Here is a 56731-nt window from a genome sequence, read left to right on the forward strand (position 1 = left end):
CCACCCGTGGCGACCGAGGCCATAGCCGGCAGCACTTGCGCCTGGTTCGGTGGCCACCACCGCTTCGGCTTCCTCCTTGCTCAACTTGACGGTCAAGGAGGTGGCTTCGAGATTGCAGAACACGAAGTTCTTGCCCCGGACCCGGAAGGTCGGGTGTCCGTCCCACGCTTCGATGTCGACGCGCTCCGCCTCCGGCAGGGACAACGAGATCTCTTCGAGTCGACGCATGTTGTCGGGCATGGAGACGATTCTGCACGCTCGATACCGAGCTTGACACCCGCGACACAGCTAGGCTCGGCGACGACCGCGTCACCGAACTCCGAACACAGGGAGACTGGCATGCGCACGTTAGTTCATCTGGTTCTGCTCATTTGTGGAATCGCCGTTGCCGTCGGCTCGTTCACGTACGTACTGGCCGGGGTCAAACCCAACAATGTTCGCCTCGAGGACCTGAGGGACGGCTTTCCGGCCGGGTGGGCAATCGAGCAACTCGGCGATCAGTCCGTGACCTTCTACCGGTCGATGGCGATACTTCTGCTCGCTTCAGCCGTATTGATTCTGATCGCCGCATTGTTCGGTTCTCGTATTGCGGCGTGGATCGGAATCATCGTGGGATTGGGAACTCTGGGCACGTTCTACTACCGAGTGAACGACCAATTCGACAATGTCATCAGGGAAAACTACTCCACGATCCTGACAAATCAGACAGGATTCATCTTGACGGCCGGCGGACTGATTCTCGCACTCCTAGCGTGCCTGGTCCCCCGCGAGAAGACCCGAGCCTGACCGCTCGGCAACCGGAGGGTTACCGTCGACGCCGACATTCACTAGTGTCTGCAACAGCCGGGTACTGACGAGTAGTACCCCAGAAGAGGTAGGGCATCAATGGCATCGCTTGACGACCTTCTATCCCAGATCCCCATCGACCAGATCGCGCAGCAACTCGGCGTGGACCAGGCAACTGCCGAATCGGCGGTCAAGACTGCACTTCCGACCCTCGTCGGCGGCCTCGGCGCCAACGCGCAGGATCCCGCAGGCGCAGCCTCGCTGGAAAGCGCGTTGCAGTCGCACGCCGACACCAGCCTTCTCGACGACGGCGTCGACATCAGCAAAGTCGACACCGCGGACGGTCAGAAGATCGTCTCGAACATCTTCGGCGGCAACACCGATCAGGTCGCCAGCGCACTCGGCGGTGTCGGCGGCGGGGGTGGAAACGATCTGGTGAAGCAGTTGCTGCCGATCCTCGCTCCCATCGTCCTGGCTTACCTCGCCAAGCAGTTCACCGGTGGCGGAGCCGGCGCGCAGGCCCAGGCCTCCGGCGGCGGCGGACTCGGGGATCTCCTCGGCGGAATTCTCGGCGGTGGCAGCAATTCCGGCGGCGGCATCGGCGGCGCACTCGGCGGCATCCTGGGTGGATCCGGCGGCGGCGGCCTCGGCGACCTTCTCGGTGGCCTCCTCGGCGGCGGCAAGAAGTAGGACGCTGAACAGATTCGCACTGCGGCGATCCCGTTCGGGGTCGCCGCAGTGCCCTGTCAGTCAACCCTGTCAGTCAAACCTGTCAGTCAGCCCTGTCAGTCAACCTTCGTAGATCGAAACATCCTCAGCGACAATGCGAACGCAACCAACAGCAGCGCGCCGACAAAGGCACTGACCCCACCCCAACCGCCGCCCGCGTACGCGACGCCGGCGAGGGCACCCGCCACGGACGAACCCGCGTAGTAGGCAAACAGATACAACGCCGACGCCTCGGCCCGGTGATCGGTCGCGATCAGGCCCACCCAACCGCTGGCCACAGAATGTGCCGCGAAGAATCCTCCGGTGAAGAGCAGCATCCCTACGAGTGTCAGGGCCAGGTTGTCCGGAACGGTCAGTGCCAGCCCGATCACTACGACGACCACCGAGCCGAGCAGAACACTGCGCCTGCCCAGCCGGTCCGAGGCCCCGCCGGCTACCGCCGAGGTGAAAGTGCCGGCGAGGTAGAAGAGGAACACCAGACCCACAAGCGCTTCGGGAAGACCGAAAGGTACTGCTGTGAGCCTAAACCCGAGGAAGTTGTAGATCGAGACGAATCCGCCCATCAGGATGAACCCCAAGGCGAAAAGCGTGCGCAGCGACGGGTTCGCCAGGTGGTGACGTAGATTCGACGCGATCGCACGCACCGATACCGGTTGCGGGTGAAAGAACTTCGACGCGGGAATCTTCCGGATCATGTTGAGCGCGAACAACGCTGACAGCACGGCCGCAGTCGACAGTGCCCAGCGCCACGTACTGAAATCGACCACCCCCGAGGGAACGAGCCGTCCGATCAACCCACCGATCGTCGTGCCGGCAACGTACCTTCCCATCGCCGCACCGAGGTCCTTCCGATCGACCTCCTCGGCCAGATAGGCCATCGCCACCGCCGGGACCCCGGCCAGAGCCAAGCCTTGCGCCGCGCGTCCGATCAGCAGAACCTCGATCGTCGGACTGAGTGGCAGGAGCAAACCGATCACACAGGACGCCGACGCCGACGCGATCATCACCCGTGTGCGACCGAACCGCTCGGAGAGCGCGCTGGCCGGAATGATCGCCAGCGCCAACATGCCCGTCGTCGCCGAGACGGAAAGTGCAGACACCGCAGGCGAGACGTCGAAGCCTTCGGCAAATGCGGGCAGCAGTGCCTGAGCCGCGTACATCGAGATGAACGTCGACAGCCCGGCCGCGAACAACGCAACGGTCACCGTGCGGTATCCGGTAGATCCCCGCCGAAGCGGCGCCAGATCGGATTCGATCACCTTCTCGACAGTCACCACGTACCTCCAGACATCACTTACCTCCGGTAAGAATCCTCTCGCCGAGCTTCGACAAAAGAAAATGCATAGTTGTGGAGTTCTTTATGTCTTGAGCACATATAGATTGACGTCGTGATGTTGACCGAAGACCTCGAATGGTTTGTCGTGCTCGCCGAAACCCAACAGGTCACCGCCACTGCCGACCTGACCCACCTGTCGCAGCCGACCCTCTCGCGCAAACTCGCACGCCTCGAAGGACAGATCGGCGTGAGGCTCTTCGACCGTCAAGGACGCCGACTCGAACTGAACCGGTACGGCGAGATCCTCTACGAGCACGCTCGGACCGCGCTTGACGCACTCGACGCGGCGCAGACCGAAATCCGGTCGCTGGCGAGTCCCGAGAGCGGCACCGTCCGACTCGACTTCCTCCACTCGTTCGGTACCTGGCTGGTACCGCACATGCTGCGGGGATACCGCGTCGAGCATCCCGGAGTGCGATTCGAACTGCATCAGGACAGCGCGCAGTTCCTGGTCGACCGGATTGCCGCGGGTGCGTCCGACCTGGCCGTCGTCTCGCCGCAGCCGCGCGATCCGCAGGTCGCGTGGATGCAGATCGCTCAGCAGTCACTGGCGTTGGCTGTTCCAGCTGATCATCGCTTCGCACAGTTGCGTTCGGTCGAGCTCGCGGACGCGGCCGACGAACCGTTCATCGGTATGCATCCGAACTTCGGGATGCGAAGAATTCTCGATGAACTGTGCGCGGCCGCAGGTTTCACTCCGAATTTCGTCTTCGAGAGCAGCGAGCTGGCAACGGTCGGCGGACTGGTCTCCGCATCCTTCGGTGTATCGGTCATGCCGGTGCAAGATCCACCGATCTGGGCCGAAGGAGTCGTCTACGTACCGATCGAAGGTGCCCAACGGAAAATAGGACTGATCTGGTCGAAGAGCCGCGAACTGTCCGATCCTGCCCGGACGTTCCGCGACTACGTCGAAAGAACGACTTGGTCGTGAAAGTGCCCCCGGATAACTACGGATCGGTAACATCGCCCGAGGGGAGCAATATTCATGCCATTCTTTTCAAACCTACGGTGCCGTAGGCTGGGGCGAAGTCGCGCATTCACTCAACATGGAGGCAAGAAATGACGAGGATTCTGACGCAGCTGGAGCTGCTACAAGAGCTGCAGCCGGTTGCCGAGGAGAACGTCAACCGCCACATCTCCATGGCCAAGGAATGGCATCCACACGATTACGTCCCGTGGGACGAAGGCCGTAACTTCGCAGCCATGGGCGGCGAGGACTGGAGCCTCGAGCAGTCACAACTCGGCGAGGTCGCCCGCGCCGCGATGATCACCAACCTGCTCACCGAGGACAACCTGCCGTCGTACCACCGTGAGATCGCCGAGAACTTTTCGCAGGACGGCGCCTGGGGTACGTGGGTCGGCCGGTGGACCGCCGAGGAGAACCGTCACGGCATCGTGATGCGTGACTACCTCGTCGTCACTCGCGCAGTCGACCCCGTCGAGCTCGAGCGTTTCCGCATGGAACACATGACGAACGGTTACAGCGCACCCATCGACGAGGGCGACGCCGGCCTGCTGCACTCGGTCGCCTACGTGACCTTCCAGGAACTCGCGACGCGCGTCAGCCACCGCAATACCGGTAAGGCCTGTGACGAGCCGATCGCCGACAAGATGCTTCAGCGCATCGCGGCCGACGAGAACCTGCACATGATCTTCTACCGCAACATCTGCGCCGCCGCGCTCGATCTTGCGCCCGATCAGGCTCTCAAAGCTGTGGCGAACATCGTCCAGAACTTCCAGATGCCCGGCGCCGGCATGCCGAACTTCCGCCGCAACGGCGCCCTCATGGCCAAGCACGGTATCTACGACCTTCGCCAGCACCTCGACGAGGTCGTCTGGCCGGTCCTGCGCAAGTGGAACATCTTCGAGCGCAACGATTTCAGTGCCGAAGGCGAGAACACGCGCGAAGAGTTGGCAGCTTTCCTCGAGACCCTCGCCGCGAACGCGACGAAGTTCGAAGAACAGCGCGATCGCATGCTCGCACGCGAGGCCGCCAAGCGCGAACAGCAGGCTTCTTAGTTTCACCGGCTATTCTGTGCCCGGTACCGGATTCGGTACCGGGCACTTCCAATTGTCACAAGTATTTGTTCAGAGGTAGTCATGTCATCCCTTCGCATCGGTTCACTCGAGCTGCACAGCCCCGTGGTCCTCGCACCCATGGCGGGCGTCACCAACGTCGCCTTCCGCACGCTGTGCCGTGAACTCGAACTCGAACGTGCAGGCAGCACGTCCGGGCTCTACGTCTGCGAGATGGTCACCGCACGTGCGCTCGTCGAACGCCAACCGGCCACGATGCACATGACCACGTTCGGCCCGACCGAAACACCCAGGTCCCTGCAGCTGTACACCGTCGACCCGGATACGACCTACGCCGCGGCCAAGATGATCGTCGACGAGAACATGGCAGATCACATCGACATGAACTTCGGCTGCCCCGTCCCGAAGGTGACCCGCAAGGGCGGTGGCTCGGCGCTGCCGTACAAGCGTCGACTGTTCGGACAGATCGTCGCAGCAGCAGTGCGCGCAACCGAGGGCACCGACATTCCGGTCACCGTCAAGATGCGTGTCGGTATCGACCCCGAACATCACACGCACCTCGACGCCGGCCGGATCGCCGCAGCCGAAGGCGCTGCCGCCGTCGCACTCCACGCACGTACCGCGTCGCAGCGCTACTCCGGTACCGCTGACTGGAACGAGATCACGCGCCTCAAGGAACACGTCACCGACGTTCCGATCCTCGGCAACGGTGACATCTTCGACGCGTCGGATGCTGCACGGATGATGAACGAGACCGGCTGCGACGGCGTCGTCGTCGGACGTGGCTGCCTCGGACGACCATGGCTGTTCGCGGAACTCAGCGCAGCTCTCAACGGACAACAGATCGCCACGCCGCCGACGCTCGGCGAAGTCACCAAGATCATCGCTCGTCACGCCCAGCTGCTCGCCGCACACCACGGCGAGATGAAGGGCTTGCGCGAACTTCGCAAGCACGTCTCCTGGTACATGCGTGGGTTCCCGGTCGGATCGGATCTGCGGGTCTCGATGGCGTTGGTCAGCACGTTGTCCGAACTGGACGACCTGCTCGGACAGCTCGATCACAACGTCCCGTTCCCCAAGGACGCCGAAGGCCCGCGGGGTCGCCAAGGCTCGCCCGGTCAGGTAGCACTACCGGAGGGTTGGCTCGACGATCCCGAGGACGACCTTGTACCGGTGGGAGCTGACATGATGCACTCCGGCGGCTAGCGAGAACACGCCGTCGGATTACTCTCATCACTTTCTGAGTGAAGCACTCAGGATTCACCAGTAATATGGCTCCAGCTTCGTCGACAACCGGTTGACGCCGGCACTTGAATGACGAGTTACTGACAGTCGACGACGGGACAGGTTGCATCGGTGGGTGATGATCACGATTCGGGCCCACCTCCGCCCGAGAGCCGCGCCCCCTGGGAACGTCCGCTCGCGGACAAGCGCTTCCGTAACGCCCGCCCGGACCAACCGGCCGCTCCCCAGCGCCCGGCAACACCCCAGCGCCCTTCAACACCCCGCCCGTCAACACCCCAGCGACCAGCGCCGCAACCACCGAGTCCCCCCGAGCGCCGTAGCAGTGGACGTACCGGGCGACGGGATTCGCCTCCGACCGACGACTCCGTGTCGGTCGCCGAGTTGGTCCGTCGGGTAGGCGACAAAAAACCACCACCCGCCCCGGCTGCGCCGCCCAAGCCGGCGCCGACCAAATCCGTACCACCCGAGACCCAATCTTCAGCAGCGTCGGCGCCGCCCCCTGCCCGACCGATTCCCGCGCGTCCGACCGTCCCGCCTGCCGCGGCGGACTGGATCACCGAAGAACATCCCGTCACCTCCGCAGTGCCGCGTGTAGTCGGTGACACCGGCGCCACGCGCCTGGCGCAAAGCAAGATTCGCCGCCGCCATCGCGCAAAAGTGATCGGCCGATCGGCAGTAGCGTTCCTGGCCGTCATGTCTCTCGCATTGACCGGCGTCGTCTGGGGTTATCTGCGGTCGGTCGAAGGCGGATTCGATCAGATTGCGGCACTCGACACCGAGTCCGACGACATCATCGACGCCGGCGGCCAGCTCGGCGACGAGACCTACCTGATCATCGGCACCGATACCCGAGCCGGTGCGAGCGGTGAGATCGGCGCCGGAACCGTCGAAGACGCCGAAGGCGCCCGAGCCGACACGGTCATGCTGGTGAACATTCCTGCTGACAGAAGCCGCGTCGTCGCCGTCTCCTTCCCGCGTGACCTCGACGTCGAACGTCCGATCTGCCAGGGCTGGGACAACGACGCCGGCAAGTACACCAGCGAAACCTTCCCGGCCGCCAGCGGCGACAAGCTCAATGCGACGTACGCACTCGGTGGCCCCAAGTGCCTGGTCAAGGTCATCCAGAAGATGTCCGGCCTGAAAATCGGGCACTTCGTCGGAATGGACTTCGCCGGTTTCGAGCGCATGGTCGACACCGTCGGTGGCGTGAACGTCTGCTCCCCCGGACCGATCGAAGACGGCATCCTCGGAACCGTCCTCGCGTCCGGCGGGACGCAGATGCTCGACGGCCGCACTGCCCTCAACTATGTGCGTGCGCGCCACGTCGAAGCCGAGGGCAACGGCGACTACGGACGCATCACCCGTCAGCAGAAATTCCTGTCGGCACTGCTCCGCTCGGCCCTGTCCAACCAGGTCCTCCTGAATCCGGGCAAGCTCAACGGATTCATCAACGCCTTCACCAGCGACACGTTCGTCGAGAACATCGACACGAAGTCGCTGGTCACCCTCGGCCGTTCGCTGCAGAACGTCGACGCGGGTGCGGTCACGTTCTTGACGGTCCCCACGGACGGCACCAACGACTGGGGCAACGAGATTCCTCGCACCGACGAGATCAAGTCGCTCTTCCAGGCGATCATCGACGACGATCCGCTTCCGGGCGAAGAGCGCGAGGACACCACACCGTCGTCGACCAGTTCCACGACGACGGCTCCTACGTCCAGCACGCCGCCCCCCGCCACTTCCGTCGAAGCGATGAGCGCGTACAACATCTCGGTCGACGTCTCCAACGCGTCGGGAATTGCCGGGCAGGCCGCGACGATCGCCGACAGCCTCGCTGCTTACGGATTCCAGATCTCCACGGTCGGTAACTTCAGCGCGGCCACCGGCCTGGCGAATGCTCAAGCGTCCACCACCGTCGTGCGCTACGCCGCAGGTTACGAGGCTGAAGCCGTCACTGTCGCGTCGTCGATTCCCGGCGCGGTTCTCGTGCTCGCGCCGAGTATGGGAGACATGATCGAGGTCGTCGTCGGAAGCAATTTCTCCGGCACCGTCGTCGCCCCCGCGGACCCGGGGACCATCCTGGCGGCAAATCCGACGTCGGTCGACACCAGCACCTCGACGGCACTGCCCGCCGACATCGCGAGCGTCAATGCCGGCGACACCACCTGCGACTGACACACGTTCATTCACCTTGCGTTCACCTGGTGCTTGTGACTTGGTCTTTCACGGCACGTAGGCTCTGACCTCATGCGCGTGGCTTACAACGAACAGATGACCGAGCTTGCAGACACGCTCGGCGAGATGGCAGGACTGGCAGGTGCCGCTATGGAGCGCGCCACCCAGTCCCTGCTCCAGGCAGACCTGTCCCTGGCAGAACAAGTAATCGGCGAACACGACAAGATCACCGAACTCAGCACCATTTGCGAGGAGCGCGCGTTTGCGTTGCTCGCCTTGCAGGCTCCCGTTGCCGGAGATCTGCGCTCGGTGGTCAGCGGAATCCAGATCGTCGCCGACATCGACCGCATGGGTGCGCTCGCCCTGCACGTCGCCAAGATCGCGCGCCGCCGACATCCCAACCACGTGCTTCCCGAAGAGGTCAACGGCTACTTCGCGGAGATGGGACGCATCGCTGTCTCCATCGGTGCGGCCGCCAAGGTCGTACTCGAGACCCGCGACCCCGAGCGCGCTGCCCGCCTGCGCGAAGAAGACGAAGCGATGGACGACCTCCACCGCCACCTGTTCACCGTCCTCATGGACCGTGAGTGGAAGCACGGCGTTGCCGCTGCAGTCGACGTCACGCTGCTCGGCCGTTTCTACGAGCGATTCGCCGACCACGCCGTCGAGGTCGGCCGACGCGTCATCTTCCTGGTGACCGGCAAGCTGCCCGAAGAGCCGGAAACCACTGAGAAGGTCGACAACCTCACCTCGTACCCGGATCTCTGAACCCAACCGTCCACGTGAGTAAAAGGCGGCCGCGCACTTGCGCGGCCGCCTTACCTATTCAGTTCTCGTGCAACCAGGTCTTCAACGTGGGTCCTGCAGTTGTCGATCCAGGCCCGGGCAGTAGCGCCCCACCCTTCATCGCCTTACCCGCTCCCGGCATCGAGATCGGGATCAGCCACGTGCGTCGGCCACGGTATTTCAAAATCTCACGCGTCATGGCCGGGATCTCGAGGACCTCAGGCCCGGCGAGATCTGGAACCCTCCCGGTCGGACCGTTCTGAGCGCACGTCACCAGAGCCTCGGCGACGGTCTTCGCCGCTATCGGTTGGGAGCGCATCCGGGGAACCATCGCGACCGGCCCCAGTCCGAAGAGCGCGATGGTCTTCTCGCCGAACTCGAACCACTGAGTGGATCGCAGAATCGTGAAGGGAATGCCCGACGCTTCCACCGCGCGTTCCTGCGCGGCCTTTCCCTGGTAGTACCCGAAGGACGTCAACTGCGGATCGTCGCAGTTCACGATCGAGAGCAGCACGTGATGCTTAACGCCCGCTCTGGCTTCGGCCGCGGCGATGTTCTTCGCTGCCGTCTCGAAGAACTCGATCGCCTTCTTGGCGCTGTTGGTGACGTGATCACTCACGTCGATGACAACGTCGGCACCGACAAATGCTTCGTCCAACCCCGCACCCGTGGAGATGTCGACTCCCGTCGATCGAGCGGCGGCGACGACGTCATGGCTCGATGCCTTCGCCTGCTCTACGACCAGCTTTCCCATCTGGCCGGTTCCGCCCAGAACAACAATTCGCATGATGCCTCCGTCAAACCTGTGCGCCCGGCTCTCTTCGGCCTGGTCACATAGTGGACGACGCAGCCGCCCGAAGTGTGACGCTCTGGGAGATCAGTCGGTGTACCTCTCCGACACATGCGCCCGCCACTGCGACCAGATCGGATCCAATGCTGCGCTCGCCTCATGTGCGTGATCGGCCACGGCCCGCGCAAGCATCCCCGGCCCCGCCAGCGGCGTCACATGTCCCTCGACGTCGTCGGAAATCTTCATCCCCAACAGCATGGTCGTGCCCAGCACACGACGACCACCCAGTATTCCCGGCAACGAACGGTCCGGAGCGCTACGCAGGTCGAGAGTTTCCACGAGGAGCGCTTTCCCGTCGACGGTGATGCGTTGATCCGAGCGAAGCGCACCGCCGGTTTCGCCGGTCCGCCCGAACACGATCATCTCGTCGAGCAGCGCCACCGCATCGGATTCCAGTGAAATATCCACGCGCCTGGTCACATCCGCGCCACCGGCGACCACAAACGGTGCCGCTCGCCAGATCAGCGCCGCACCGGCGCCGACGCTCGCCGAGGCCGACCACGCCGCCCGGCCGCCGCGTGCGTTGTACGCGACGGTCCCTGACGGCTCGATCACCTCGAGACACGTACCCGGCGCGACCACGAACTCGATACGCAGGTCGTCACCGGCCAGCAGCGTTGCGCTGTGCCCTACCAAGGCAATTCGTACGGTGAGCCCGCGAGCGTCGACGAATCGCGGGGCCAGGAAGTCGCCCGAGATCAGCTCTCGCGCAACAGCGGTATCACCCACTCTCTCGACGACGACCCGCGTAGCTCCAGTGCGCATCAGTGAGCGTGAGAGTGGCTGTGCCCGTGACCGTGTCCGTGGTCTTCTTCGTCGGCATGGAAGTGCGGTGCCATCGGTCCCGGATCCTGCGGAGTGTGACTACCTGCGCGATGAGACGCGATGACCTGGCGAAGCCAGGCACTGAGCTGGTCGATCGTGGCGTGATCCTTCTGGCTGAGCGCGAGAACGGGAAGTCCGTCTCGCGCGGCCGTGGCATCGGCAACCATCTGGACTGCGTCGACGTCGACGTACGGGGCCAGGTCGATCTTGTTGACCACCAACAGATCTGCCCGCTCGATTCCCGGACCACCCTTACGTGCGACGTCTCCGCCGCCGGCGACGTCGATGCAGAAGATCTGGGCGTCGACCAGTGCCGGGCTGAACGTGGCGGTCAGGTTGTCACCGCCGCTTTCCACGATCACCATGTCGAGGGGATGGAACTGACGCTCGAGGTCTTCGACCGCAATGAGGTTCGGTGTCACGTCGTCACGGATGGCCGTGTGCGGGCACGCTCCGGTCTCGACTGCGACGATGCGCTCGATCGGAAGAACGTTGGCCGCGCGCAACAGTCGCGCGTCCTCGTCGGTGTAGATGTCGTTGGTGACCACCGCGATCTCGTACTCCGACGCGAGTTCGCGGCAGATGGTGGCGATGAGAGTGCTTTTGCCGGTGCCGACGGGGCCGGCAACGCCGAGCCTCAAACCTCTTGCAGCAGTGGTGGTGTTGTTCAGGTTGTCAAGCACGGAAAATCCTCCTGGATCGAGCGTGGTGTTCGAGTGACCATTGTTCGACCAACGGTCCTGTTGTTGCGGGTATATCTGTGACGCCTTCGACTGCCACGGCAGCCTTGGCGACGGTTTCGATGGTCGAGGCTGCTCGGAGCAGCCATTCGACCGGTTCTGCCGGATCCACCGGCAGTAGCTTCAATGCCGCCGACGCCACCGTTTGAGCGTCGTCGTACAAACAGGATCTGGCTGCCTGTAGGTCGTCCATCCCGGAGATCGCCGTGAAGACGCCCAACGCGAGCGGCCGCATCGGATGCCCGGGCAGCGCCATGAGCATCTGCACCGCGGGGTGCTGCGGCCACAATCGCGACGCCAGTCTTGCCAGCCCACGTCCGAGCTGAATCGACGCCTCACGCAGCGGTGCGCTGGGAGTCCGAGCGAGCAGTTCCCTCGAGATGTCCTCGAGTTCGCCTGCACTACCCTCACTTACGGCCCAGCGTCGCGTGATTACCGTTGCAGCGGCTTCGACCAGTCCCACTGTTTCGAGTCGACCACGAATGAAGTCAGGGACCTGACTCTGCAGGAGTCCGCCCGCCAGTGCCGGTTCCAACCCCGACGAGTGCGCGTGACCGCCGGTAGGCAGACGCCCGTCCGCCAAGAGCATCGACGCTATGTCGGCAGACGCCATCTCGATTGACATGGTTTCAGAACAGCATGTAGCGCTGAGCCATCGGCACTACGTCAACGGGGTTGGGCGCGATCAGGTCGCCGTTGACCTTGATGGCAAACGTCTCCGGATCGACGTCGATGGACGGCAGTGCCGTGTTGTTCGGCATATCCGCCTTGGTGAGGTGCCTCGTCGGACGAACACCGGTGAGGGTGCGCGTGAGACCGAGACGATCGGCCAGACCGTCCTCGATGGCCATCGGAGAGACGAACGTCGTGGACAGGTGCGGCGCCGATCCCGGAGTTGCCGCGATGGCCGGACGTACGAACACCGGCTGCGGGGTCGGGATTGCAGCGTTCGGATCACCCAGCGGCGCAGCAACTATCGCCCCGCCCTTGATCACGGCAGAAGGACGGACACCGAAGAACGCAGGATCCCACAGCACCAGGTCCGCCATCTTCCCCGCCTCGACGGATCCGATCTCGTGATCGATACCGTGCGCCACCGCAGGGCAGATCGTGTACTTGGCGACGTAGCGCCGCGCACGCTCGTTGTCGGCCGGCATGCTGGTGCCCAACTTGCCGTACTGGGCCTTCATGACGTGGGCAACCTGCCACGTCCGCAGGGTCACCTCACCGATACGCCCCATTGCCTGGGCGTCGGAGGAGGTGATGGAGATGGCTCCGATGTCGTGCAGAAAGTCTTCCGCCGCAATCGTTGTCGGCCGGATCCGGGATTCGGCAAAGGCAAGATCCTCCGGAACCCGGGGATTGAGCGCATGACAGACGATGAGCATGTCGAGGTGCTCGGCCACCGTGTTGACGGTATGCGGCAACGTCGGATTGGTCGATGCCGGAAGAACGTTCGGCTCACCTGCCGTCACGATGATGTCCGGAGCGTGCCCGCCGCCGGCACCTTCCGCATGGAACACGTGGATCCCGCGTCCGGCGATCGCATCCAAAGTGTGCTGTACGTACCCGGTTTCGTTGAGGCTGTCGGCATGCAGCGCCACCTGGAGGCCGAACTCGTCGGCTGCGCGTAGAGCTGCGTCGATCGCGGCCGGAGTGGAACCCCAGTCCTCGTGAACCTTGAATCCACCTGCGCCGGCGAGAGCTTCCTGACGCATGGCCTCATGGCTGACGGTGCTGCCCTTGCCGAGGAGAAGAACGTTGAGCGGGATGTGGTCGAGGGCCCGGTGCATCATCGTCAGGGACCAGGCGCCGGGCGTGACGGTGGTTGCCTTGCTTCCCTCCGTGGGGCCCGTTCCGCCGCCCGCCACTGTCGTCGTACCGGTCGCGAGCGCTTCCATCATCTCGATTTCACTGAGGAAGTGCACGTGAGTGTCGATCGCACCCGCGGTGAGGATCTTTCCCTCGCCGGCGATCACGTCGGTGCTCGGCCCGATGAGCAACTTGGGGTGCACGCCATCCATGATGTCGGGGTTACCGGACTTGCCGATCGCGACGATGCGTCCGTCGCGAATTCCGACGTCTGCCCGGACAATTCCCCAGTGATCGAGAATCACCGTATTGGTGATGACGACGTCGAGAGCACCCTGGTCGCGAGTGGTCAGGCCCTGGCCCATCGACTCGCGGATGCTCTTGCCGCCACCGAAGACCATCTCGTCGCCGGTCGCGGTGTAGTCGTGCTCGATCTCGATCCACAGATCTGTGTCGGCCAAACGGATCTGGTCGCCTGCAGTAGGGCCGTACAGGGAGGCGTAACCGCGTCGATCGATCCTGCTCATTCGGCTGTCCTCTCAACTGTCGTCGCGGCGTCTTCCGGTGAATCCGCCTCGACCGGAACATCACTCACGCGAACGTTCACCGAGGACGCACGCAAGGGTTCTTCGACCTCGACACCGGGCGTGCCGAACGGCATGACGGTCTTGGGCTCACGCGCATGCGTCGGTAGGTCTTCGTCCGGCACGATCTGCAGGCCCGGAACCCTTTTGAGTCCGCCGAGCGCGATCAGTGTCACCGTTCGGCTGACTCCCGGTTCGAACCGAACCGACGTTCCCGAGGGGATGTCGAGCCGGAAGCCGTCTGCCGCTTCGCGATCGAAGGTCAGCGCCGGGTTGGCCGCTGGAAGGTGGAGATGTGAACCGATCTGAATGGGGCGATCGCCGTCGTTGACGACGACCATCGTGATCTTTTCCGCATCTGTGCCGAACTCGAGCGGTTCGGTGGACACGCGTACCTCACCGGGGATCATCGAATGGGCTCCGTCACGGTGACCAGCTTGCGACCGTCCGGGAAAGTGGCCTCCACCTGGACGTTTGCAATCATCTCGGGTACCCCTTCCATCACGTCGTCGCGGGTGAGCACTTGCCGACCGGCGTTCATCAGTTCCGCAACCGTCATTCCGTCACGCGCGCGCTCGAGAATCCAACACGAGATCAGGGCCATCGCTTCGGGGTAGTTCAGCAGTACCCCGCGCTCGCGGCGGTCGCGGGCGACCATGCCCGCAACGCTCAGGAGCAGCTTTTCGGTATCTGAAGGGGTGAGGTGCACTGACAAGCCCTTCCGGTTGTGAAACGACATCGATCGACAGCGTGCTGTCGGGCCGAGATTAGCATTGTCCGAAGCGTCGTCAGTATCCACGAGATTCACATCGTCGGCTACTTCAGCGCCCACTCGGCGCACTTGCGCTGCTCATCGAATTATTCGGGCGCCCAACGACGCTCAGCTCTGCGCACCGGAGTGGGAACTATCACCACAACCAAAAAGTTTCACCCCCGTCTCCTGTTGGAAACGGGGGTGAAACATGATCGTGCAGGGTTTGTCCCAGGACCTATCCGAAGCGGCCGGAGATGTAGTCCTCGGTGGCCTTCTGCGTCGGGTTGGAGAAGATCTTCTCGGTGTCGTCGATCTCGACGAGCTGACCGGGCTTACCGGTTGCCTCGAGGTTGAAGAATGCAGTCTGGTCACTCACACGCGCAGCCTGCTGCATGTTGTGCGTGACGATGACGATCGTGAAGTCCTTCTTCAACTCGGTGATCAGGTCTTCGATCGCGAGAGTCGAGATCGGGTCGAGCGCGGAGCACGGCTCGTCCATGAGCAGAACGTCGGGCGAGACCGCGATGGCACGCGCGATGCACAGACGCTGCTGCTGACCGCCTGAGAGGCCGCCACCGGGCTTGTCGAGGCGATCCTTGACCTCGTTCCACAGGTTGGCGCCACGCAACGAACGCTCGGCCACCTCGTCGAGCTTCTTCTTGCTGCGCTCGCCCTGCAGCTTCAAGCCTGCGACGACGTTGTCCTTGATGGACATGGTCGGGAAGGGGTTGGGCCGCTGGAAGACCATGCCGATCGTCTTGCGAACACCGACGGGATCGACGTTCGAACCGTAGATGTCCTCACCGTCGAGCAAGACCGAACCCTCGACGCGCGCACCGGGAATCACTTCGTGCATGCGGTTGAGTGAACGAAGAACGGTGGACTTGCCGCAACCGGACGGGCCGATGAAGGCGGTGACGCTCCGGGGCGGGACGGACAGGCCCACATCGGCGACGGCGTGGAACTTGCCGTAGTAGATGTTGACGTCCTTGAGATCCAGACGCTTGGCCATTACCGGCTCCCTACTGAGTTGTTGACGCTGTTGAGTACGAACATGTTCCGAGGCCGCATCACTTGCTTCTCACCTGCGAGAAGTGACCGATCAGCTTCGCGACGATGTTGAGGATCGCGATCAGCAGGATCAAGGTCAGTGCTGCGCCCCAGATGCGGTTGGTGCCGGCGTCGGTGGGGTTGTTCATCTCGGCGACCATGACGGAAGGCAGAGTGCCCATTTCGCCGTTGAACAAGTCGAAGTTGATGAACGGTGCGTAGCCGACGAGGATCAGCAGCGGCGCGGTCTCACCGAGCACGCGGGCCAGGGCCAGCATGACGCCGGTGATGATGCCGGGAAGTGCCGTCGGCAGAACGATTTTCGAGATGGTCTTCCACTTCGGCACACCGAGCGCGTACGACGCCTCTCGCAAGTCCATCGGGACGATGCGCAGCATTTCCTCGGTGGAGCGAATGACGACCGGGACCATCAGGAGGACCAGAGCCAGAGATACAGCGAACGCGGACTTGGGGAAGCCGAAGGTCGCGATCCACAGTGCGTAGATGAACAGCGCGGCCACGATCGACGGAACACCGCTGAGGATGTCCACCATGAACGTGGTGAGCTTGCCCAGCTTCGACTTCCGGTCGGCGTACTCCACCAGGTAGATCGCGACGAAGATGCCGAGCGGGATGGAGAAGACCGCACACACGATGCCTTGCAGCAAGGTGCCGATCAATGCGTGATAGATACCGCCGCCGTCGGCCGATGCCGTCAATCCGCTCAGCGAATTGGTGAACCACGTCGGCGACGTCAGAGCGGGCAGGCCCTTGGCGATGACCGTGAAGAGCACCCAGACCAACGGGATGAGCGCGATGACGACTGCCAGGCTCACCAGGATGGTCGCGATGACGTCCTTGGCACGACGACGGGCGCCGACGCCTTGGAAAGTGGGGGCCTTGACCGGCCGGTCCAGAGTGGAGGTCATGGGTCAGTCCTTCTTTCCGGCGATCACTGCGCGGGCAGCCGCGTTGACGACGAAGGTCAGCACGAACAGCACCAGTCCGGCCGCGATGTACGCGCCTGCCTGGATGTCGTTGTTGAACTCCGCGTAGCCGAGGGCGATCTTGGAGGCAATGGTCGAGCCGCCGTCGAACAGCGACCAGCCGAAGGCCTGAGAGGTGGTGCGCAGGATCAGGTACAGGGCCATCGTCTCGCCGAGTGCGCGTCCGAGACCGAGCATCGATCCGCTGATGTAGCCGGACTTACCGAACGGGATAACCGTGGTGCGCACAACTTCCCAGCGCGTGGCGCCGAGGGCGAGTGCGGCTTCGATCTGTGATCGCGGGGTCTGGATGAACACCTCGCGGGTCACTGCGGTGATGACCGGAAGGATCATCACGGCAAGGACGATGCCTGCGGTGAAGATGGTGCCGCCGCCGGTGATCGATCCGCTGCCGTCGGCGAAGAGCGGGAACCAGCCGAGAGTGTCGTTGAGCCACACCGCGACCGGGGTGATCGCCGGGGCGAAGACGAGCAGTCCCCACAGGCCGTAGACGATGGACGGCACGGCCGCGAGAAGGTCGATCGTGTACGACAGTGGCCGCGTGAGCCACTTGGGAGAGTACGAAGTCAGGAAGATCGCGATGCCCAGTGCGATCGGCATCGCGAGCACCAGGGCGAACAGCGAGACCAACACCGTGACCTGGAAGAGATCGAGGACACCGAACGCCATCGCGTTGATGTTCTGCGTCACCCATTCACGGCTGGTCAGGAAGTTGACCTGGTTCCGGCTCAAGGCAGGAACAGCACGCCAGATCAGGAACGCGCCGATCGCCGCGATGACAACCGTGATGAAGATTGCCGAACCGGATGCAAGCGAGCTGAAGATGCGGTCACCCGGACGGGTCACCGTCTTGCTGTTGCCGCTGCCCGGACCGTCACCCTTCGGAGGATGCTCGGTTTCTGGAGCCTTGGTGGAAGTAATCGTGTCCTCCGTGGTGCCGTTCGGACCGCCCACCCCGGCCCCGCTGGTTGCGGGGCCGGGAGAACGAGATGTCGAGGTGATGGGCGCGTCACTCATGCGCGCTCACTTCCTTCACGTCTGAATGTAGATCCATGAGCTTGTCCGCACGAGTCTCTAGGTCAGCTGATTGCCGTGATGGACGCGTTGAGGCGATCCTGGACGTTGGCCGGCAGCGGAACGTAACCCTGCTCGGCCAGGTTGGCCTGACCCTCGTTGGCCGCGCTCGTCAGGAACGACTTCACTGCTGCGGAGGTGTCCGCGTCGTAGCCCTTGGAGCAGACGATCGAGTACGTCGCGAGAACCAGCGGGTACGCGCCGGATTCGTTGGTCTTGAAGATCGACGCGAGGTCGAGCGTCAGGTCGCCGGTCGCGTCGGACTTGAACTTCGCGCCTGCGATCGACTTGGCGGCCGAGTCGTTGGTCAGTGCGACTGCTTCGGAGCCGGTGTTGATCTCGGCAACCGAGAGCTTGTTCTGATCGGCGAACGACTTCTCGACATAGGTGATCGAACCCGGTGCAGTAGCGACTGCCTGTGCAACGCCCGCCGAACCCTTGGCGCCCTCACCGACGCCACCGGTGAAGTCGGACCCTGCGCCCGACGTCCAAGCACCGTTCGATGCCGCGTCGAGGTACTTCTGGAAGTTGTCGGTGGTGCCCGAGGAATCGGAGCGGATCACGGTGGTGATCTTCTCGTCGGGAAGCGAAGCACCGGAGTTGAGCGCGGCGATTGCCGGATCGTTCCACTTGGTGATGCCACCGTTGAAGATCTTCGCGAGAACCTCTGCGTTGAGCACGAGCTTGTCGACGCCGTCGAGGTTGTATGCAACCGCGATCGGGCCGAAGACGAGGGGAAGGTTCCAGGCTTCGCCGCCGACGCAACGCTCCTTGGCCTTGTCGGCCTGCTCGTCCTTGATGGCCGAGTCGGAGCCGGCGAAGTCGATCTGGCCGGCGATGAACTGGGTGCGACCGTCGCCCGAACCGCTGGGGTTGTAAGCGACGTTGACCGTCTTGCCCTTTTCCTGGCATACGGAGATGTAGGTGGCGACGAACTGGTCCATGGCGTTCTTCTGTGCCGAGGAACCAGCGGCAGAGAGGTTGCTCTTGCCTTCGCACGTTGCGTTCGATGCGGACGCGTCCACACCCGTCGACGACGAGTTGTTGTCGCTGCCACATGCGGCCAAGGTCATGGCGCCCACGGCCACTACACCGAGCAGGGCACCACTGCGCTTGAGATTCACCAAGATCCTCCGGAAATCGCTACCGCCACGCCCACGATCGGGCGGCGACATGAGACGCAGAATGATTGAAATCTGCATCAGGCAACACGGCGCTGCCCACAGAGAAAAGTAGGCGGGCGCGGTGTCCGGTTGGACCACACATGGTTAACGGAGAATGAACAGACTGGACATTTCTGCGTGTTCGACTGTGACGTCAGAGCGCGCGAGCGTAAGCCATGTCCACATGGAACCGATCGAAGCCGAGTCGCTCGTACGTGTGAAGGGCTGCGGTGTTGTCGCCTTCGACGTACAGAAGGACGGTTCCGAGGCCGCGATCACGCAGGTAATGCATGCCCGCAAGAGTCAGCACTCGGCCGAGACCGCGTCCCTGTGCAGCAGGATCGATCCCCACGACGTACACCTCCCCCAGCTCCGGATCGTCACCTTCGGGTGCGTGCACCTTCGTCCAGTGAAAGCCGAGAAGGGTATCGGGATCGGTGTCCGCGAACGCCAGGAACAGACCGGCGGGATCGAACCAACCTTCGGCCGTTCTCTCGTCGATCTCCGCCTGGGTCCAGCCACCCTGCTCGGGATGCCAGGAGAAGGCCGCGCTGTTGACGCGAAGGATCTCGGAATCGTCTTCGGGCCCACGATACGTCCGCATCGTTATGCCTTCGGGCACAACGATTTCCGGAAGCTGCGGAGCATCGAGCGGTCGACGCAGCTGGAGGAGTTCACGAACGCTCACCAGATCGAGACTCTTGGCGAATTCCACTGCGGCGTCGATGTTTCCGTGCGCCCACACTCGCGTGCCCGGACGCCCCTCGTCGAATACCGCTGCGGCAAGCCTGGTTCCGATACCGCGGCGCCGGGCCTGCGGGTCGACCACCAACTCGGCCATGTCGGGATGCTCGTCCGAACCGGCTTGCAGCTGTGCATAACCGACGACCGTATCGCCGTCGAGTTCGAGAAGATGCCGTGCTGCGCCGCGCCCGGCAACGGCATGGCGCCCCTGCTCCGACACCGGCGCCTTGCCGTCGAAGTCGGTCGCGCGATCGAGCAGCGCGGAAACCTGCTCAGCGGATCCGGCCGCCAGCGAATCGCTCCAACCCATCTCAGACCACCGATCCGTCGGCCGCGTCGTAGTCGACGTCTTCGTCGTCCTCGAACTGAACGGGAGCAGCTGCGCCGCCCTTGGCCCTGGTCGGCCGCACTGCCTTGTATCCGACATTTCGGACTGTACCGATCAAGGACTCGTATTCGGTGCCGAGTTTCGCCCGCAGACGACGCACATGGACGTCGACCGTCCTGGTGCCACCGAAGAAGTCGTAGCCCCACACCTCCTGCAGCAGCTGCGCACGGGTGAAAACCCGGCCGGCGTGCTGCGCGAGGTACTTGAGCAGCTCGAATTCCTTGTAAGTCAAATCAAGGGGCCGTCCACGCAATCGTGCCGTGTACGTCCCCTCGTCGATAACCAGTTCGCCCAGCGTGATCTTTCCCGACGCTTCCGGACTGGCCACACCGCCGCTGCGGGCGACCAACAACCGCAATCGGGCGTCCACCTCAGCCGGACCGGTGCCGGGAAGCAGGATGTCGTCCAGCCCCCAGTCGGCGTTGACGGCAACGAGTCCGCCTTCGGTGAGGACGGCGACCACAGGTACTGCGGATCCTGTGCTTCCGAGCAATCGACACAACCCGCGTGCGGCAGCTAGATCAGTGCGCGCATCCACCAATGCCACGTCCGCGGAACTTGCCTCGAGTAGCGAGGAAACCTCTGTGGGGGCAGGCCGAACCGAGTGCGCCAGCAACGCCAACGCCGGTAGTACAGCTTCCGGGTTGGGGTCGGAGGTGAGGAGGAGCAGTTCCACACGGCCTCCTATCTAGTAGCCCGCGCAACCCGCGAGGGCAACGCTCGAGTAGTTCGACGCTTTTGGTCGGTCACTACATTAGCGTGCCTGGTACCGGGGCCGTCGCATCGAACCCCGACCGGAGTCGGTCACAATGGTGCGGTGCGCAAACTGATCATCGGCATCGTCTTCCTCCTCGGCCTCGGACTGGTGGCCGATTTCGGCGCTGCCGCGTACGCCGAGTACCGGGTTTCCCGCGAGCTCCGAACCGGCGCATCACTCGAGGCGGACCCGGAGGTCACCTTCAACGGGTTCCCCTTCCTCACCCAAGCTCTCGGCGGGAAATACAAGGACGTCTACGTCAGAGCTACCGGCGTACAGAGCGACGTGGTCGGCGAAGTGACCGTCGAGGCAGATCTGCGCGGGGTCACCGTTCCTTTCTCCGACATCGTGAACGGCAACGTCACCCAGCTCCCCGTGGACAAACTCGACGGCCGGATGGGAATCAACGCCACCGACCTCGGAAAGCTGCTCAACATCCCTGACCTGCAGGTATCTTCACCTCCGGCCAACAAGTCGGATGGCACCGGCGGTAGCGGTGGAACAGGTGCGAGCACCGCGGGCGCTGTCGTGCTGACCGGAACGGTTGCCGTCGGCCCGATCGAGACTGCAGTGAGCGTGCAGGCCAACCTGGTTCTGGAAGGTGGGCAGGTCAAGATCGTCGCCAGCAACCTGTACTTCGGTCCGGAGGGCAAAGCCGATTTCTCGATCCCCGCAGCACTCGAACCCGTCGTCCTCGGATTGTTCAGCTACACGATCGATCCACAGGCACTCCCCTACGGAATCCAGCCGAGCCTGGTCTACGCGGAAGGCGGAAGAATCGTGATCGAAGGCAGCGCCGAGAACACGACGATCGACCTCGCAGAGCTGCAGAACCGATGACCGGGATCACAATTCTGCTGGTCGCGCTTGTCGCCGTCGTCGCTGTCGGGCTCTTTCTCAAGTCGCGCAACGGAAAGGTTCGAGTCACCTCGCCGGCCGCGACCGGCACCGCTGACAGTCGCCTCGAACTGCTCCGCGCGGCTGGAGTCGTGTCGGCGAACGGTGGGCCCGTCGTACTGCATTTCTCCGCCGACTGGTGCGGACCGTGCGCGGCAGTACGCCGCGTCGTCGGTCAGGTCGTGGTGTCGATGGCCGACGCTCCCCGTCCGCCGGTCGAGATCGAACTCGACATCGACAAGGAACCGGCTCTCGCACGCGAAATGAGCGTCCTGTCGCTACCCACCACCTTCATCCTCGACGGTGGCCTCGAGGAACAGTTCCGGGTGTCCGGAGTGCCGTCCGCAGGCGATCTGAAAGCTGCGCTCGTACCACTATCCGGACCCCACGAGCCAAAATCCGAGAATTCGGGGTAAACTCGCCGACGTGCAAACCCGCCACGAGCTGATGCTCACCCGACGCCGCGCAGTAGACCTGTGCCGCCTCGGGGGCTGTTGCTGTACCTGTTGCTGATCACCACATCCGTCAGAACTCTCTGACCTTCGAGCTTTCGCTCACGTGATCAATCCACCGAGTGGGACTTTTGCGTCCCGTTTTCTCGGTCCACGCACAGCATCATGCAATCCAGCGCAGGAGCACTCCCGATGTCCACAACCACACCCCAACTCGAGCAGGTCGACGTCCGCGGACCTCGATTCGCCGCGTGGGTCACCACCGGCGTTCTCGTACTCACGCTCGTCCTCTCGACCTTCTCTCTGCCGGCTGCCACTGTGCTTCTCGCACTGCAGGCCATCGTCTTCGCGGTCGGAGCCGTACTCGGCCCCAAGCGCAGCCCGTACGGCCAGATCTTCGGCAAGCTCGTCGCCCCGCGAATCTCGCCGGTCAGCGAACGAGAACCCGTAGCGCCACTTCGCTTCGCTCAGTTCGTCGGCTTCGTCTTCGCATTGGCAGGCACGGTCGGTTTCCTGGCCGGGTCGACGATCGTCGGCACCGTCGCCACGGGCTTCGCCCTGTTCGCGGCCCTGCTCAACGCCGCGTTCGGCATCTGCCTCGGCTGCCAGATCTACCCACTGGTCGCCAGGCTGCGAAATACCGGCCGCGCTACCACCGCGTGAAAGCGCTTGCCACACAACCCCACTGAACCCCTGCTGGATATCGACCGACGCAAGACCACATCGAAAGGAACACCATGGCTCGCTCCGACGTCCTAGTCTCCGCTGACTGGGCTGAGCAGAACCTCAACACCCCCAAGACCGTTTTTGTCGAGGTGGACGAGGACACCAGCGCATACGACGGCGGCCACATCGAGGGTGCAGTCAAGCTCGACTGGCGCAAGGACCTCCAGGACGGCGTCCGACGTGACTTCCTGAACCAGGAGCAGTTCTCGGACCTGCTCTCCGCCAAGGGCATTGCGAACGACGACACCGTTGTTCTCTACGGTGGCAACAACAACTGGTTCGCCGCGTACGCGTACTGGTACTTCAAGCTGTACGGCCACCAGGACATCAAGCTGATCGACGGCGGCCGTAAGAAGTGGGAACTCGACGGACGCCCGCTCTCCAAGGACGCAGTCAACCGCGAAGCCACGCAGTACAAGGCCGAGACCCCCGATTTCTCGATCCGCGCATTCCGCGACGAGGTCATCGACGCCATCGGCAGCAAGAACCTCGTCGACGTTCGTAGCCCTGACGAGTTCTCCGGCAAGATCCTCGCTCCCGCGCACCTTCCGCAGGAGCAGGCGCAGCAGCGCGGCCACGTCCCCGGAGCCATCAACATCCCGTGGAGCACCACCGCCAACGAGGACGGCACGTTCAAGTCGGACGACGACCTCGCCAAGCTGTACGCGGAGAAGGGCTTCGACGACACCAAGGAAACGATCGCCTACTGCCGCATCGGCGAGCGCTCGAGCCACACCTGGTTCGTGCTGCAGGAGATCCTCGGCAAGAACAACGTCAAGAACTACGACGGCAGCTGGGTCGAATACGGCTCACTCGTCGGCGCACCGATCGAATTGGGAGCCTGATCATGTGTGGAGCACCTACCCAGGGCCAGACCCTGCCTGCCGGCGTCGACGTCGAGAAGGAAACGGTCATCACCGGCCGTGTTCTCGCAGCTGACGGCCAGCCCATCGGTGGCGCATTCGTGCGCCTGCTCGACGGCTCCGGAGAGTTCACGGCCGAGGTCGTGGCATCGGGAACCGGCGATTTCCGCTTCTTCGCCGCTCCGGGCGAGTGGACCGTGCGTGCACTGTCCAGCTCGGGCAACGGCACCTCCACCGTCACTCCCGAAGGCTCGGGCGCGCACAACGTGGACGTGACAGTCAGCAAGTAATTCCTGCTTTTTCAGGCGGCCCCGCACCCCTCCGGTGCGGGGCCTTCTGCATTCCGGCTCCCGATTTTTCCGGTCGGTCGCCGCGGTCTAAGATGTACCCGTGGTCATTTTCTTCGAGGTACTCCTCGCACTCGCATCCGTCATGATCGCTTGGTTCTCCGTGTACGTCGTGTACCGCTTGGTCACCGACGAGTCGTGAGTCAGGCTCCGGATTCAGGGTCCGACGCGACCGCTGACGATTCCGCCGCTGCAGGTGCCGTGAGGCGCGGCAGCGGGGACGAAGCTGTCGCCATCGCCGTCGAGCGCTCCAAGTCGACGGCGTCACTCAACATCCCGACCCTGCCGGACCTTCCGTTGCCAGAGGACACCGCAAACCTGCGCCTCGGCCCGGACATCAATCCCGAACTCCTCGCACTGCTCCCCCTCGTCGGCGTCTGGCGCGGCGAAGGTGAAGGGCACGACGAGACCGGCGACTACGCCTTCGGTCAGCAGATCGTCATCTCTCACGACGGCGGCCCCTACCTCAATTGGGAGTCCCGGTCCTGGCGCCTCGACGCCGAGGGCAAGTACGTGAGCCCCGATCTGCGCGAGAGCGGTTACTGGCGCATGGGCGGCGACGGCATCCCCGGCAGCGTCAATCAGGAAGTCGTCGAACTCCTGCTCAGCCACAGCTCCGGCGTCGTCGAAATGTACTACGGGCGTGCGCTCACCCAGGCGTCGTGGGAACTTGCCACCGACGTGGTGATCCGCAGCCAGTCCGGTGCACTGTACGGCGGCGCGAAGCGCCTGTACGGCATCGTCGAAGGCGGCGACCTCGCGTACGTCGAAGAGCGCATCATGTCTGACGGTGGCCTGGAGCCGCGCCTCTCGGCGCGGCTGACTCGCTACATCGGCTAGCTCTGCTGTGCGCCTTTATTAACCCCCGGCGGTTAATAAAGGCGCACAGCAGATCCATCCACAGCCACCGACAAATTCCACAGGTGGGCTCTGGAACGGCATCATCGACCGATTCCTGTCGGACCGGGATCTCACGGTATTCGCATGAACTGCGACTACATCGATCCTGATCTCCGAAGAATTTTCGACTTCCAACACGGACTCGCGACCAATAAACAGCTGCGCCCTTTCGGCTATTCGCCGCGGCGAATCCAGCATCTGGTCGAATCGGGTCAATGGACTTCCGTCCTCCACGGCGTTCAATCCAGCACCAACGGCCCACTCAACCGAGCAATGATTCTCGAGGCCGCACTGCTGTTCGGCGGCGGAGAGACTTATCTGAGTCACCGGACTGCAGCTGAAGAGTGGGGACTCACGCACATCGAGTCGGATCTGCCGGTCCACATCACGGTCCGATACGGCAGATCCTCGCGCTGCCAGAGTCCGACGGTCAGACCCGAACGCTCCCCGGCGCGCCCCGTTCCGTTGGGGTGGTCCACTGCCCATCCCGGAGTGATCGTTCATCGTTCACGCGCTCAGGCCCACATCGGCGTTGCCACTCAGCCTGCTCGTACTTCGCTGGCTGACACCGCAATTGACCTGGCGGTTGCAGAGCCGTCGGCTCGCGACGCCGCTCGTTCTCTGGTCCGCTCCGCCACGGCCTGCAAGGTGTCGCGGATGGAACTACGCACCCGAATGGAGTACCGCCGGCCGAGGCGATATGTCAAAGCGCTGTCCTCGACATTGGACCTCTTGGATCGCGGCGTCCAGTCGGTACTCGAGCATCGCTATGCAATCGAAGTCGAGCGAGCACACGGTCTGCCGGAAGCACGACGGCAATCGCCGGTCCTCGTCGATGGGAGAACTCTCTACGAGGACGTCGACTACCGCAATTGCGGTGTCGCACTGATCGTTCGACTCGACGGATTCGCCTTCCACTCTTCTCGGGCGACTGCGCTGCGGGATCGTCGGCGAGGAAACGCATCCGAACTGTCAGGCAATGCCACGCTGGTCTTCGGTTGGGAAGAAGTGGAAGGAGCCTCGTGCCGAACTGCAGCCGAGGTCAGAGCGATCCTCGAGCGCGGTGGATGGTGGGGACCCAATCCTTGTCCACGCTGTGCGCCTTTATTAACCGCCGGGGGTTAATAAAGGCGCACAGCACGAAGCGACCCCCGAGCCACACCCGCGCTTTCGCACGGGTCCCGGTCGGACTGATCGGGGGCTCGGGGGTCGGGTGGCTGCCTGGGATTCGCCGGCCGCTCACGCGGTAAGTGAATTCCATCAGCGATTGCGGCTAGCTGGCAGCCACCTCACGCGTCCGTCTGTACTTCAATTTCAGACCACCTCCTTCCTTGTGTACAGGAGAAAGTACGCCCACTTCACGACGACGGCAACGTATTTTCCACAGAAACTTTCCCGACGCATATCACCTGGTCAGCTGCTGTGCCGTCCGGAAGTTGGTGGGTGACGACAACTACGGTTCGCGAAGAATCGACCAGCGTTGCTTCGCGACCGAGCAACTCGCGGAGCAACTGAGCGCCGGCCTCCGCGTCCATGTGCTCGGTCGGCTCGTCGAGCAGCAATACCTCCGCGGGCGAGACGATCGCGCGTGCCAACAGCAACCGACGACGCTCACCGCCCGAAACCGCTCGCATACCGCCGACCAGGTAGGTGTCGAGCCCGTCCGGCAGTTCCGACAGCCACTCTCCGAGACCAACGGCGGCAAGTGCCTTCTCCGCGTCCTCGGCGGTGAGGTCACCCCGCGCGACGCGCAGGTTCTCGAGTACCGACGTCTCGAAGAGGTGTGCATCTTCGGCGAAGTATCCGACGTGCCGACGCAGTTCGGCCGGATCGATATCCGAAACATCCACTCCGCCGACTCGAACCGTTCCCGCGACGGGTGGTAGCAGTCCCGCCATCGTCATCAGCGCGGTGGTCTTTCCCGATCCGCTCTCACCGACCACGGCAACACGAGCGCCGCGAGGAAGATCCACAGACAGCGGTTCGGTCACCTTCCCACCGGGCCAACCTGCCTGCAACGCGTGCACGCTGAGAGCCCCGTTCTCGGGCCACGCACGATCACCTTCGACGTGTTCCTCGGCTGCTCGATCGAGGACCGCCATGATGCGAGCCGACGCCAGTCGCGCCTTGGTCAATGCTACCGCCGCGCTGGGCAGGATCGCGGTTCCCTCGAATGCCGACAGGGGAAGCAGTACAAGGATTCCCATGGACATCGGTGACATGTCGGTGGTTCCATACAGTGTGATTCCGATCAGCAACGCCCCGAGAACGCTCACACCGATTGCGAGAGGTGTCGCGGCGGCGGCAAAGGCACTCGGGACCGCCGCGCGATCGGTTGCGTCGACCACCTCGTTTTCGGCAGACACCGCCTCGCTCACGGCCTGATCCAAGCGACCTGATACCCGAAGCTCAGCGGAATGGTCGAGCGCCGTCACAGCGGACTCACTGAATCGCGCTGCGGCAGCTGAACTGTCGGCCTCGGCGAGTCGAGCTGCACGCGCCGAAAGCCAGGGTGCCGCGATCCCGGACACCGCCAGCGCAACAGCCAGAATGAGCGCAGCCGGAACCGAGATGAACAACAAGATGCCCACCGCAGCGAACGCGAGGACAACCGAAACAGCGATCGGGATCAGCGCTTTGACGACTACGCCGCCCAGCGCGTCCACATCGGCGCCGGTACGTGCGAGCAGGTCACCGCGTCGTAGTCCGGCGGCGGCCGCGGGATCTCCCGCTGCCAACTGCTGGTAGATCCTCGACCGCGCTGCGGTGGTGCCGCGCAACGCGACGTCGTGCGTCGTCAATCGCTCGAGGTAGCGGAAGACACCACGCGAGATTCCCAACGCGCGTACGGCAACCACCGCAACGCTGAGATCGAGAACGGGAGGCATCTCCCAAGCACGCGTGATCAACCACGCGGACAGCGCGGCCAAGGCGAGGGCACTGCCGAGTGTTGCCACACCGGCGGCTACCGCCGTCAGTACGCGTCGTGGTCGAAGTTCCAGTAGTTGCAGGGCACGCAGGAGCGGATCGTGAGTGTCACTTCTCATGGGCACGAACCTCGACGATCTGGTCAGCTGCGGCAAGCACACTCGGACGGTGGCCGATCACGACGACGGTGTCACCACGCTCCGCCCGTGCTCTCAGAGAAGCCAACACTGTCCCTTCCGAATCGGAGTCGAGGTGAGCGGTGGGCTCGTCCAGGATGAGAACAGCGCGGTCGGAAGCGAGCACGCGTGTCAGCGCCAGACGTTGACGCTGCCCCAGCGACAGACCTGTGCCGCCGGCACCGATGACTGTCTCGACACCCGCAGGAAGCTCGGCCAGCACGGCCTCGAATCCCGTCGCAGCGGCGGCACGACTCAACGCCTGTGCATCAACGACCCCGGTGAGATCGAGATTCTCGCGAACAGTGCCCGGCAGGAGGACCGGATGCTGAGGCAGCCAAGCCAATTGACTCCACCACGCGTTCTCGTCCAGCTCTCGAACATCGACGCCGGCAACCGTCACACGCCCACTGCTCGGTTCGATCAACCCGAGTAACGCGTGCACTGCCGTCGACTTGCCGCAGCCGTTGGGCCCGGTGAGCACGGTGATCTTCCCTGGCGACGCCACGGCGGAAAGTTGAGACGGTGCGACTCCCCCACGAGAGTTCACGCCGAGTCCGTCGAAGACGATGTCGGCGCCGCGCGCGACCACCGTCGTCCAACCGCCCTCCGGCGCAGCAGAATCCGCTTCGATCACCTCGAACGCCTTGTCGGCTGCTGCCATTCCGTCCTCGGCGGCATGGAACTGGGTTCCCACCATCCGAAGCGGCAGGTACACCTCGGGCGCGAGGATCAACGCGACGATCCCCGGCTCGAGCGACATGTCCCCGTACACCAGTCGCAAGCCGATGCTCACGGCCACCAACGCGACGCAGAGTGTAGCGAGCAGTTCCAGCACCATCGAGGACAGGAACGCGACGCGCAGAGCAGACATCGTCGTTCGCCGATGGGCGTCACCGAGTTCACGTACCCGCTCGGCAGGACCTTGCTGACGACCGAGCGCTCGCAGCGTCGGCAAACCGGCAAGTAGATCGAGCAGCTGTGAAGACAAGGTGGTCATCGCTGCCAGCGTCTTCTCCGATTTACCCTTTGTCAGCAAGCCGATCAGAATCATGAAGATCGGAATCAGCGGCAGCGTCACGAAAATGATGACCGCAGACGTCATGTCCTGCACCGCAATGACTATCAGGGTGATGGGCGTCAGTGTCACCGACAGGACCAGAGCCGGAAGGTATCCCGTCAGGTACGGACCGAGGCCGTCGACACCGCGGGTGACCACGGTCGCGATCTCGTCACGCCGAGGATCCAGATCGCGCGGGTTCATTGCCGTCGCCGACGTCAGTACGCCGTTCTTGATCTCGGCAACGACGCGAGTCGACGCCCGGTGTGCATACCTGGTCTGCAGCCAGGTCCCCAGAACTCGGACCGCCACAGCTGCGGCCAGAACAACCAATTCGGTTGTCCACGAAGAAACATCCACAGTTCGAGTGGTGATCACTCCGGCCAGCACCCGGCCGATCATGAGCGCCGCGACGATGACCATCACGACGTTCACCATCGACAGAGCGACCGTCAGGATCAGATAGCCGCGCGCAGAAGCGGAATGGCGCCACAGTCGCGGGTCGATCGGCCCCCGGCGACGCTCCCGAGTGGTGGGAGCGTCGCCTACTTCGATAGTCACGTGAATTCGACCGTCAGTTCTTTCGTGATCCGAATCTGTTGTGAATCAGGGTTGGTGACTACCACGTCTTCTCCTTGAATCGCAGACCGATCGACGCCGGAATCTGCTTGGAGGAGATGCGCTGTCGGAACACCCAGTACGTCCATCCCTGGTAGATGATCACCACCGGCGTCATGAATGCCGCGGCCCACGTCATCACCTTGAGCGTGTACGGACTCGACGACGCGTTCTCGATGGTCAGGCTGTATGCCGGATCGAGCGTCGACGGCATGACGTTCGGGAACAGCGAGGCGAACAGCAGTACGACGGTGGCGATGACTGCCACACAGGTGAGAACGAAAGCCCAGCCTTCACGCTCGGCCCGCGTCAGGAAGACGACGCCGATCAGTGCGGCAGCAGCAGCGGCTACCAGAATCCACGTCCATCCCTTGCCGTAGGCGAGTTGTGTCCACAGGACGAATCCACCGGCGACCGGGATCGCCGGAATTGCCAGTCGTGCAGCAATTTTCACTGCGTCTTCACGAACCTCGTCGGCACTCTTGAGTGCCAGGAAGACAGCGCCGTGGAGGGCGAACACCAGCGCGGTGGTCAGACCGCCGAGAAGTGCGTACGGATTGAGCAGATCGAAGAATCCCGACTCGACCTGCTTGTCGGCGTTGATCGCCACGCCCCGAACGATGTTCGCGAAAGCCACGCCCCAGAGAACTGCCGGGACCCAGGAGCCGAAGATGATGCCCCAGTCGCAGCGCTGACGCCATTTGTCGTCGTCGATCTTGCTTCGCCATTCGATGGCACAGATACGAACGATCAAGGCCACCAGGATGATCAGCAACGGTAGATAGAACCCGGAGAACAACGTCGCGTACCACTCCGGGAATGCCGCGAACATCGCGCCACCGGCCGTGATCAGCCACACCTCGTTGCCGTCCCACACCGGGCCGATCGTGTTGAGCGCCACGCGTCGACGCGTATCGGCAGGGAGGTCGCTGCCTCTGCCGACGATCGGCATGAGCATTCCGACACCGAAGTCGAACCCTTCGAGGACGAAGTAACCGATGAACAGTACTGCGACGAGCACGAACCATACTTCTTGAAGTCCCATGATCGCCTCCTAGTACGCGAACGACAGTTGTTTGGGCTTGTCCGGATCTTCCGGCTCGTCATGATCTGTATCGCCCGGCGGATGCATGTCGTGCTCCAGCGGACCTTCCTTCGCGTACCGCACGATCAGCTTGAACCAGACCACACCCAGTGCTCCGTACAAGAGGGTGAAGGTGATCAGCGAGGCCCAGACGGTAGCCGACGCGTGGTCCGAAACACCTTGGTCGACAGTCAGTCTGATCATGTCGACGCCGGTCGGATTGGGATGCACCACCCAGGGCTGACGGCCCATCTCGGTGAAGATCCAGCCGGCGCTGTTCGCCATGAAGGGAGTGGGAATCGCGACGAGACTGAGGATTCCGAACCACTTCTGGTCCGGGACCCGTCCCTTGCGTGTGACCCACAGTCCCGCGAGGGCCAGCGCTGCCGAACCGGCTGCAAGGCCGATCATTGCGCGGAAGGACCAGTACGTGACAAAGAGATTCGGTCGGTAGTTGCCCGGTCCGAAGTCCTGCTCCGCCTGCTCCTGCAGCTGGTTGACACCTTGCAGTTCGACACCGGTGAACTTGCCTTCGGCCAACCACGGCAGAACGAACGGCACCTTGATTACGTGCGTCACGCTGTCACAGTTGTTGTGCGTACCGATGGTGAGAATCGAGAAGTCCGGATCCATCTCGGTGTCGCACAGCGATTCTGCCGACGCCATCTTCATCGGCTGCTGCTGGAACATGAGCTTGCCTTGGACGTCACCGGTGTAGATGATGCCGATTCCGGCCACGATCATGACGAGCAAGGCGAATCGTGTTGCCGGGCGGTACATCGTGCGCGCATCGGATTCGAGACGTTCGGCTTCGGTGGCCTCAGCTTGCTTGGCGCGGCGCATGTTCCGCACCATCCACCAACCACTGATGCCGGCAACAAACGTCGCCGCCGTCAGGAAGGCGCCCGCTACCGCGTGCGGGAAGGCAGCAAGAGCGGTGTTGTTGGTCAACAGCTCCCAGATGCTGGTGAGCTCGGCACGGCCCGTTTCGGGGTTGTACGTCGCACCGACCGGATGCTGCATGAACGAGTTGGCCGCGATGATGAAGAACGCCGACGCGTTGACGCCGATCGCCACGAGCCAAATACACGCCAGGTGTACAAGTTTGGGCAGCCTGCCCCAACCGAAGATCCACAGTCCGATGAAGACGGACTCCATGAAGAAGGCGACGAGGCCTTCCAACGCGAGCGGAGCTCCGAAGACGTCACCGACGAATCGCGAGTACTCGCTCCAGTTCATACCGAACTGGAACTCCTGCACGATGCCGGTGGCTACACCGAGGGCGAAGTTGATGAGGAAGAGCTTGCCGAAAAACTTGGTGAGCCGATACCAGTGGTCCTTTTTGGTGACCACCCACATCGTCTGCATGATCGCGATCATCGGCGCAAGTCCGATGGTCAGCGGAACAAGGATGAAGTGGTAGACGGTAGTGATACCGAACTGCCACCTGGAGACGTCCAAAGTATCCATTGGCTACTCCGAGAGTAGGGCCCTGGGACAGGCTTCGGGGTTCGAGACGCGGGCAGTCGCTCGGCCCCTGCGGACACGGTACTGCTGTCCGGTTTGGACCGCAGGACTTTGCTACTACCAAATGTAGTAGAGACCTGTCGCGATTCCTATTCGCCTATCGCCCTGCTGAATCCGAATCAATTGCACGTTCAACCAATTCCGCGAATTCCTCGGAGACCTTCGGCTCTGGCAATGCGAGCCCGTCGAGTGTATGGACGCGCGCGGCCAGTGTGACGCTCGAAACCATCCACACTCCGTCGGCCGCAATCAAATCCGCAGGTCGGAGGGTTTCGTATCGGCAATCGAAGCGAGCGCTGCCGGCCACGTCGAACAGGGCACGCTGCGTCGTACCCATCAAAATGCCCTGTGCGGGAGGCGGTGTGATCAAAGTCCTGTCCCGAACGATCACCACCGTCGAGCGTGGCCCCTCCAACACATTGCCCTCAGAACTGACGAAGATCACATCGTCGGCACCCAAATTCGCCGCATATCGGAGCGCTGCCATGTTGGTTGCGTAGGACAACGTCTTCGCGCCCAGCAGCTGCCAGGGCGCCCGGGCAGAGAGATCGACGGAGAAACCTCGCTCGAGCGTCATCACCGACAGCCCCGATTCCCGGACCTGCCTGACCCGATCGGCCACAGGACCGACCATCACGAAGGCTGTCGGCTTGTCGCCACTCTCACGGCCGCGGGTCAGAACGAGACGAAGAGCGCCTTCCTCCTCGGTCCCCCACTCCTCGGCAGCCATCTCGATCGCCAGACGCCAGTCGTCGAGAACGGGAGCGGGCAGGCCGAGTGCCCGCGCGCTCAGAACCAGTCGACTCAGGTGTCCCTCGACCACCCGGGCGCGGCCGTCGCGTACCAACAGCGTCTCGAAGACTCCGTCGCCGCGCACCACCGCCAGGTCGTCGGCGTGCAGAAACGGTGCGTCAGCATCGAGCACCTCATGGTCGAGAGTCACCAATACGCGATCAGGCATGCCATCAACCCTAACGATCCGCCAAGCCGCCGGGGCCGCCCTGTAACCGCGATCCCGCCCACACTCCTAGACTGGTCTTGTGGTCGACAACGCTCTTGTGCCCAACAGCCCACTTCTGACTTCCCCCGGCGCGGTCACCGCACCGGACGGTTCGGCCGACATCGGTGTCGCATGGCACTACGGCGATCCCCTCGGTGAACAGCGAACCGCGCAGCGCGCAGCAGTGGTGGTCGACCGCAGTCACAGATTCGTGATCGCCATCCCCGGCGACGAACGCCTCACGTGGCTGCACACGATCTCCAGTCAGCACATCGCCGCGCTCCCCGACGGCAAGAGCGCCGAAAACCTGAGCCTGGACGTCAACGGACGCGTCGAGCACCACTTCGTGCAGACGGACCTGGCCGGCGTCACCTGGATCGACACCGAGGCCGACCGCGGACCTGACCTTCTCTCCTTCTTGAAGAAGATGGTGTTCTGGTCCAAAGCCGAGCCTCGAGACGGCAACGAGCTTGCGGTCCTGAGCCTGATCGGTCCCGAATCCCCGGCGGTCCTCTCCTCGATCGGCGTGCAGACACCAACCGATGCCTACGACGCCCTCGCGCTGGCCGACGGCGGGTTCGTCCGCCGCATGCCGTGGCCGACCGAGGACTCGTTCGATCTGCTCGTCCCACGTGAGCAATTGTCAGCGTGGTGGACCAAGCTGACCGATGCCGGCGCCAAGCCCGCCGGAAGTTGGGCCTTCGAGGCACTGCGCGTCGAAGCGACGAGGCCTCGCCTCGGACTGGACACCGACGAACGCACGATCCCGCACGAGGTCCACTGGATCGGTGGTCCGGCCGAGCACGGCGCCGTCCACCTCGACAAGGGCTGCTACCGCGGTCAGGAAACAGTCGCCCGGGTTCACAATCTCGGCAAGCCCCCGCGCCACCTCGTCATGCTGCACCTCGACGGGAGCGCCGAAGCGATCCCGGAACCGGGTGACCCGATCACCGCGGGTGGACGGGCCGTCGGACGCGTCGGGACCGTCGTCAATCATCACGAACTCGGCCCCATCGCACTCGCTCTGATCAAGCGCAACATCCCGGTCGACACCGAACTCATGGCCGGCCCCAGCGCCGCGTCCATCGATCCGGATTCGATCGTCGCGGACGACGCACCCCAGGCCGGACGTGAGGCTGTCAACCGATTGCGCGGCAAGTGACGGGCATCGTCGACGCGGTCTGCGTCGTCCACACCGAACGTGACAGTGGAGTCAGGCGAGTCCCACGGACCGCGATCGACAAGCGCCCCGTCGACGGCCGTGTCGCGGTAGGACGACTCGGACTCGGCGGCGACTACGTCTGCGACACCGAGTTCCACGGCGGCGCGTTCCAAGCCGTCTACGCGTATCAGCGCGACGAAGCGCAGCGTTGGTCGGACGAGTTGGGCCGACCGCTCGGCCCCGGATGGTTCGGCGAGAATCTCCACATCAGCGGCATGCTCGTCACGGACGCCGTGATCGGCGAGCGCTGGCACATCACCGGAGCCGAGGCGTCGGACGTTCTCGAACTCGAAGTAACCGCTCCCCGCGTCCCGTGCGGCACGTTCGGCATCTGGGCCGCGGAAAAGGGCTGGGTCAAGAGATTCACCGAACGGACCGACGTGGGCGCTTACCTTCGCGTCAACCGGACCGGCACGATCGCCGCGGGCGACTCGGTGACCCGAGTCCACGTCCCGGAGCACGGGGTGACGGTTCGAGAGGTCTTCGCCGGAACCGACCCCGAGCGACTTCGACGGCTCCTCGCAGAACACACCGATCTTGCACCGAACGTCACCGCGCGCGTCCAGAGGTTCATCGAACAAGCAGAAGCGCAGGTGCACTCGTGAGTATCGAATTGGTGGAAGTGGTCCGCTCCGGATTCCGCGAATGCGTGCATCGCGGATCGGCCGTCATTCTCGGCGCCGACGGCGAGGTCGTCGTCGGACTCGGGGAAATTCACACACCCATCTACCCGCGCTCGGCGAACAAGCCGCTGCAAGCCGTCGCAGCGCTCCGTAACGGCTTTGCACCCACCAGTCCGGAAGAGTTGGCCGTCGCGTCGTCCTCACACGCGGGCGAGGCCGATCACATCGAACTGGTCGCCGCGCTTCTCGCTCGCTACCAACTCGGTGTCGACCAGTTGCAGTGCCCCTCAGATCTGCCGGGCAACGAACTGGCCCGAGCCGAACTGATCGCAGCGGGCGAGCTTCCCAGCCCGATCTACATGACCTGCTCGGGCAAGCACTCCGCGATGCTCGCGACGTGCGTCGTGAACGACTGGCCGCTCGAGACGTACATGGAGCCGTCTCATCCCCTTCAGCTCGCGATCCAGGAGACGATCTTCGATCTCAGCGGTGAGGAGGAGCAGGAACTCGGCATCGACGGTTGCGGCCTCCCGATCGTGCCGCTCTCGCTCACGAACCTGGCTCGGGCATTCGGACGCCTGCCCTCGGCTGAGCCGGACTCCCCTGAACGAGCCGTGGCCGACGCGGTCCGCGAGAACCCCTTCCTCGTCTCGGGCACGGGCCGCAACGATCAGCGCCTGATGTCAGCCGTGCCGGGTCTGTTCTCCAAGACCGGATACGACGGCATCTACGCCGGAGCGCTTCCCGACGGTTCCGCTTTCGCCCTCAAGATCGACGACGGCCACGAGCGGGCGCTTCTGCCGTTGGCGGCAGCTCTGCTCAAGCGAATGGACACCGAGTGGACCGAGGAGCTGGCGGCTCTCGCGTCGGCTCCCGTCTTCGGCGGTGACGCCCGAGTGGGGACGATTCGCGCAATTCCGGGAAACTTCTGAGCAGTTCTCACAAAGTTCTGACGAGTTCTTTCAGCATCCTGGCAGCTCGCGGCCATAGTGAGAGCAATCAGACACGGCGGTGAGGCGTTCGTGGAAGCGGAAGCGACTTTTCCACGCTAGAGTGTGTGTCAGGAAACTTACACACTCAAACGGGGCCGCCAAATTCCCCAGGCCGCCCCGCGAAAGCGCGAGGGGGTCAGCCATGGGCCGCGGCCGGGCTAAGGCAAAGCAGACCAAGGTTGCACGCGAATTGAAATACAGCGTACCGACCACGGATTTCGACAGCCTGCAAAGAGAGCTCGCAGGTGGATCGACCAACTCGCATCGGAGCAGTGTCCGATCGGACCAGACTTCCGATAGGGAAGGGCATGCGCGAGAGGACGACTACGACGACTGGCGGCGTTGACCGCGCACTGCCACCGCGCAGACTGTGAAATGAGGAAGAGCTGATCGCTCTTCCTCATTTTTGCGTTCCATTTCCGCCTCACGCCTGCGCTTCGATCGAAACACAGATGGAAACAAAACTGCCCCACCGGATTTCTCCGATGGGGCAGTTGTGGTCTAGAGGTGACGTTGCGGCTTAGAAGCGCGGGTGGTCTCCGGCCAGGAACGCACGCTCTGCAGCGGCGTCCGACGCCTTCTTGACGCTACCGAGCGTCCAGCAGTCGATGTGGCGTGCAGTCAGAACTGCAAGCGCACGGTCGACGTCTTCGGGAGCTACGACGGCCACCATGCCGACGCCCATGTTGAAGGTCTGCTCCATCTCGGCGCGCTCGACGCGTCCGCGTTGCGCGATCATCGCGAAGACCGGAGCGGGGCTCCAGGTTCCGCGATCGAGTTCGGCGACCAAGCCCTTGGGCATGACGCGAGCGAGGTTGTTGGCGAGGCCGCCACCGGTGACGTGGCAGAAGGTGCGCACGTCGGTCTCGGCAGCGAGTGCCAGGCAGTCCTTGGCGTAGATCTTGGTGGGCTCGAGCAGTTCTTCACCGAGTGTGCGGCCGAACTCGTCGACGTGTGCGCTCAGGTTCATCCGGTCGATCTCGAGGAGGACCTTGCGGGCCAGTGAGTAACCGTTGGAGTGCAGTCCCGACGAACCCATGGCGATGACGACGTCGCCGGGGCGAACGCGGTCCGGTCCGAGCAGCTTCTCGGCCTCCACGACGCCGACGCCGGTGGCGGAGAGGTCGTAGTCACCGTCGGCCATGATGCCGGGGTGCTCGGCGGTCTCGCCACCGAGGAGAGCGCAGCCGGCCTGGATGCAGCCCTCGGCGATTCCGCTGACCAATTCCGCGACGCGCTCGGGGATGACCCGGCCGACAGCGATGTAGTCCTGGAGGAACAGCGGCTCAGCGCCACAGACGACGAGGTCGTCGACAACCATGGCGACGAGGTCGAGTCCGACCGTGTCGTGCTTGTCCATCGCCTGAGCGACAGCGAGCTTGGTTCCGACGCCGTCGGTCGATGCGGCGAGCAGCGGCTCCTTGTAGTCACCCTTGAGGGAGAACAAGCCGGCGAAACCACCGAGGCCGCCCATGACCTCGGGGCGGCTGGCCTTCTTGGCCAGAGGGGCGAAGAGTTCCACCGCCCGGTCGCCTGCGGCGATATCGACTCCTGCTGCCGCGTAGGAGGCGCCTGCGGTGCGGTGACTGTCCTCGGTCATCGGGTTACTACTCCAGCCTTGTATTTCTCGCGAGCACGTATTGCTCGTGCACAGGTAAGTGGTCTTGCAATGTGAAGTGTTTGCAATCCTCGTGACGCGAGAGGGACCGTTCGACTCGAGACCCAGAGCGCGCACACAAATACCGACGATTACGCCCATACGCTACCGGACCGGCCCCCTCGGTGAGACCTCGCGTACCCCGAGACGTCAGTTCTGCAGCCGCGCGCCGATCGAGGCGTGCAGTGCGCGCAGACTGTTCTGCCCGAGTGCGACGGTCTCGGATTCGATGTGTTTGAGGAGGTGCCCGTCGTGGACGACCTTCTCGCTCGACTGGATCAGTACCGTCCCGGCTCCGGTGAAATCGAACTGGCGTTCTTCACCGGTGTTCGCGCCGAACATGCTTCCGCGAACCGCGCCCAGGAAGCTCTGCATCCAGTCGGCATCGAAGTGATGGGACGGCGACGGGCAGTCGGCCCAACCCACCAACGCCTGCGGGTCGATGCGCAGCGGCGGCTCCGCGAACATGACCGGGCCGTTGGACGACGCCAGGAACTTCCCCGTCCCCAGCAGCGTCAAAAAGCCTGGGACGATGGACTGTTTGAGGTCCAGGCTCGTCTCGAAGGCGAGGAGATTGGCCGCGCGAATCGTGAGGTTGCCGTCGTCGAGGTCGTAGGAATTGATGTTGAATCCGCGGTCGCCGAGGATCAACTTGCCCTGCCCCTGAGCGAGCACCCAGTCGTCCGCGTAGAACGGCGAAGAGAACCTGGCCGCGACGATCGCCGTCATGCTCGTGCGCCCGAGCGGCTCGAAGTTGATGTTTCCGTAGTACGCGATCATCGCGCCCTTGGACGTGAACCACGGTTGTCCGGCCATCTCGACGCAGAAGGCGTAGTCGTTGCCCGGGACGTTGTCGTTGGCGGGCAGAGTCGCCGGATTGTGAATTTCGATACCCATGCTCTTTGCCCTCTCAGAACTTCTGCTCGGACGCCTGGACCCAGACGGTGCCGGCGCCGGTCATCTTCAGCTGGATGGACTCCCCCGAGCCCTTGCCGACGGCCTCGCGCCAGCCGACGTTCGCGGAGATGTCGACGTTTATCTGACCGATGTGGCACACGTATGCCTGCGGGTCGACGACGACCTGAGGGTTGTTGGGACCGACCTGCAACGGAATCGCACCCCCGTGCGAGAGGACCGCGACGCTTCCCTGTCCGTGCAATTGCGTCGTGAACAGTCCTTGACCGGTCATGGCGCCTCGTACTGCTCCGCGCACACCGCCCTGGGACGTGAGTGCGACTATCGAGCTCTGGAGGTACCCGTCGTGCGCGAGGAGCCGGTCGGCTTCGACCGTGAGCATCGACGAACCGTCGAGGTGGATCACCTCGACGTACAAACCGGCGTGGCCGTAGAAGACTTCACCATTTCCTTCGGCCGCCATCATGCGTGCGTGTTCGCCGGACATCATGCGGCCGGCCATCCCGGCGATACCGCCCATGTTCGGCATGGCGCCCGGCCCACCGCCCATGCTGTGCGGGATGAAGCGGACGTCGCCGGTGTAGTAGAGCATCGACCCGGTGCGGGCGAGCACGTTCTGTCCCGGTGCGAGGGTCGACTTGACGACCTTGCTGTTCACCAATTCCAACGGCATGGTTCAGCGCTCCTCGGGCTGGATGTAGACGACTCCGGATCCGTCGAATCGCAGCGAGAACGCTTCACCGCTGCCACCGCCGATCGCGGAGCGCCAGGTGACGTCGGTGACGAAGCTCTGGTTGAGCTGGCCGCGGTGAGCGACGAAGGCGTCGGGATCGGCAACCAGCGGATACTGCGGGCTGACTTCGAGCGCGATGATCGGTCCGCCCTTCGACAGCACGGCCACCAGACCGGTGCCGCTGACGACCGTCGTGAACAAGCCCTGTCCGGAACCTGCGCCGCGGAGTCCGGCAAATTTCACGTCGGTTCGCAGTTGTCCGACCAGTGCGAGCAACTGCGAGGCTTCGACGTGCAAGGCATCGTTGTTGAGTTCGATGATCGTGATGTCCTGGGCGTCGACCGCGAAGTAGACGGTGCCTTGTCCGCTGACTTCCATCAGGGACAGCGATTCACCTGCCGCCTTCTGTTTCAGCGCGGCACGTAACCCACCGCCACCGCCCATACCGGCGTTCTTGAAGGTGATCGCACCCTCGTACGCCACCATCGAACCGTTGATCGCTTTGATGGTGTCCCCCACCAGGTCTGCGACCAGTACCCGGTGCCCGTCCATTCTCAGTTGCGCCACGGAGGGCACTATGCCAGATGCTCACGACGTACGCCGTGTCGTCGAACGGAAAGTCGTGAACAGAAAATCTGCCGCCCACAAGTTGTGGACGGCAGATTCTCGGCTATCGATTTTCGGCGCTTTGCAGCTTTAGGTGTTCAGGGGCGGCTGAGCGCGCTCGCGTTGTCGTTGTCGCGAGTGGCCGTCGAACCTGCGGTGCTCTCGAGCATCCCCTCGAGGACGTTCTTGCCGATCGAGGTTTCCTTGGGAAGCGCGATCGGGTAGGTCCCGTCGAAGCAGGCGGCGCACAGGCGGCTGGCCGGCTGCTCGGTCGCGGCGATCATGCCTTCGGTGGAGATGTATCCGAGCGTGTCCGCCCCGATGGAACGACGCACACCGTCGAGCATTTCCTCGAACGTCGCATCCTGTCCGCCTGCGCCGTTGGCAATCAATTCGGCCGGCGAGGCGAAGTCGATGCCGTAGAAGCAGGGCCACTTGACCGGCGGCGAGGCGATACGGACGTGAATTTCGAGGGCGCCGGCTTCGCGGAGCATCCGGATGAGCGCACGCTGGGTGTTGCCGCGGACGATCGAATCGTCCACCACCACAAGGCGCTTGCCGCGGATGACTTCCTTGAGCGGGTTGAGCTTGAGCCTGATGCCGAGCTGACGGATCGTCTGCGACGGCTGGATGAAGGTACGGCCGACGTAGGCGTTCTTCATCAAACCCTGGCCGTAGGGGATGCCTGAGCCCTGTGCGTAACCGACGGCGGCGGGGGTGCCGGACTCGGGAACGGGGATGACCAGGTCACCTTCGGCGGGGTGCTCGCTGGCGAGCAGGCGGCCGATCTCGACTCGGGTCGAGTGAACCGAACGGCCACCGATGACGCTGTCGGGACGCGCGAGGTAGACGTACTCGAAGACACAGCCCTTGGGCGTCGGGTTCGCGAAACGCGAGGAGCGGACGCCGTCGGCGTCGATCGCGAGAAGCTCGCCGGGTTCGATGTCGCGGACGAACGATGCACCGACGATGTCGAGGGCTGCAGTCTCGCTGGCGACCACCCAACCGCGGTCGAGCCGGCCCAGGCAGAGCGGGCGGATGCCGTGCGGGTCACGAGCTGCGTACAGCGTGTGCTCGTCCATGAAGGTGAGGCAGAACGCGCCCTCCAACGTGGGCAGCAATTCCATCGCGGCCTGCTCGATGGTGCTGTCGCCGGCAGCGTGTGCCAGGAGACCACCGATGAGGTCGGAGTCGGACGTCGCGGCATTGGGGCGCTTGTCGTTGACCAGGCCGGCTGCACGGGTGCGGCTCGCGAGTTCAGCGGTGTTGACCAGGTTGCCGTTGTGGCCGAGCGCGATTCCGGTACCGGCAGTGGTGGTACGGAAGATGGGCTGCGCGTTCTCCCACGTCGTGGAACCGGTCGTCGAATAACGGCAATGTCCGACGGCGACATGTCCTGGCATCGCTGCGAGGGTCTGCTCGTCGAATACCTGGCTGACCAGGCCGAGATCCTTGAACACCAACACCTGGGAGCCGTCGGCTACCGCAATGCCGGCAGCTTCTTGACCACGGTGCTGAAGTGCGTACAGGCCGTAATAAGTGAGCTTCGCCACATCCTCTCCCGGCGCCCAGACGCCGAATACACCGCATTCTTCGCGGGGCTCGTTCTCGTCCTCGTCGGACGGGTTCGAAGCGAGGAGATTTGGACTGTTGACCGACAGATCGGCACGAGTCACCGGGCGCTCCCTTTGTGGGCAGGGGTTGGGGGGCATCCACAGTCTACGGCCATTTTGGGACCCAGTTCCCCTGAGGGCAGCCTTGGGTCGCAGATCACCCTGAAGCGAACCGGGTGGTCTCTGTTTACTGCGCCAATCGGAGCAGTGGGAGCCAGTGCGCTATTTCGGGGGCGCGGCTACCTGACGCGTCGACTCGTCCGTCACCTGCGGCCTCGGAGAACTCCAGGAGTCCGGTGACCATCTGCAACCAGGTACGAGCGTCCGTCTCGACGACGTTGGGTGGAGTTCCGCGGGTGTGCCGCGGTCCTTCGATGCACTGCACCGCAACAAACGGCGGGACCCGCACCTCGACGCTCGATCCGGGGGCGATCTGCTCGAGAGTGCGCGCACTCATCTTCACTGCGGCGCCGAGTTCACTGCGAGACGGCTTCGGAAGGTCCGGATCTCGAAGCCACGGGCCGACTGCCAGGACGGCGGCACGAAATTCGGCGGGGTCGACGGCGCGGCGGGGCGGCATCAGTTCACTCCCTGTCTGCGAGTAGCGATACGAACGGCCAGTGCGCCACCGGCATTGGTGGCCAGGTGCAGCAGGGCGGGGGCAAGCACGCTGCCGCCTCTGCGATGCAGCCACTCGAACAGCACTGCGGAGGCCCCGGTGAATGCCACTGCAGCGGGAACGTTGTCGCCGGCACCGCGGGCGGGGGCGACGTGCCACAACCCGAAAGTCAGTGCGTGAACAGCCTGCGCGGTCGGTCTGTTCAGTTCGCGGTTCCAGACTGCGGACATCGCGCTACGGAACAACAGTTCCTCGGAAAGGACCGTGCCGAACGGGATGTGCAGGATGATCCATTCGAGGAAGTCTTCGCGGCCGTCGGCTCGCTCGTCGGCAGCGAGAGTCGCACGCAAGGAGGGAACAACCAAAGCGACGCTGTAGCCGATAAGGACCGCCCCGGCCGCGGCTCCGCCGAACTGAGCACCACCACGAATTCCGGTGTGCGCCAGACCGAGTTCCTCACGGGTGTAACCACGTGCGAGTAAGACCCCGATGGCGGACAGACCCGCCGCGGTGTTGACCACTGCGCGAGCGCGGGGCGAAAGACCGAATGCCGGAAGCACGACGTTGCTCCAGGTGATCGCGGCGGCGGAAAGCCCGATCGAAGCGACTCCCCTCACTTCTCGGGGCCCTCGGATTTCACGGCGACGACCAATGCCGACCGAACCCGCTCGGTTTCTGCGGCCGTCCATCCCTCGGGCTGGGCAACGCTGATCCAGGCGTCCAGAACGGAAGTTCCGTAATTGTGACCGTGACCGTCCGGAACTCCCGCGGCGTTACCGAGGTCGGCGGACACCTGCCAGAACGTCACGACCGGGAACCACTTCATCGACGGTGAGCGGTCGAATCCCGGTACTTCCTTGAGCCACTCGGGCCGGTTGAACATGAGGTCGGGCGACCACCACACCACCGGATCGGAAGGGTGCTGGACAAACAGAACCCGCGGCTGCGGCCACGTCATCCCGTCGGCCGGAATGTCTTCGGAGCGATCCGCGAACCGGACTCCGGCCAGACCGTCCGCGTACACGGGCGCCACTTCGGGAGTGCCTGGATCGCGCCTCTTCTCGATCGAACGCCACAACTGCGTCGCGTTCGGCGGACCTACCCACAGAATTCCGTCGGCGGTATCGCGCGCCGCTTGCAGGGTGTCGAAGGCACCGGCGCCGGCCATGACGCCGAGGCTCTCGCCGTAGACCATGAACTTCGGTCTGGTGGCTTCCGGTTCCTGGAGCCATCTTTCGTGTACCCGCTCGATCAACAGGCGACCGGCAGCTTGCGCCTTCTCCTGGTCGGCGAGGAACGAGATCCAACTCGGCAGGTACGAGTACTGGCTGGCGACAAGAGCAGTGTCGCCGCCGTGTACAAGCTCGATTGCCTGTGCCGCAGTGGGATTTACCCACCCCGTACCTGTCGTCGGAATGACCACGAGAACCTTGCGCTGGAAGGCGCCGGTCCTCTCCAGTTCTTTGATGACCAGATCCATGCGTTCTTCGGGATCTTCGGCACTTTCGAGTCCGGCATAGACGCGAATCGGATCCATCGCAGGCTTACCGGTTGCCGCCTCGAGTTCCTGGGCATCCAGTCCACGCGAGACGAAGTTGCGCCCCTCGAACCCCAATGTGTCCCAGGGAGCCGCAGATTCGGGGCTACCCGATTTCATCGGATCCTGCGGTTCGACGACGCCGTCGCGAGTGGTCGAGTTCTGCAGACTGAAGATCGAGTTGGTCGCGGCGTAGATTCCACGGACCAGGACGCCGTCGACCAGCATGAAGAACAGAACAGTGACAACCAGGACGCCGACACCATTGGCGACCGACCGCGACCAGTGGAACCGCCGCATCAACTGTCGGGCAATCAGTTTCACCAGATCGTGAAGGACCCGCCAGATCGAGATGAGCAGGCCGCCGACGAGCAGGCTCAGTCCGAGGGTTCGGATGTAGCCCGAGGTGGTCGTACCTTCGGCGTCGGTCAGCGCCGCGATTTCGCGTTGCCACCCGGCCGCGTAGACCAGCATGATGATCGCCGCGACGATGGATGCGACCGGAACGAAGACCTTGATCGCGGATGGCACCGGCTCGGGCAGGGGCCACCACCGTCGACCGCTGAGCAGGTATCGCTCGACAGCCCAACCGATCGCGGTACCGACGCCGTAACCGATGGCCGAGTTGATGCCGCCGATCAGACCTTGGAACAGCCAATCTCGCGGTAACAGCGAAGGAGTCAACGACCAGCAGAAGAAGAACGCGGCAAACGCGATGCCGGTGAAGTCGAGTTTGAGGAGCCCCCACGCCCACTCGGTGAAGCGGTTGTCGAACTTCTCGAGAGATGCGGGAACAGCCAGCCGCAGGTGGTGTTCCTGCGGCTGGCTGTCAGAAGTAGTCAGTTCTCCGGAATCGACCATCTATCACCCGAACAGTGCGGGCAGCGTTCCCTCGAAGGCCTCACGGAGCTTGGCCATCGTGACGGAGAAGTGTCCCTGGACCTCGACGGAGTCGCTGCCCTCGTCGACGACCCCGATACGCGTCCACGGCAAGCCGCGAGCGGTGCACATACCGGTGAAGCGGGTCTCCTCGGTGCGCGGCACTGCCACGAGGACGCGTCCGGACGATTCCGAGAACAGGGTCACGAACGGATCGGCACCCTCGGGAATCAGGATGCGGCAACCGGTTTCGCCGGCCAGCGCGGCTTCGACGACAGCCTGGGCCAGTCCACCCTCGGAGAGGTCGTGAGCTGCGGTGACCAGTCCGTCACGCGAGGAGGCGAGCAGGATGTCCGCAAGCAGCTGCTCACGAGCGAGGTCGACCTTCGGCGGCACGCCACCGAGATGACCGTGCTCGACCTGCGACCAGATGGAACCGTCGAACTCGTCGTGGGTATCGCCGAGCAGGATCAGCGTCTCGCCGGGCTCGAGTCCGAGGCCCGTCGGGATACGGCGGTGAACGTCGTCGATCACACCGAGGACGGCAACCACCGGCGTCGGCAAGATGGCTGTGGATCCGGTCTGGTTGTAGAAGCTGACGTTGCCGCCGGTGACGGGGATGCCGAGGGTGGCGCAACCGTCGGCGAGGCCGCGAACAGCCTGCTGGAACTGCCACATGACACCCGGGTCCTCGGGCGAACCGAAGTTGAGGCAGTTGGAGACGGCCTTGGGCGTTGCGCCCGTGACTGCCACGTTGCGGAAAGCCTCGGCCAATGCGAGCTGCGCACCGGTGTACGGGTCGAGAGCGGTGTAACGGCCCGAAGCGTCGGTGGACAGTGCGATTCCGCGTCCGGTCTTCTCGTCGATGCGGATGACACCGCCGTCGGCGTTCTCGGCCAGGACGGTGTTACCGCGGACGTAGCGGTCGTACTGCTCGGTGATCCACTTGCGGCTGCACAGGGCAGGCGAGGCGATCATCTTCAGCAGGGTCGCTTCGAGCTCGGCGTCGGTTTCGGGACGCTTCAGTCCGGCGGTCGTGTTCTCGATCAACGCGTCCTGGCTTGCCGGGCGCTCGACGGGACGGTGGTAGACCGGGCCTTCGTGAGCGACGGTGCGCGGGGGAACGTCGACGACGGTCTCGCCGTGCCAGGAGATGGTGAGGTGCTCACCGTCGGTGACCTCGCCGATGTCGGTGGCCAGGACGTCCCACTTCTTGCAGACCTCCATGAACGCATCGACGTTCTCGGGCGTGACCACGGCGCACATGCGCTCCTGTGATTCGCTCGAGAGCACCTCGGCCGGGGTCATGCCGGTGGCGCGCATCGGAACCTTCTCGAGGTTGATGTGCATGCCGCCGTCACCGGCTGCAGCCAGCTCGGAGGTGGCGCAGGACAGCCCGGCGCCGCCGAGGTCCTGGATGCCGACAACGAGGCCGGCCTTGTAGAGGTCGAGACAGCACTCGATGAGCACCTTCTCGGTGAAGGGGTCGCCAACCTGGACGGCAGGGAGCTTCTTACGTCCGCCGGTGTCTCCACCCTCGTCGTCGAAGGTTGCCGACGCGAGGACCGAGACGCCGCCGATGCCGTCGAGACCGGTGCGTGCGCCGAACAGGATGATCTTGTTGCCTGCACCCGAAGCAAAGGCCAGATGCAGATCCTCGACGCGCATGACGCCGGCAGCGAGGGCGTTGACCAGCGGGTTACCGGCATAGGACTCGTCGAAGACCGTCTCGCCGCCGATGTTCGGCAGGCCGAGGGAGTTTCCGTATCCACCGACACCACGCACGACACCGTCGACGACGCGACGGGTATCGGGGGCGTCAGCAGCACCGAATCGAAGCTGATCCATGACGGCGATCGGACGAGCACCCATGGCCATGATGTCGCGGACGATGCCACCGACACCGGTTGCCGCACCCTGGTAGGGCTCGACGTACGACGGGTGGTTGTGGCTCTCGACCTTGAACGTGACTGCCCAGCCGTCGCCGATGTCGACGACGCCGGCGTTCTCACCGATACCGGCCAGCATGTTGGCGCGCATCTCGTCGGTGGTGGTCTTGCCGAAGTATCCGAGGTGGACCTTCGAGGACTTGTACGAGCAGTGCTCGCTCCACATCACCGAGTACATCGCCAGTTCGGCGTCCGTGGGACGGCGGCCCAGGATCTCCTTGATGCGTGCGTATTCGTCGTCCTTGAGACCGAGCTCCTTGAACGGCTGAGCGGCATCGGGATCAGCCGATGCGTGCGTGACGGTATCGACCTGGTGAGCAGACACTGGAGAGTGGTCCCTTCCCTACGGGAGTCAAGAGGCAAGCCGGCGCGGAGCGGGACACCACGAATGTGCCCAACGAAAGAACGTGCCGGGGGACAGTCTATCGGTGTGGGCCGACGACTTCCGCAGACGGCAGCACCCGCGACACGGCCGGGCCTGCGAAGTATCGCCGGTCACACCCGCCCCGGTTTGGGTAATCCGGTCGGTTTTCTTAAGGTCAGGCCGGTTCATTGTTTTCCTCGAAAGGTCTCGCATGCCCCAGGATGTTCGTCAGTCCGACCTCACGGCACAGTCCCAGTCGGTGACCACTCCCCTCACTCCGGCTGCAATTTTCCTGGTCGCGACCGTGAATCCGGGTGGCGAGAACACCACACGAGGACTGCTCGCCGATGTCGCGGGACTGCAACGGGCCGTGGGGCTGCGTGTCCCCGGATCAGGTCTGGACGTCGTGACGAGCATCGGTTCCCTGGCTTGGGATCGACTGTTCGCCGGTCCGCGCCCTGCGCTGCTGCACCCGTTCACCGCTTTGCAGGGTGATGTTCACTCGGCGCCGTCGACTCCCGGTGATCTGCTCTTCCACATCCGCGCGATGAGCATGGACGCGTGTTTCGAGGTGGCTCGGCAGATCACGAAGCGACTGCACGGCGCGGCCACGGTCGTCGACGAGGTTCACGGCTTCCAGTACTTCGAGAACCGCGACCTCATCGGCTTCGTCGACGGCACCGAGAATCCGGTGGGCCGCGACGCCGTCGCCGCGGTGACGGTCGGCGACGAGGATCCCGAGTTCGCCGGCGGCAGCTACGTCCACATCCAGCGCTACATCCACAAGATGCGGGACTGGGAAGCAATCACCGTCGACGAGCAGGAGCGTGTGATCGGACGCAGCAAGCTCGAGGACATCGAGATGACGTCCGACGTGAAGCCGGCCAACTCGCACGTCGCCCTCAACGCGATCAAGGACGAGAACGGCAAGGCTCTCGAGATCCTGCGCGCCAACATGCCGTACGGGCGCCTCGGTGACGACGAGATCGGTACCTTTTTCATCGGCTACTGCCGCACGCCGGCGATCACGGAACGGATGCTCGAGAACATGTTTCTCGGCAACCCTCGCGGCAACTACGACCGACTGCTCGACTTCTCGACGGCCGTGACGGGCTCGATGTTCTTCACACCGAGCGCCGACTTCTTCGAGGATCTACCGGCTGCCCCCACTGGGCTCCCTGCTATCTGACTCCCAGCTCTTAACTTCGCGGCGTGAGGAAGGCACCGAGCGCGTCGGCATACATGCGGACGTCTGCCGCGCCCATCAGCTCGCGGGCCGAGTGCATCGCGAGTTGAGGCGCGCCGACGTCGACGGTGGACAGCCCGGTGCGCGATGCCGTGATGGGTCCGATGGTTGAGCCGCACGGCAGATCGGCGCGGTGGACGTAGCGCTGCATCGGCACCCCCGCCTGGTCGCAGGCAAGCGCGAATTCGCCTGCACCGGCAGCATCGGTGGCGTATCGCAGGTTCTGGTTGACCTTGAGTACCGGCCCGCCGTTGATCTCGATCCGATGGGCGGGCTCGTGGCGGTCCGGGTAGTTGGGGTGCGTCGCGTGCGCCATGTCGCCAGACGCGCACACCGAGCCTGCCATCGCCTGCAGGAATTCTTCGCGGCCACCACCGCGTCCCAACACGATCCGCTCGAGAACTGTGTTCAGCAGGTCCGAGAAAGCTCCGCGATCGGACATACTGCCGACCTCTTCGTGATCGAAGAGCGCAAGCACCGGAATCTGCAGTCCCGGCGACTCGGTTGCGGCCAGAAGCGCTTGTGTCCCTGCATAACACGTGCCTTGATTGTCGAGCCTGGGGGCGCTGACCAATTCCTTGTCCACCCCCACCACTGCGCTGGGTGCAAGGTCGTGTGTCATCAATTCCCAGCCGAGAACCGACGACGCGGCCACGTCCGCACGCTCGGCGACAAAACCGATGAACGACTTGGGTTTCGAACCCACTCCCCAGATTCCGTTGACATGCCGCTGCGGATCCAGCGTCACGCCCTTGCGATCTTCGGACAGGTGGATAGCCAGCTGCGGAACACGAAGAATCGGGTCGTCGATGCGAACCAGCTTCTGCTCCACAGTGTTTCCCACCCGAACACTCATTCGGCCGGAGATACCGAGATCGCGGTCGAGCCAGGAGTTCAGCCACGCACCGCCGTACGGTTCGAGACCCACCATCTGCCACCCCGCCGAAGTGAGGTCTGGGTGCTGTTTGACCCGCAGATTCGGGCTGTCGGTGTGGCCTCCGACGATCCGGAACGGAGCGGTGTTTCCCACTGTTTTTCCCAGGCCCTCGGTGCTCCAGGCGATCAGCGAACCACCGCGCACGAGGAAGTACCGTCCGGGCTCGGCGGGCCACGACTGCGTTTCGTGGACTTCGACGAACCCGCCGGCTGTCAGCTCGGTCGCCACCGTCGCGCACACATGGAACGGCGACGGTGACGAATCGACGAAGCTGCACAGGCCGTCTGCGTCGGCCCCGGTCAGAGAAGCCGCCCCGGTCCGAGAAGTCTGAGAAGTCATGCCCCTCATCATGCCCGAATCACTGCCTGCGAAATCAGTGGGCGCGAATCAGGTGGGCACAGGACCGGTCGGCTCAGGCATGCGGACCGGACACGCAGAACTGATTCCCGTCAGGATCGAGGAGCGTCACCCAGCGGAAACCGTCCATGTTCTCGCGGTGGTGCTCAGTTGCCCCTGCCTCGACGAGGCGCGCCACCTCGGCGTCGAGATCCGGACTCCCCAGATCGAGATGGATGCGGTTCTTCCCGGCGGTGGGGTCCGGGACCTTCTGGAAAGCGAAGTTGGTGGCGCTGTCAGGGACCGAGACGATGTAGAACCAACCGTCGTTTTCCTCGACGATGTTTCCGCCCAATTGCGCTGCCCACCACGTTGCGAGGGGACCGGGATCGAGACTGTCGAAGGTGATCATGCCGAGTGTGAGAGTCATGCGCGCACGGTAATGGAAGCCACCGACAAAGACTCTCGATCTCGGGCTGAGATGAGACGATCTTCGAATGCGATTCACGACGCTTCGCGACCGCGTTGCAGAACCACTCTTCGCAGTTTTCATCGCGACCGGATTGCTCCTGAGCGTCCTCGGAGTGCTCGCCTGGAGATTCGCCACGCCATCCACGCGAACAGAACATGTCGGAATCCAACCCCCTCCACCGCCGCCGATGGAGGACGGCAAGACCGGATACATGTGGGTGATCGAGGGATACAGCTACTCCGACGCACCACATTGGTTCCCCGCAACTACGTGGTTCCTGATAGTCGGAACCGCTGTCGCCTTTGCCGTCTCGGCGACACTGAATGCGACGGGATGGCGGCTGGCCCGTGACGCAAGCGGTAGAGAATTTACTCTTCCGCTTGCACTTTCAGCTTTCGGCACAGCCTACGGACTCACGGTCGCCGTCGTCGGACGAATCTGGCCGCCCACCTTCTATTCGGTGGTCCTTCCCGAACCTCGTGACCCGCAAAACCCCTACCCCGAATCGGCGATCATCCACTTCGACCTCGAACCGAACCTGATCACGTTCACTGCCACGGGTCTTGCTGTCGGTCTTGTCGCCGCCGCACTGCTTCACGTCCGGAACTACTCGCTCACACGAACGAACTAGCGGGCGAGGAGATCACTCGACCGCTTCGAGTTCCGCGACACTCCCGTCCGAGATCACCCGGACGTGGCGGGTGATCTTCTCGATCGGCCAGTCCCACCATGAAATTCGCACCAGCTTCTCGATGTCTTCAGCACTGAAGCGGCGCTTGATCTCCGTGGCCGGGTTGCCGCCGACGATGGCGTAGTCCGGGACGTCGCGCGTGACGACTGCGCCAGTGGACACTATCGCCCCATGCCCGATCCGGACGCCGGGCATGACTGTCACGTTCCCGCCGAACCACACGTCGTTCCCGACGACGGTGTCACCTCGAGACGGCAGATCCTGCACCAGGTCCATGTGCCTGGTCCAATCACCGCCCATGATCGGGAACGGGTAGGTGGAGACACCGTTCATACGATGGTTCGCGCCGTTCATGATGAAGGTGACACCAGTGGCGAGGGCGCAGAACTTGCCGATCACCAGTTTGTCGGGACCGTAGTGATGCAACACGTTTCGAGTCTCGAACTCTTCGGCGAACTCCGGATCGTCGTAGTAGGTGTACTCCCCTACCTCGATCAACGGGTTGTCGATCAACGGCTTCAGCAACACCACTCGCGGTTGCCCGGCCATCGGATGAACATTTGTGGGATCCGGCGCAGCCTGATCCTGCGCAGTGGGATCCGACGCGGTGGGATCTGACGCGGTGGGATCTGACGCATTCATTACCGACTCCGATCCGTCGGCGCGGTGTCGCCGACCGCAGCAAGACTATCTGGTTCCTGCTGCGGTCGGACGCCACGCGGCGACGTCCCGAGTTTCAGCCCAGAAGCCCCTTGGCGATATGGGTGACCTGAATTTCGTTGCTGCCCGCATAGATCATGAGCGACTTGGCATCACGCGCCAACTGCTCCACTCGGTACTCGGCCATGTAACCATTTCCTCCGAACAGTTGCACGGCTTCCATCGCGACCTCGGTCGCTGCGCGCGAGGAGTACAGCTTCATCGCCGATGCCTCCGCCAGGCTCACCTTGTCTCCGGCCGCGGTACGTTCGATCGCGTTGAAGACCATGTTCTGCACGTTGATTCGAGCGACCTCCATCTCGGCCAGCTTGAGCTGGATGAGCTGGAACTGCCCGATCTCACGTCCCCACAGTTTGCGGGACTTCGCGTATTCGATACTCAGGCGGTGGCATTCGTTGATGATGCCGAGAGACAGGGACGCGATGCCGATGCGCTCGGCGGCAAAGCTCTCCTTGGCGCTGGACTTTCCGTCCGACTTTCCGCTGTCCTCGGTCTCGCCGAGCAGACGATCCTTGGTGATGCGGACGTTGTCGAAGAACAGTTCACCGGTGGGTGAGGAGTTCATTCCCATCTTCTTGAACGGCGGGCTCTGCGTGAGCCCCTCCATGCCCTTGTCGAGAATGAAGGCGAGCACCTTGCGGTCACGACGATCAACCGACGCGTCGCCCTCGTCGAGCTTTGCGTAGACGATCATCACGTCGGCGTACGGACCGTTGGTGATGAAGGTCTTGTTGCCGTTGAGAATGTAGTCGTCGCCGTCGCGGCGTACGTAGGACTTCATGCCGCCGAAGGCATCCGAGCCGGAGTCCGGTTCGGTGATCGCCCAGGCGCCGACGGTTTCGAATGTCACCAGGCCGGGGAGCCAGCGTTCCTTCTGCGCGAGTGTGCCGCGACTGCGGATCGTTCCAGCGGCCAATCCGAGGCTGACGCCCAACGACGCGACGAGGCCGAGACTGACTCCGGCCAACTCGCTGTTGAGCACGACGCCCATGCTGCCTGCGCCGCTGAAGGCGCTCGACTTCTCACCGTCACCGGAGGGCGCATCGCCGCGCTCGCGTGCCAACGACTTCTCGAGGCCCTCGCGTGCCATGTCGGCCAGACCGAAGGTCGAGTACAGCTTGCGAATGATGTCGAACGGCGGCAGCGCACCACTTTCGAGCTCGTCGACGTGAGGTCGCACCTCTTTGTCGATAAAGCCGCGCAAGGCGTCGCGGAACATCAGGTCGGTGTCGGACCATTCGTACATGTGCCTGAACTCCAGTCGGTGAACGATCGAGAGACTGCCGAACGGCAGCCACACACCGAATATAGAACACGTTCCAAAACCGGAACAGGATTCAGCTGATCAGTCCCATCCGCTGTGAGATCCACGCCAACTCCTGCTCGACGCCAGCCGACCACACCGAAAAGCTGTGACCACCGGGAAGCTCGAGATACCTGGCGTCCATTCCGGCCGCTTTGGCCGCTTCGTACACCTTTTGCTGACCGGGCTTGAACTCGTTGTCATCTGTTCCGACGACGAACACTCCGCCCGAGTTCGGGAACTTCCGGGTCGCCAGCAGGTCCATCGGATTCACCTTCACGAATGCCGCTTCGTCACCCCCGAATATCTCGTCGACGGTTCGCTGTCGGTCACCGAGTGAGGGCTCCACCTGACCGGAAAGATCGAGGAAGGTCGGATACACGTCGGGGTAGTTGGTGGCCATCTGCAGTGAGCAGGTACCGCCGTAAGAGAGCCCGCCGATGGCCCACGCCCTCGGGTTCGTGTCGATCTGGAACGCATTCGCCACCGCAGCGGGCAAGTCCTTTGCCAGATACGTGCCGACCTTGCCCTGCGACGAGTCGGTGCACAGCGGATTGGCCATCTGCGATCCTGTTCCGTCGGCGATGACTACGACCGGAGCCAACCCCTCGTGATCCCGGGCGAAAGCATCCATTGTCGCGGTGAGCTTTCCGCCCTGAAGCCAGTCCTCGGGCTTACCGGGCTGACCTGCCATGAGCACGAGCACGGGAAGTAGCGGACGCGGATTGGTGAAGTACGACGGCGGCAGATACACCTGGGCATCGCGTGCGGAGAATCCCGAAATTGTTCCGGGGACAGGCAAAGTCGTGACGCGTCCGCGAATCGGCATGCCTTCCGGCGCTTTCCACACAGTGTCCGTAGGATCGCCGGTGACGACAGGATCCGTCGGACCCGGAACTTCGCTGAGCGAAATACGGTCGAAATCGTCGTGTCCGAACGCAATTCCCACAGTCGGGTAGGCCGCGAAGACCAGATTGATCTGCGTCGCGGCGGTGACGATGACCAGAACGGTCGCAACGACGGATAACACCGCCTTCGCGATCGTTCCGCCCGCCTTGATTCGCGGCCCGAGAAGTAGCAGCGCGTAGATACCGAGACCGATCCACACGTAGATCGACATCTCGATGGGGTCAGGAAACGGCACGATCACCTTTTCGACGGTGATCCACACGGCGATCATGATCACCAGTGCGATCAGCCCCGCGATCGGCACCGCTCTGCGGTAGTACCAGCGCACGCTCGAACCGAGCAGCCACACACCACCCAGGACCCCAAGGACAGTCAGGATCACCGGCAGCGGTCCCGAGATCAAACTGATTCGGTAGAGCCAGTCCACGTCAAGCCTCTCGCGCGTAGAAATGTCGCACGCACGAGGCTAGACGACGACGCTAGTACTCTGTATCAGGTGACATTCATCAAGGTCTGTGGCCTGCGCGACGTTGACACGGTCGACCTCACGGTGCGCCTGGGCGTCGATGCCGTCGGTTTCGTCTTCGCCGAGAGCGTCCGCAAAGTCGACCCCGCGCTCGCCGTCGAACTGATCGCTCGAATTCCCGATCACATCCGGGCAATCGGAGTCTTTCTCGGCAACCCGATCGATCAGATCCTCGAGATCGCCCAGATTACCGGGCTACGTACCGTACAGGTTCACGATCTTGTCGACGCCGAGCAAGTGCAGCGACTGCACGACGCCGGACTCACCGTCATCCGCGCTGTCGTCTCCAGCAAGGTCCGCGACGGCTACAACCTCGACCTCGGTGAGGATGAACTCTTGATCGACGGCGCCGACGCCGGATCCGGGGTGCCGTGGAACTGGGCCCAACAGCAATCCCGTCCCCACGGCCAGTGGATCCTGGCAGGCGGCCTGTCCCCGGACAACGTGCGCGACGCACTGGACGCCACCGGGGCCTGGGGCGTCGACGTCTCCAGCGGCGTCGAATCGTCTCGCGGCATCAAGGACCACGCTTTGATCGAGAAGTTCGTCAGCGCTGTCAGGCAGGCCGATCACTCGAAGTAGGACGCGTAGTCAGCGAACGCGATCTGGCCGGTGGGGCTCGCCTTCACCGCGTCGGCAACGGCCGACGGAATGGGAGCCCAGTGTGCAGGCATCGCCGCTGCCAGTGACGGCTTCAAGATGTAGAGCAATGCGAAGTTCACTATCCAGAGCGGCGGCGCCATCGACATGCCGACCTCCGAACTCACATCGCCTTTGGTGTTGGTCACCAGCTGCGCCTGTCCCGAGATCTGTTGCGCTGCAAATCCGTAGACCGCTTGCACCGTGTATGCCGACTGATAGAGCGCAATCAGAGTATGCGTCGCACCGTTGTTGCGTAACCAGGTGCCCACGAAACCACCAGGGGCGATCAGCGTATTCACCTGTCGCGTCGGCGCATCCGCGTTGGCCGGACTCTCCAGCAATCCGTCGGGATTCACATACAACCCGTAACTGGCCAGAACCGACGACGTAGTGCCCGAATAGAGGGGCCGCCCGTTCGTATTGGTGAGAATCCGAGCGCATTCGTCGATCACCTCGGCATCCTCGCGATTGCCGCCGATCCCACCGCCGGTGATGAGATCGCGATACTGCTCCTCGGTCAAAGCGTCGGAACTGTCGAGTCCGATCTGCGCGGCAATCTCGTCCGCCACCTGCTGCCCCAGCGGCTGGTTGAGCTGATCCGGACTGGTCATCTGTGTGGGCGCGACGCTCTCGTAGCCCGGCGCCCCGGCAAAGGGGATCACGAACCCGGTATCGACCGTCTCTGCGACCGGTTGAGCGCCGGCCATCCGAGTGGCGCCAAACGAAAGTACGCACACCCCAACCAAAGCCAGTACCGTGAGGGTCCCCCGAGGCAACTGTGCCCCGCGTCGACAGCCGTGACCTGAGAAATCCCTGCCTGCAATCCCCTTGCCGCGCATAGGTCAACCTCCCGGGACACAGTCGGGTGAATCAACTCGAGCTTGTCTCTCAGTCAAACGCTGTGACCAGCGCCGTGTCAAGACACGTGCCAGGTCGAGGGGCCGACGGCACACGCTCGCCCGATACAGTGGTCCTTCCAACGGTCCTTCCAACGGTCCTTCCAACTGAAGTGACCCCACCCGCGGTTGACCGCTCGAGCTGTGCGCGTCAGGTGCAGGAAGTCCCGCGTCAGTTACAGAAAGTCTCTGGAGGCGAGCAGTGTCTGACAAGCGCGGAACCGTGTTGATCACCGGCGTCGGCCGGAGCAAGTCGATCGGAGCGAGCCTCGCAGTGGGTCTCGCCGAAGATGGTTGGGATCTGACGATCGGCTACTGGGCGCCTTATGACGAACGCGTCGGGTTCGTCCGCGGAGCGCACGATCCACAGGACATTGCCGAGAAATGTCGCGCACTCGGGAGCCGTGTCGACCTGGTTCCCGGAGATCTGGCCTCCCCGGAAGTGGCCGGTCAGCTCGTTGACGCTGCCGCATCGCGAAATGACCTTCGTGGACTGGTGCTCTCGCATTGCGAAAGCGTCGACAGCTCGATCCTCGATACGACCATCGAGAGCTGGGAACGGCATTTCGCCGTCAATGCCCGCGCCTCCTGGCTTCTGATCAAAGCGTTCGCCGAACACCTTCCGGAGCAGCGCGACGTCAGTCAGGTGACCGGGCGGATCATCGCACTCACCAGCGACCATGCGGCCCATAATCTTCCGTACGGCGCCAGCAAGGGCGCTCTCGACCGCATCGTCATCGCCGCCGCAGTCGAACTGGGATCACGCGGCGTAAGGGCAAACGTCATCAACCCAGGACCGATCGACACAGGATGGATGACACCGGAGATCAAACAGGCCACAACCCTCCACACCCCTGCCGGCCGGCTGGGTACACCCGGCGACACTGCAGACCTCGTTCGATTTCTGATGTCCGACGCCGGAGG

At 63.6% G+C, this 56731-nt stretch carries 58 protein-coding genes (2 of these 58 only partly in view); 23 read left to right on the forward strand and 35 right to left on the reverse strand.

Annotated elements, in window-relative coordinates; translation table 11 throughout:
• Positions 1-240, reverse strand: partial view of an MmcQ/YjbR family DNA-binding protein gene (locus ABWI03_RS00285; RefSeq protein ID WP_020908916.1) — the 5' portion only. It extends 138 nt beyond the left edge of the window; only the first 240 of its 378 coding nucleotides appear in the window; its start codon is at positions 238-240; its stop codon lies beyond the left edge, outside the window.
• 99 nt (positions 241-339) lie between these two features.
• Between ABWI03_RS00285 and ABWI03_RS00290 the strand changes: the two genes are divergently transcribed.
• Positions 340-786, forward strand: a complete 447-nt coding sequence (locus ABWI03_RS00290) for a hypothetical protein (RefSeq protein ID WP_095968690.1) — start codon at positions 340-342, stop codon at positions 784-786.
• A gap of 99 nt (positions 787-885) precedes the next feature.
• Positions 886-1476, forward strand: coding sequence for a DUF937 domain-containing protein (locus ABWI03_RS00295; RefSeq protein WP_296556412.1), 591 nt, complete (start codon positions 886-888; stop codon positions 1474-1476).
• A 95-nt stretch (positions 1477-1571) separates the two neighbouring features.
• On the opposite strand, the gene ABWI03_RS00300 is transcribed toward ABWI03_RS00295, so the two are convergent.
• The gene (locus ABWI03_RS00300; protein ID WP_298777263.1) at positions 1572-2789 is read right to left on the reverse strand and encodes an MFS transporter; all 1218 of its coding nucleotides are present in this window, start codon (positions 2787-2789) and stop codon (positions 1572-1574) included.
• A gap of 114 nt (positions 2790-2903) precedes the next feature.
• On the opposite strand from ABWI03_RS00300, the gene ABWI03_RS00305 reads away from it, so the two are divergent.
• The 5 genes from ABWI03_RS00305 to phoU all read left to right on the forward strand — a co-directional run bounded on the left by ABWI03_RS00305 (position 2904) and on the right by phoU (position 9076).
• On the forward strand, positions 2904-3782 hold the full coding sequence (locus tag ABWI03_RS00305) for a LysR family transcriptional regulator (RefSeq protein ID WP_095968687.1): 879 nt from the start codon (positions 2904-2906) through the stop codon (positions 3780-3782).
• A gap of 128 nt (positions 3783-3910) precedes the next feature.
• Positions 3911-4870 carry an acyl-ACP desaturase gene (locus tag ABWI03_RS00310; RefSeq protein ID WP_003940492.1) on the forward strand — a complete coding sequence of 320 codons (960 nt, stop codon included), beginning with the start codon at positions 3911-3913 and terminating at the stop codon, positions 4868-4870.
• 81 nt (positions 4871-4951) lie between these two features.
• Entirely contained in the window at positions 4952-6094 is a 1143-nt protein-coding gene (dusB, locus tag ABWI03_RS00315; RefSeq protein ID WP_095968686.1) for a tRNA dihydrouridine synthase DusB, read from the forward strand.
• A gap of 621 nt (positions 6095-6715) precedes the next feature.
• Positions 6716-8308 (forward strand): LCP family protein, encoded by a 1593-nt coding sequence (locus ABWI03_RS00320; protein WP_435054179.1) that lies wholly within the window; start codon positions 6716-6718, stop codon positions 8306-8308.
• Between the two features lie 72 nt (positions 8309-8380).
• Entirely contained in the window at positions 8381-9076 is a 696-nt protein-coding gene (phoU, locus tag ABWI03_RS00325) for a phosphate signaling complex protein PhoU (RefSeq protein ID WP_003940130.1), read from the forward strand.
• Positions 9077-9134: 58 nt separating this feature from the next.
• On the opposite strand, the gene ABWI03_RS00330 is transcribed toward phoU, so the two are convergent.
• From ABWI03_RS00330 to ABWI03_RS00390, 13 genes are all read right to left on the reverse strand, one after another.
• A complete protein-coding gene (locus ABWI03_RS00330) occupies positions 9135-9881 on the reverse strand; it encodes an SDR family oxidoreductase (RefSeq protein ID WP_298777261.1) in 747 nt (248 codons plus the stop codon).
• Positions 9882-9971: 90 nt separating this feature from the next.
• A complete protein-coding gene (locus ABWI03_RS00335) occupies positions 9972-10709 on the reverse strand; it encodes an urease accessory protein UreD (RefSeq protein WP_298777260.1) in 738 nt (245 codons plus the stop codon).
• Positions 10709-11452, reverse strand: coding sequence for an urease accessory protein UreG (gene ureG / locus ABWI03_RS00340; RefSeq protein ID WP_095968683.1), 744 nt, complete (start codon positions 11450-11452; stop codon positions 10709-10711). The genes ABWI03_RS00335 and ureG overlap by 1 nt, the downstream gene beginning before the upstream one ends.
• Positions 11445-12134, reverse strand: coding sequence for an urease accessory protein UreF (locus ABWI03_RS00345; RefSeq protein WP_095968682.1), 690 nt, complete (start codon positions 12132-12134; stop codon positions 11445-11447). The genes ureG and ABWI03_RS00345 overlap by 8 nt, the downstream gene beginning before the upstream one ends.
• A 4-nt stretch (positions 12135-12138) precedes the next feature.
• Positions 12139-13848: an urease subunit alpha gene (locus tag ABWI03_RS00350; RefSeq protein WP_030535249.1), complete on the reverse strand. Its 1710-nt coding sequence runs from the start codon at positions 13846-13848 to the stop codon at positions 12139-12141.
• Positions 13845-14315, reverse strand: coding sequence for an urease subunit beta (gene ureB, locus ABWI03_RS00355; protein WP_095968681.1), 471 nt, complete (start codon positions 14313-14315; stop codon positions 13845-13847). The genes ABWI03_RS00350 and ureB overlap by 4 nt, the downstream gene beginning before the upstream one ends.
• Entirely contained in the window at positions 14312-14614 is a 303-nt protein-coding gene (ureA, locus tag ABWI03_RS00360) for an urease subunit gamma (protein ID WP_003939800.1), read from the reverse strand. Before ureA ends, ureB begins: the two co-directional genes overlap by 4 nt.
• A 280-nt stretch (positions 14615-14894) precedes the next feature.
• On the reverse strand, positions 14895-15671 hold the full coding sequence (pstB, locus tag ABWI03_RS00365; RefSeq protein WP_003939968.1) for a phosphate ABC transporter ATP-binding protein PstB: 777 nt from the start codon (positions 15669-15671) through the stop codon (positions 14895-14897).
• Between the two features lie 58 nt (positions 15672-15729).
• Positions 15730-16638 carry a phosphate ABC transporter permease PstA gene (pstA, locus tag ABWI03_RS00370; RefSeq protein WP_003940100.1) on the reverse strand — a complete coding sequence of 303 codons (909 nt, stop codon included), beginning with the start codon at positions 16636-16638 and terminating at the stop codon, positions 15730-15732.
• Between the two features lie 3 nt (positions 16639-16641).
• The gene (gene pstC, locus ABWI03_RS00375) at positions 16642-17733 is read right to left on the reverse strand and encodes a phosphate ABC transporter permease subunit PstC (protein WP_007733846.1); all 1092 of its coding nucleotides are present in this window, start codon (positions 17731-17733) and stop codon (positions 16642-16644) included.
• A gap of 62 nt (positions 17734-17795) precedes the next feature.
• On the reverse strand, positions 17796-18914 hold the full coding sequence (pstS, locus tag ABWI03_RS00380; RefSeq protein WP_095968875.1) for a phosphate ABC transporter substrate-binding protein PstS: 1119 nt from the start codon (positions 18912-18914) through the stop codon (positions 17796-17798).
• A gap of 193 nt (positions 18915-19107) precedes the next feature.
• A complete protein-coding gene (mshD, locus tag ABWI03_RS00385) occupies positions 19108-20007 on the reverse strand; it encodes a mycothiol synthase (protein WP_298777258.1) in 900 nt (299 codons plus the stop codon).
• Position 20008: 1 nt separating this feature from the next.
• Positions 20009-20761, reverse strand: a complete 753-nt coding sequence (locus tag ABWI03_RS00390) for a winged helix-turn-helix transcriptional regulator (RefSeq protein WP_003939728.1) — start codon at positions 20759-20761, stop codon at positions 20009-20011.
• A 141-nt stretch (positions 20762-20902) separates the two neighbouring features.
• Here ABWI03_RS00390 and ABWI03_RS00395 point away from each other — a divergent pair, with 141 nt between their 5' ends.
• The 8 genes from ABWI03_RS00395 to ABWI03_RS00430 all read left to right on the forward strand — a co-directional run bounded on the left by ABWI03_RS00395 (position 20903) and on the right by ABWI03_RS00430 (position 26152).
• The gene (locus ABWI03_RS00395) at positions 20903-21682 is read left to right on the forward strand and encodes an LmeA family phospholipid-binding protein (RefSeq protein ID WP_095968679.1); all 780 of its coding nucleotides are present in this window, start codon (positions 20903-20905) and stop codon (positions 21680-21682) included.
• Positions 21679-22155, forward strand: coding sequence for a thioredoxin family protein (locus ABWI03_RS00400; RefSeq protein ID WP_095968678.1), 477 nt, complete (start codon positions 21679-21681; stop codon positions 22153-22155). Before ABWI03_RS00395 ends, ABWI03_RS00400 begins: the two co-directional genes overlap by 4 nt.
• Before the next feature lie 10 nt (positions 22156-22165).
• Positions 22166-22252 carry a putative leader peptide gene (locus ABWI03_RS00405; RefSeq protein ID WP_350318872.1) on the forward strand — a complete coding sequence of 29 codons (87 nt, stop codon included), beginning with the start codon at positions 22166-22168 and terminating at the stop codon, positions 22250-22252.
• Between the two features lie 131 nt (positions 22253-22383).
• Positions 22384-22854, forward strand: a complete 471-nt coding sequence (locus ABWI03_RS00410) for a DUF4395 domain-containing protein (RefSeq protein ID WP_095968874.1) — start codon at positions 22384-22386, stop codon at positions 22852-22854.
• 74 nt (positions 22855-22928) lie between these two features.
• Positions 22929-23762 (forward strand): sulfurtransferase, encoded by an 834-nt coding sequence (locus ABWI03_RS00415; RefSeq protein ID WP_003939859.1) that lies wholly within the window; start codon positions 22929-22931, stop codon positions 23760-23762.
• 2 nt (positions 23763-23764) lie between these two features.
• Entirely contained in the window at positions 23765-24070 is a 306-nt protein-coding gene (locus ABWI03_RS00420) for a DUF1416 domain-containing protein (RefSeq protein ID WP_353798704.1), read from the forward strand.
• A gap of 258 nt (positions 24071-24328) precedes the next feature.
• The gene (locus ABWI03_RS00425; protein WP_037128815.1) at positions 24329-24967 is read left to right on the forward strand and encodes a heme-binding beta-barrel domain-containing protein; all 639 of its coding nucleotides are present in this window, start codon (positions 24329-24331) and stop codon (positions 24965-24967) included.
• Between the two features lie 144 nt (positions 24968-25111).
• On the forward strand, positions 25112-26152 hold the full coding sequence (locus ABWI03_RS00430) for a type IV toxin-antitoxin system AbiEi family antitoxin domain-containing protein (protein ID WP_214883481.1): 1041 nt from the start codon (positions 25112-25114) through the stop codon (positions 26150-26152).
• A gap of 233 nt (positions 26153-26385) precedes the next feature.
• On the opposite strand, the gene cydC is transcribed toward ABWI03_RS00430, so the two are convergent.
• The 5 genes from cydC to ABWI03_RS00455 form a co-directional block, all read right to left on the reverse strand.
• Positions 26386-28074 (reverse strand): thiol reductant ABC exporter subunit CydC, encoded by a 1689-nt coding sequence (gene cydC, locus ABWI03_RS00435; protein WP_298777257.1) that lies wholly within the window; start codon positions 28072-28074, stop codon positions 26386-26388.
• Complete coding sequence (cydD, locus tag ABWI03_RS00440) at positions 28064-29752, reverse strand: thiol reductant ABC exporter subunit CydD (RefSeq protein ID WP_298777256.1); 1689 nt, start codon at positions 29750-29752, stop codon at positions 28064-28066. The genes cydC and cydD overlap by 11 nt, the downstream gene beginning before the upstream one ends.
• Before the next feature lie 58 nt (positions 29753-29810).
• A complete protein-coding gene (gene cydB / locus ABWI03_RS00445; protein WP_003939727.1) occupies positions 29811-30854 on the reverse strand; it encodes a cytochrome d ubiquinol oxidase subunit II in 1044 nt (347 codons plus the stop codon).
• A gap of 9 nt (positions 30855-30863) precedes the next feature.
• A complete protein-coding gene (locus tag ABWI03_RS00450; protein WP_166809237.1) occupies positions 30864-32363 on the reverse strand; it encodes a cytochrome ubiquinol oxidase subunit I in 1500 nt (499 codons plus the stop codon).
• Positions 32364-32517: 154 nt separating this feature from the next.
• Complete coding sequence (locus ABWI03_RS00455) at positions 32518-33381, reverse strand: aminodeoxychorismate lyase (RefSeq protein ID WP_124567689.1); 864 nt, start codon at positions 33379-33381, stop codon at positions 32518-32520.
• A 79-nt stretch (positions 33382-33460) separates the two neighbouring features.
• Here ABWI03_RS00455 and ygfZ point away from each other — a divergent pair, with 79 nt between their 5' ends.
• The 4 genes from ygfZ (at position 33461) to ABWI03_RS00475 (ending at position 36603) form a co-directional block, all read left to right on the forward strand.
• Positions 33461-34582 (forward strand): CAF17-like 4Fe-4S cluster assembly/insertion protein YgfZ, encoded by a 1122-nt coding sequence (gene ygfZ, locus ABWI03_RS00460; RefSeq protein ID WP_298777255.1) that lies wholly within the window; start codon positions 33461-33463, stop codon positions 34580-34582.
• Positions 34579-35247 (forward strand): MOSC domain-containing protein, encoded by a 669-nt coding sequence (locus ABWI03_RS00465; RefSeq protein WP_095968670.1) that lies wholly within the window; start codon positions 34579-34581, stop codon positions 35245-35247. Before ygfZ ends, ABWI03_RS00465 begins: the two co-directional genes overlap by 4 nt.
• The gene (locus ABWI03_RS00470; protein WP_298777254.1) at positions 35244-36197 is read left to right on the forward strand and encodes an asparaginase; all 954 of its coding nucleotides are present in this window, start codon (positions 35244-35246) and stop codon (positions 36195-36197) included. Before ABWI03_RS00465 ends, ABWI03_RS00470 begins: the two co-directional genes overlap by 4 nt.
• 202 nt (positions 36198-36399) lie before the next feature.
• The gene (locus ABWI03_RS00475) at positions 36400-36603 is read left to right on the forward strand and encodes a DUF3073 domain-containing protein (protein ID WP_003940337.1); all 204 of its coding nucleotides are present in this window, start codon (positions 36400-36402) and stop codon (positions 36601-36603) included.
• A gap of 174 nt (positions 36604-36777) precedes the next feature.
• On the opposite strand, the gene purM is transcribed toward ABWI03_RS00475, so the two are convergent.
• The 9 genes from purM to purL form a co-directional block, all read right to left on the reverse strand.
• Entirely contained in the window at positions 36778-37857 is a 1080-nt protein-coding gene (gene purM / locus ABWI03_RS00480; protein ID WP_003940225.1) for a phosphoribosylformylglycinamidine cyclo-ligase, read from the reverse strand.
• 207 nt (positions 37858-38064) lie between these two features.
• On the reverse strand, positions 38065-38811 hold the full coding sequence (locus tag ABWI03_RS00485) for an AIM24 family protein (protein ID WP_298777253.1): 747 nt from the start codon (positions 38809-38811) through the stop codon (positions 38065-38067).
• 13 nt (positions 38812-38824) lie between these two features.
• Complete coding sequence (locus ABWI03_RS00490; protein ID WP_003939918.1) at positions 38825-39502, reverse strand: AIM24 family protein; 678 nt, start codon at positions 39500-39502, stop codon at positions 38825-38827.
• A gap of 3 nt (positions 39503-39505) precedes the next feature.
• A complete protein-coding gene (locus ABWI03_RS00495) occupies positions 39506-40114 on the reverse strand; it encodes an AIM24 family protein (RefSeq protein WP_003940441.1) in 609 nt (202 codons plus the stop codon).
• Positions 40115-40266: 152 nt separating this feature from the next.
• The gene (purF, locus tag ABWI03_RS00500; RefSeq protein ID WP_003940541.1) at positions 40267-41844 is read right to left on the reverse strand and encodes an amidophosphoribosyltransferase; all 1578 of its coding nucleotides are present in this window, start codon (positions 41842-41844) and stop codon (positions 40267-40269) included.
• 124 nt (positions 41845-41968) lie between these two features.
• A complete protein-coding gene (locus ABWI03_RS00505; RefSeq protein WP_124567691.1) occupies positions 41969-42361 on the reverse strand; it encodes a sterol carrier family protein in 393 nt (130 codons plus the stop codon).
• Positions 42361-43017, reverse strand: a complete 657-nt coding sequence (locus ABWI03_RS00510; protein WP_298777252.1) for a CPBP family intramembrane glutamic endopeptidase — start codon at positions 43015-43017, stop codon at positions 42361-42363. The genes ABWI03_RS00505 and ABWI03_RS00510 overlap by 1 nt, the downstream gene beginning before the upstream one ends.
• The gene (locus ABWI03_RS00515) at positions 43014-44798 is read right to left on the reverse strand and encodes an alpha/beta hydrolase (RefSeq protein ID WP_124567693.1); all 1785 of its coding nucleotides are present in this window, start codon (positions 44796-44798) and stop codon (positions 43014-43016) included. The genes ABWI03_RS00510 and ABWI03_RS00515 overlap by 4 nt, the downstream gene beginning before the upstream one ends.
• 3 nt (positions 44799-44801) lie before the next feature.
• Positions 44802-47090 carry a phosphoribosylformylglycinamidine synthase subunit PurL gene (purL, locus tag ABWI03_RS00520; RefSeq protein ID WP_124567694.1) on the reverse strand — a complete coding sequence of 763 codons (2289 nt, stop codon included), beginning with the start codon at positions 47088-47090 and terminating at the stop codon, positions 44802-44804.
• 250 nt (positions 47091-47340) lie between these two features.
• On the opposite strand from purL, the gene ABWI03_RS00525 reads away from it, so the two are divergent.
• On the forward strand, positions 47341-48318 hold the full coding sequence (locus ABWI03_RS00525; RefSeq protein WP_298777251.1) for a Dyp-type peroxidase: 978 nt from the start codon (positions 47341-47343) through the stop codon (positions 48316-48318).
• A 10-nt stretch (positions 48319-48328) separates the two neighbouring features.
• Here the strand turns inward: ABWI03_RS00525 and ABWI03_RS00530 are convergent, their stop codons facing one another.
• Both ABWI03_RS00530 and ABWI03_RS00535 read right to left on the reverse strand, forming a co-directional pair.
• Positions 48329-49660 (reverse strand): M18 family aminopeptidase, encoded by a 1332-nt coding sequence (locus ABWI03_RS00530; RefSeq protein WP_298777782.1) that lies wholly within the window; start codon positions 49658-49660, stop codon positions 48329-48331.
• A 64-nt stretch (positions 49661-49724) separates the two neighbouring features.
• Positions 49725-50078 (reverse strand): VOC family protein, encoded by a 354-nt coding sequence (locus ABWI03_RS00535; protein WP_003939907.1) that lies wholly within the window; start codon positions 50076-50078, stop codon positions 49725-49727.
• Positions 50079-50145: 67 nt separating this feature from the next.
• Here ABWI03_RS00535 and ABWI03_RS00540 point away from each other — a divergent pair, with 67 nt between their 5' ends.
• Positions 50146-50751: a hypothetical protein gene (locus tag ABWI03_RS00540; protein WP_298777250.1), complete on the forward strand. Its 606-nt coding sequence runs from the start codon at positions 50146-50148 to the stop codon at positions 50749-50751.
• A 12-nt stretch (positions 50752-50763) separates the two neighbouring features.
• Here ABWI03_RS00540 and ABWI03_RS00545 read toward each other — a convergent pair whose 3' ends face one another.
• The 3 genes from ABWI03_RS00545 to ABWI03_RS00555 all read right to left on the reverse strand — a co-directional run bounded on the left by ABWI03_RS00545 (position 50764) and on the right by ABWI03_RS00555 (position 54170).
• Positions 50764-51360 (reverse strand): CatB-related O-acetyltransferase, encoded by a 597-nt coding sequence (locus ABWI03_RS00545; RefSeq protein ID WP_298777778.1) that lies wholly within the window; start codon positions 51358-51360, stop codon positions 50764-50766.
• 187 nt (positions 51361-51547) lie between these two features.
• Positions 51548-52777, reverse strand: a complete 1230-nt coding sequence (locus ABWI03_RS00550) for an acyl-CoA dehydrogenase family protein (RefSeq protein ID WP_007733810.1) — start codon at positions 52775-52777, stop codon at positions 51548-51550.
• A gap of 91 nt (positions 52778-52868) precedes the next feature.
• Entirely contained in the window at positions 52869-54170 is a 1302-nt protein-coding gene (locus ABWI03_RS00555) for an alpha/beta hydrolase (protein ID WP_124567697.1), read from the reverse strand.
• 69 nt (positions 54171-54239) lie between these two features.
• Here ABWI03_RS00555 and ABWI03_RS00560 point away from each other — a divergent pair, with 69 nt between their 5' ends.
• On the forward strand, positions 54240-54851 hold the full coding sequence (locus ABWI03_RS00560; RefSeq protein WP_296551793.1) for a phosphoribosylanthranilate isomerase: 612 nt from the start codon (positions 54240-54242) through the stop codon (positions 54849-54851).
• On the opposite strand, the gene ABWI03_RS00565 is transcribed toward ABWI03_RS00560, so the two are convergent.
• Positions 54839-55750 carry a hypothetical protein gene (locus ABWI03_RS00565; protein WP_298777249.1) on the reverse strand — a complete coding sequence of 304 codons (912 nt, stop codon included), beginning with the start codon at positions 55748-55750 and terminating at the stop codon, positions 54839-54841. The two genes, ABWI03_RS00560 and ABWI03_RS00565, sit on opposite strands and share 13 nt — an antisense overlap.
• 259 nt (positions 55751-56009) lie before the next feature.
• Here ABWI03_RS00565 and ABWI03_RS00570 point away from each other — a divergent pair, with 259 nt between their 5' ends.
• Positions 56010-56731 carry the 5' portion of an SDR family oxidoreductase gene (locus ABWI03_RS00570; protein ID WP_200316557.1) on the forward strand. The gene runs 52 nt beyond the window's last position, so only the first 722 of its 774 coding nucleotides appear in the window; the start codon lies at positions 56010-56012; its stop codon lies beyond the right edge, outside the window.

Origin of the sequence: Rhodococcus baikonurensis, assembly GCF_040489275.1 — a bacterium.
Classification (GTDB): Bacteria; Actinomycetota; Actinomycetes; order Mycobacteriales; family Mycobacteriaceae; genus Rhodococcus_F; species Rhodococcus_F baikonurensis.

What these genes read in the sequence shown, in the direction of transcription:
- ABWI03_RS00290 (WP_095968690.1), top strand. Translation starts at nt 340, where the DNA reads ATGCGCACGTTAGTTCATCTGGTTCTGCTCATTTGTGGAATCGCCGTT.
- ABWI03_RS00295 (WP_296556412.1), top strand. Translation starts at nt 886, where the DNA reads ATGGCATCGCTTGACGACCTTCTATCCCAGATCCCCATCGACCAGATC.
- ABWI03_RS00310 (WP_003940492.1), top strand. Translation starts at nt 3,911, where the DNA reads ATGACGAGGATTCTGACGCAGCTGGAGCTGCTACAAGAGCTGCAGCCG.
- dusB (WP_095968686.1), top strand. Translation starts at nt 4,952, where the DNA reads ATGTCATCCCTTCGCATCGGTTCACTCGAGCTGCACAGCCCCGTGGTC.
- phoU (WP_003940130.1), top strand. Translation starts at nt 8,381, where the DNA reads ATGCGCGTGGCTTACAACGAACAGATGACCGAGCTTGCAGACACGCTC.
- ABWI03_RS00330 (WP_298777261.1), bottom strand. Translation starts at nt 9,881, where the DNA reads ATGCGAATTGTTGTTCTGGGCGGAACCGGCCAGATGGGAAAGCTGGTC.
- ABWI03_RS00335 (WP_298777260.1), bottom strand. Translation starts at nt 10,709, where the DNA reads ATGCGCACTGGAGCTACGCGGGTCGTCGTCGAGAGAGTGGGTGATACC.
- ABWI03_RS00345 (WP_095968682.1), bottom strand. Translation starts at nt 12,134, where the DNA reads ATGTCAATCGAGATGGCGTCTGCCGACATAGCGTCGATGCTCTTGGCG.
- ABWI03_RS00350 (WP_030535249.1), bottom strand. Translation starts at nt 13,848, where the DNA reads ATGAGCAGGATCGATCGACGCGGTTACGCCTCCCTGTACGGCCCTACT.
- ureB (WP_095968681.1), bottom strand. Translation starts at nt 14,315, where the DNA reads ATGATCCCCGGTGAGGTACGCGTGTCCACCGAACCGCTCGAGTTCGGC.
- pstB (WP_003939968.1), bottom strand. Translation starts at nt 15,671, where the DNA reads ATGGCCAAGCGTCTGGATCTCAAGGACGTCAACATCTACTACGGCAAG.
- pstA (WP_003940100.1), bottom strand. Translation starts at nt 16,638, where the DNA reads ATGACCTCCACTCTGGACCGGCCGGTCAAGGCCCCCACTTTCCAAGGC.
- pstC (WP_007733846.1), bottom strand. Translation starts at nt 17,733, where the DNA reads ATGAGTGACGCGCCCATCACCTCGACATCTCGTTCTCCCGGCCCCGCA.
- mshD (WP_298777258.1), bottom strand. Translation starts at nt 20,007, where the DNA reads ATGGGTTGGAGCGATTCGCTGGCGGCCGGATCCGCTGAGCAGGTTTCC.
- ABWI03_RS00400 (WP_095968678.1), top strand. Translation starts at nt 21,679, where the DNA reads ATGACCGGGATCACAATTCTGCTGGTCGCGCTTGTCGCCGTCGTCGCT.
- ABWI03_RS00410 (WP_095968874.1), top strand. Translation starts at nt 22,384, where the DNA reads ATGTCCACAACCACACCCCAACTCGAGCAGGTCGACGTCCGCGGACCT.
- ABWI03_RS00415 (WP_003939859.1), top strand. Translation starts at nt 22,929, where the DNA reads ATGGCTCGCTCCGACGTCCTAGTCTCCGCTGACTGGGCTGAGCAGAAC.
- ABWI03_RS00420 (WP_353798704.1), top strand. Translation starts at nt 23,765, where the DNA reads ATGTGTGGAGCACCTACCCAGGGCCAGACCCTGCCTGCCGGCGTCGAC.
- ABWI03_RS00430 (WP_214883481.1), top strand. Translation starts at nt 25,112, where the DNA reads ATGAACTGCGACTACATCGATCCTGATCTCCGAAGAATTTTCGACTTC.
- cydC (WP_298777257.1), bottom strand. Translation starts at nt 28,074, where the DNA reads ATGAGAAGTGACACTCACGATCCGCTCCTGCGTGCCCTGCAACTACTG.
- cydB (WP_003939727.1), bottom strand. Translation starts at nt 30,854, where the DNA reads ATGGGACTTCAAGAAGTATGGTTCGTGCTCGTCGCAGTACTGTTCATC.
- ABWI03_RS00450 (WP_166809237.1), bottom strand. Translation starts at nt 32,363, where the DNA reads ATGGATACTTTGGACGTCTCCAGGTGGCAGTTCGGTATCACTACCGTC.
- ABWI03_RS00455 (WP_124567689.1), bottom strand. Translation starts at nt 33,381, where the DNA reads ATGCCTGATCGCGTATTGGTGACTCTCGACCATGAGGTGCTCGATGCT.
- ABWI03_RS00475 (WP_003940337.1), top strand. Translation starts at nt 36,400, where the DNA reads ATGGGCCGCGGCCGGGCTAAGGCAAAGCAGACCAAGGTTGCACGCGAA.
- purM (WP_003940225.1), bottom strand. Translation starts at nt 37,857, where the DNA reads ATGACCGAGGACAGTCACCGCACCGCAGGCGCCTCCTACGCGGCAGCA.
- ABWI03_RS00485 (WP_298777253.1), bottom strand. Translation starts at nt 38,811, where the DNA reads ATGGGTATCGAAATTCACAATCCGGCGACTCTGCCCGCCAACGACAAC.
- ABWI03_RS00490 (WP_003939918.1), bottom strand. Translation starts at nt 39,502, where the DNA reads ATGCCGTTGGAATTGGTGAACAGCAAGGTCGTCAAGTCGACCCTCGCA.
- ABWI03_RS00495 (WP_003940441.1), bottom strand. Translation starts at nt 40,114, where the DNA reads ATGGACGGGCACCGGGTACTGGTCGCAGACCTGGTGGGGGACACCATC.
- ABWI03_RS00505 (WP_124567691.1), bottom strand. Translation starts at nt 42,361, where the DNA reads ATGCCGCCCCGCCGCGCCGTCGACCCCGCCGAATTTCGTGCCGCCGTC.
- ABWI03_RS00515 (WP_124567693.1), bottom strand. Translation starts at nt 44,798, where the DNA reads ATGGTCGATTCCGGAGAACTGACTACTTCTGACAGCCAGCCGCAGGAA.
- ABWI03_RS00525 (WP_298777251.1), top strand. Translation starts at nt 47,341, where the DNA reads ATGCCCCAGGATGTTCGTCAGTCCGACCTCACGGCACAGTCCCAGTCG.
- ABWI03_RS00530 (WP_298777782.1), bottom strand. Translation starts at nt 49,660, where the DNA reads ATGAGGGGCATGACTTCTCAGACTTCTCGGACCGGGGCGGCTTCTCTG.
- ABWI03_RS00535 (WP_003939907.1), bottom strand. Translation starts at nt 50,078, where the DNA reads ATGACTCTCACACTCGGCATGATCACCTTCGACAGTCTCGATCCCGGT.
- ABWI03_RS00540 (WP_298777250.1), top strand. Translation starts at nt 50,146, where the DNA reads ATGCGATTCACGACGCTTCGCGACCGCGTTGCAGAACCACTCTTCGCA.
- ABWI03_RS00545 (WP_298777778.1), bottom strand. Translation starts at nt 51,360, where the DNA reads ATGGCCGGGCAACCGCGAGTGGTGTTGCTGAAGCCGTTGATCGACAAC.
- ABWI03_RS00550 (WP_007733810.1), bottom strand. Translation starts at nt 52,777, where the DNA reads ATGTACGAATGGTCCGACACCGACCTGATGTTCCGCGACGCCTTGCGC.
- ABWI03_RS00565 (WP_298777249.1), bottom strand. Translation starts at nt 55,750, where the DNA reads ATGCGCGGCAAGGGGATTGCAGGCAGGGATTTCTCAGGTCACGGCTGT.